This window comes from Streptomyces corallincola (assembly GCF_019104725.1).
Taxonomy (GTDB): domain Bacteria; phylum Actinomycetota; class Actinomycetes; order Streptomycetales; family Streptomycetaceae; genus Streptomyces; species Streptomyces corallincola.
On sequence record NZ_JAHRXF010000003.1, the window covers coordinates 1 to 57,671 of the forward strand.

Annotated in this window: 49 protein-coding genes, 1 pseudogene and 2 riboswitches (1 of these 52 running past the window's edge); of the genes and pseudogenes, 26 read left to right on the plus strand and 24 right to left on the minus strand. The window is 72.2% G+C overall.

The genetic code is table 11. The annotated features are described in order from the left end of the window. The first annotated feature begins 246 nt into the window (after positions 1 to 246). Positions 247 to 570, plus strand: coding sequence for a divalent-cation tolerance protein CutA (gene cutA / locus KUM39_RS03010; RefSeq protein WP_217783778.1), 324 nt, complete (start codon positions 247 to 249; stop codon positions 568 to 570). Positions 571 to 856: 286 nt separating this feature from the next. On the opposite strand, the gene KUM39_RS03015 is transcribed toward cutA, so the two are convergent. From KUM39_RS03015 to KUM39_RS03040, 6 genes are all read right to left on the minus strand, one after another. Continuing rightward, positions 857 to 2,617, minus strand: coding sequence for an ABC transporter ATP-binding protein (locus tag KUM39_RS03015; protein ID WP_217783779.1), 1,761 nt, complete (start codon positions 2,615 to 2,617; stop codon positions 857 to 859). Beyond that, positions 2,614 to 4,488: an ABC transporter ATP-binding protein gene (locus tag KUM39_RS03020; protein ID WP_217783780.1), complete on the minus strand. Its 1,875-nt coding sequence runs from the start codon at positions 4,486 to 4,488 to the stop codon at positions 2,614 to 2,616. Before KUM39_RS03020 ends, KUM39_RS03015 begins: the two co-directional genes overlap by 4 nt. A gap of 188 nt (positions 4,489 to 4,676) precedes the next feature. Further along, positions 4,677 to 5,312 carry a response regulator gene (locus KUM39_RS03025; protein ID WP_281425612.1) on the minus strand — a complete coding sequence of 212 codons (636 nt, stop codon included), beginning with the start codon at positions 5,310 to 5,312 and terminating at the stop codon, positions 4,677 to 4,679. 21 nt (positions 5,313 to 5,333) lie between these two features. Continuing rightward, positions 5,334 to 6,578, minus strand: a complete 1,245-nt coding sequence (locus tag KUM39_RS03030) for a sensor histidine kinase (protein ID WP_217784003.1) — start codon at positions 6,576 to 6,578, stop codon at positions 5,334 to 5,336. Positions 6,579 to 6,832: 254 nt separating this feature from the next. Continuing rightward, the gene (locus KUM39_RS03035) at positions 6,833 to 7,567 is read right to left on the minus strand and encodes an ABC transporter permease (RefSeq protein WP_217783781.1); all 735 of its coding nucleotides are present in this window, start codon (positions 7,565 to 7,567) and stop codon (positions 6,833 to 6,835) included. Next, a complete protein-coding gene (locus tag KUM39_RS03040) occupies positions 7,564 to 8,472 on the minus strand; it encodes an ABC transporter ATP-binding protein (RefSeq protein ID WP_217783782.1) in 909 nt (302 codons plus the stop codon). Before KUM39_RS03040 ends, KUM39_RS03035 begins: the two co-directional genes overlap by 4 nt. Positions 8,473 to 8,763: 291 nt before the next feature. Between KUM39_RS03040 and KUM39_RS03045 the strand changes: the two genes are divergently transcribed. From KUM39_RS03045 to KUM39_RS03065, 5 genes are all read left to right on the plus strand, one after another. Next, entirely contained in the window at positions 8,764 to 10,641 is a 1,878-nt protein-coding gene (locus tag KUM39_RS03045) for an ABC transporter ATP-binding protein (protein WP_217783783.1), read from the plus strand. A gap of 73 nt (positions 10,642 to 10,714) precedes the next feature. Continuing rightward, complete coding sequence (locus KUM39_RS03050) at positions 10,715 to 12,622, plus strand: ABC transporter ATP-binding protein (RefSeq protein ID WP_217783784.1); 1,908 nt, start codon at positions 10,715 to 10,717, stop codon at positions 12,620 to 12,622. 193 nt (positions 12,623 to 12,815) lie between these two features. Continuing rightward, positions 12,816 to 14,309: a serine/threonine-protein kinase gene (locus KUM39_RS03055; protein WP_246619507.1), complete on the plus strand. Its 1,494-nt coding sequence runs from the start codon at positions 12,816 to 12,818 to the stop codon at positions 14,307 to 14,309. 431 nt (positions 14,310 to 14,740) lie between these two features. Further along, positions 14,741 to 16,249 (plus strand): SulP family inorganic anion transporter, encoded by a 1,509-nt coding sequence (locus KUM39_RS03060; RefSeq protein WP_217783785.1) that lies wholly within the window; start codon positions 14,741 to 14,743, stop codon positions 16,247 to 16,249. A 41-nt stretch (positions 16,250 to 16,290) separates the two neighbouring features. Next, positions 16,291 to 16,506 carry a hypothetical protein gene (locus KUM39_RS03065; protein ID WP_217783786.1) on the plus strand — a complete coding sequence of 72 codons (216 nt, stop codon included), beginning with the start codon at positions 16,291 to 16,293 and terminating at the stop codon, positions 16,504 to 16,506. A 56-nt stretch (positions 16,507 to 16,562) separates the two neighbouring features. On the opposite strand, the gene KUM39_RS03070 is transcribed toward KUM39_RS03065, so the two are convergent. Then, complete coding sequence (locus KUM39_RS03070; RefSeq protein WP_217783787.1) at positions 16,563 to 17,078, minus strand: MarR family winged helix-turn-helix transcriptional regulator; 516 nt, start codon at positions 17,076 to 17,078, stop codon at positions 16,563 to 16,565. Positions 17,079 to 17,113: 35 nt separating this feature from the next. Further along, positions 17,114 to 18,142 carry a PP2C family protein-serine/threonine phosphatase gene (locus KUM39_RS03075; protein ID WP_217784004.1) on the minus strand — a complete coding sequence of 343 codons (1,029 nt, stop codon included), beginning with the start codon at positions 18,140 to 18,142 and terminating at the stop codon, positions 17,114 to 17,116. 534 nt (positions 18,143 to 18,676) lie between these two features. On the opposite strand from KUM39_RS03075, the gene KUM39_RS03080 reads away from it, so the two are divergent. Continuing rightward, a complete protein-coding gene (locus KUM39_RS03080) occupies positions 18,677 to 20,371 on the plus strand; it encodes a chloride channel protein (RefSeq protein ID WP_217784005.1) in 1,695 nt (564 codons plus the stop codon). 219 nt (positions 20,372 to 20,590) lie between these two features. Here KUM39_RS03080 and glgX read toward each other — a convergent pair whose 3' ends face one another. Then, positions 20,591 to 22,840: a glycogen debranching protein GlgX gene (gene glgX / locus KUM39_RS03085; RefSeq protein ID WP_217783788.1), complete on the minus strand. Its 2,250-nt coding sequence runs from the start codon at positions 22,838 to 22,840 to the stop codon at positions 20,591 to 20,593. A gap of 200 nt (positions 22,841 to 23,040) precedes the next feature. Between glgX and KUM39_RS03090 the strand changes: the two genes are divergently transcribed. The 5 genes from KUM39_RS03090 to KUM39_RS03110 all read left to right on the plus strand — a co-directional run bounded on the left by KUM39_RS03090 (position 23,041) and on the right by KUM39_RS03110 (position 28,759). Next, entirely contained in the window at positions 23,041 to 24,264 is a 1,224-nt protein-coding gene (locus tag KUM39_RS03090) for a L,D-transpeptidase (RefSeq protein WP_217783789.1), read from the plus strand. A gap of 155 nt (positions 24,265 to 24,419) precedes the next feature. After that, complete coding sequence (locus KUM39_RS03095; protein WP_217783790.1) at positions 24,420 to 25,658, plus strand: L,D-transpeptidase; 1,239 nt, start codon at positions 24,420 to 24,422, stop codon at positions 25,656 to 25,658. A 132-nt stretch (positions 25,659 to 25,790) separates the two neighbouring features. Beyond that, complete coding sequence (locus KUM39_RS03100; RefSeq protein ID WP_217783791.1) at positions 25,791 to 26,558, plus strand: enoyl-CoA hydratase/isomerase family protein; 768 nt, start codon at positions 25,791 to 25,793, stop codon at positions 26,556 to 26,558. A gap of 343 nt (positions 26,559 to 26,901) precedes the next feature. Then, entirely contained in the window at positions 26,902 to 27,405 is a 504-nt protein-coding gene (locus KUM39_RS03105) for an ATP-binding protein (protein WP_217783792.1), read from the plus strand. Positions 27,406 to 27,529: 124 nt separating this feature from the next. Then, positions 27,530 to 28,759, plus strand: coding sequence for a YVTN family beta-propeller repeat protein (locus tag KUM39_RS03110; protein ID WP_217783793.1), 1,230 nt, complete (start codon positions 27,530 to 27,532; stop codon positions 28,757 to 28,759). Here the strand turns inward: KUM39_RS03110 and KUM39_RS03115 are convergent. Then, the gene (locus KUM39_RS03115; protein WP_246619508.1) at positions 28,730 to 29,476 is read right to left on the minus strand and encodes a GNAT family N-acetyltransferase; all 747 of its coding nucleotides are present in this window, start codon (positions 29,474 to 29,476) and stop codon (positions 28,730 to 28,732) included. The two genes, KUM39_RS03110 and KUM39_RS03115, sit on opposite strands and share 30 nt — an antisense overlap. Before the next feature lie 182 nt (positions 29,477 to 29,658). Here KUM39_RS03115 and KUM39_RS03120 point away from each other — a divergent pair, with 182 nt between their 5' ends. Both KUM39_RS03120 and KUM39_RS03125 read left to right on the plus strand, forming a co-directional pair. Beyond that, positions 29,659 to 29,871, plus strand: coding sequence for an EF-hand domain-containing protein (locus tag KUM39_RS03120; protein WP_217783794.1), 213 nt, complete (start codon positions 29,659 to 29,661; stop codon positions 29,869 to 29,871). A gap of 109 nt (positions 29,872 to 29,980) precedes the next feature. Then, positions 29,981 to 30,742, plus strand: coding sequence for an NADPH-dependent F420 reductase (locus KUM39_RS03125; RefSeq protein ID WP_308288035.1), 762 nt, complete (start codon positions 29,981 to 29,983; stop codon positions 30,740 to 30,742). A 30-nt stretch (positions 30,743 to 30,772) separates the two neighbouring features. Here KUM39_RS03125 and KUM39_RS03130 read toward each other — a convergent pair whose 3' ends face one another. The 8 genes from KUM39_RS03130 to KUM39_RS03165 form a co-directional block, all read right to left on the minus strand. Then, a complete protein-coding gene (locus KUM39_RS03130) occupies positions 30,773 to 31,327 on the minus strand; it encodes a glycoside hydrolase family 25 protein (protein ID WP_217783796.1) in 555 nt (184 codons plus the stop codon). A gap of 126 nt (positions 31,328 to 31,453) precedes the next feature. Continuing rightward, positions 31,454 to 32,710 (minus strand): MFS transporter, encoded by a 1,257-nt coding sequence (locus tag KUM39_RS03135; protein WP_217783797.1) that lies wholly within the window; start codon positions 32,708 to 32,710, stop codon positions 31,454 to 31,456. Further along, positions 32,707 to 33,840 carry a PLP-dependent cysteine synthase family protein gene (locus tag KUM39_RS03140; RefSeq protein WP_217783798.1) on the minus strand — a complete coding sequence of 378 codons (1,134 nt, stop codon included), beginning with the start codon at positions 33,838 to 33,840 and terminating at the stop codon, positions 32,707 to 32,709. Before KUM39_RS03140 ends, KUM39_RS03135 begins: the two co-directional genes overlap by 4 nt. Before the next feature lie 116 nt (positions 33,841 to 33,956). Continuing rightward, the gene (locus KUM39_RS03145) at positions 33,957 to 34,244 is read right to left on the minus strand and encodes a hypothetical protein (RefSeq protein WP_217783799.1); all 288 of its coding nucleotides are present in this window, start codon (positions 34,242 to 34,244) and stop codon (positions 33,957 to 33,959) included. Positions 34,245 to 34,549: 305 nt separating this feature from the next. Then, a complete protein-coding gene (locus tag KUM39_RS03150; RefSeq protein WP_217783800.1) occupies positions 34,550 to 35,056 on the minus strand; it encodes a DUF2231 domain-containing protein in 507 nt (168 codons plus the stop codon). 125 nt (positions 35,057 to 35,181) lie between these two features. Next, a complete protein-coding gene (locus tag KUM39_RS03155) occupies positions 35,182 to 35,952 on the minus strand; it encodes an FAD:protein FMN transferase (protein WP_246619509.1) in 771 nt (256 codons plus the stop codon). After that, on the minus strand, positions 35,945 to 36,373 hold the full coding sequence (locus KUM39_RS03160; RefSeq protein WP_217783801.1) for an FMN-binding protein: 429 nt from the start codon (positions 36,371 to 36,373) through the stop codon (positions 35,945 to 35,947). Before KUM39_RS03160 ends, KUM39_RS03155 begins: the two co-directional genes overlap by 8 nt. An 11-nt stretch (positions 36,374 to 36,384) precedes the next feature. Continuing rightward, positions 36,385 to 37,752 (minus strand): ferredoxin reductase family protein, encoded by a 1,368-nt coding sequence (locus KUM39_RS03165; RefSeq protein ID WP_217783802.1) that lies wholly within the window; start codon positions 37,750 to 37,752, stop codon positions 36,385 to 36,387. A 168-nt stretch (positions 37,753 to 37,920) separates the two neighbouring features. Here KUM39_RS03165 and KUM39_RS03170 point away from each other — a divergent pair, with 168 nt between their 5' ends. Beyond that, a complete protein-coding gene (locus KUM39_RS03170; protein WP_217783803.1) occupies positions 37,921 to 38,655 on the plus strand; it encodes a response regulator transcription factor in 735 nt (244 codons plus the stop codon). After that, entirely contained in the window at positions 38,652 to 40,094 is a 1,443-nt protein-coding gene (locus KUM39_RS03175) for a sensor histidine kinase (protein ID WP_217783804.1), read from the plus strand. The genes KUM39_RS03170 and KUM39_RS03175 overlap by 4 nt, the downstream gene beginning before the upstream one ends. Before the next feature lie 90 nt (positions 40,095 to 40,184). Here the strand turns inward: KUM39_RS03175 and KUM39_RS28040 are convergent, their stop codons facing one another. Beyond that, positions 40,185 to 40,889 carry a hypothetical protein gene (locus KUM39_RS28040; RefSeq protein WP_246619510.1) on the minus strand — a complete coding sequence of 235 codons (705 nt, stop codon included), beginning with the start codon at positions 40,887 to 40,889 and terminating at the stop codon, positions 40,185 to 40,187. Between the two features lie 286 nt (positions 40,890 to 41,175). On the opposite strand from KUM39_RS28040, the pseudogene KUM39_RS03185 reads away from it, so the two are divergent. Continuing rightward, a pseudogene (locus KUM39_RS03185) lies at positions 41,176 to 41,724 on the plus strand (helix-turn-helix domain-containing protein); the annotation flags it as partial. 731 nt (positions 41,725 to 42,455) lie between these two features. After that, the gene (locus tag KUM39_RS03190) at positions 42,456 to 42,911 is read left to right on the plus strand and encodes a hypothetical protein (protein WP_217783805.1); all 456 of its coding nucleotides are present in this window, start codon (positions 42,456 to 42,458) and stop codon (positions 42,909 to 42,911) included. A gap of 279 nt (positions 42,912 to 43,190) precedes the next feature. Here KUM39_RS03190 and KUM39_RS03195 read toward each other — a convergent pair whose 3' ends face one another. The 5 genes from KUM39_RS03195 to gcvT form a co-directional block, all read right to left on the minus strand. Continuing rightward, positions 43,191 to 43,571: a hypothetical protein gene (locus tag KUM39_RS03195; protein ID WP_217783806.1), complete on the minus strand. Its 381-nt coding sequence runs from the start codon at positions 43,569 to 43,571 to the stop codon at positions 43,191 to 43,193. A gap of 285 nt (positions 43,572 to 43,856) precedes the next feature. After that, positions 43,857 to 45,224 (minus strand): L-serine ammonia-lyase, encoded by a 1,368-nt coding sequence (locus KUM39_RS03200; protein WP_217783807.1) that lies wholly within the window; start codon positions 45,222 to 45,224, stop codon positions 43,857 to 43,859. A gap of 115 nt (positions 45,225 to 45,339) precedes the next feature. Beyond that, positions 45,340 to 46,605 carry a serine hydroxymethyltransferase gene (gene glyA / locus KUM39_RS03205; protein ID WP_217783808.1) on the minus strand — a complete coding sequence of 422 codons (1,266 nt, stop codon included), beginning with the start codon at positions 46,603 to 46,605 and terminating at the stop codon, positions 45,340 to 45,342. A 14-nt stretch (positions 46,606 to 46,619) separates the two neighbouring features. After that, the gene (gcvH, locus tag KUM39_RS03210; RefSeq protein WP_217783809.1) at positions 46,620 to 46,997 is read right to left on the minus strand and encodes a glycine cleavage system protein GcvH; all 378 of its coding nucleotides are present in this window, start codon (positions 46,995 to 46,997) and stop codon (positions 46,620 to 46,622) included. Between the two features lie 97 nt (positions 46,998 to 47,094). Further along, positions 47,095 to 48,213 (minus strand): glycine cleavage system aminomethyltransferase GcvT, encoded by a 1,119-nt coding sequence (gene gcvT, locus KUM39_RS03215; protein ID WP_217783810.1) that lies wholly within the window; start codon positions 48,211 to 48,213, stop codon positions 47,095 to 47,097. 42 nt (positions 48,214 to 48,255) lie between these two features. Beyond that, positions 48,256 to 48,388: riboswitch (glycine riboswitch) on the minus strand. Beyond that, positions 48,389 to 48,487, minus strand: a riboswitch (glycine riboswitch). It abuts the riboswitch before it with no gap. Positions 48,488 to 48,692: 205 nt separating this feature from the next. On the opposite strand from gcvT, the gene KUM39_RS03220 reads away from it, so the two are divergent. The 8 genes from KUM39_RS03220 to KUM39_RS03255 all read left to right on the plus strand — a co-directional run. Next, positions 48,693 to 49,478: an AAA family ATPase gene (locus KUM39_RS03220; protein WP_217783811.1), complete on the plus strand. Its 786-nt coding sequence runs from the start codon at positions 48,693 to 48,695 to the stop codon at positions 49,476 to 49,478. A 63-nt stretch (positions 49,479 to 49,541) separates the two neighbouring features. Beyond that, entirely contained in the window at positions 49,542 to 50,333 is a 792-nt protein-coding gene (locus KUM39_RS03225) for an enhanced serine sensitivity protein SseB (protein ID WP_217783812.1), read from the plus strand. Positions 50,334 to 50,435: 102 nt separating this feature from the next. After that, on the plus strand, positions 50,436 to 51,227 hold the full coding sequence (locus KUM39_RS03230) for an enhanced serine sensitivity protein SseB C-terminal domain-containing protein (RefSeq protein WP_217783813.1): 792 nt from the start codon (positions 50,436 to 50,438) through the stop codon (positions 51,225 to 51,227). A gap of 357 nt (positions 51,228 to 51,584) precedes the next feature. Continuing rightward, positions 51,585 to 52,583, plus strand: coding sequence for an ABC transporter permease (locus tag KUM39_RS03235; RefSeq protein WP_217783814.1), 999 nt, complete (start codon positions 51,585 to 51,587; stop codon positions 52,581 to 52,583). A 61-nt stretch (positions 52,584 to 52,644) separates the two neighbouring features. After that, positions 52,645 to 54,390, plus strand: a complete 1,746-nt coding sequence (locus KUM39_RS03240) for an ABC transporter substrate-binding protein (RefSeq protein WP_443732234.1) — start codon at positions 52,645 to 52,647, stop codon at positions 54,388 to 54,390. A gap of 71 nt (positions 54,391 to 54,461) precedes the next feature. Next, entirely contained in the window at positions 54,462 to 55,469 is a 1,008-nt protein-coding gene (locus tag KUM39_RS03245) for an ABC transporter permease (protein ID WP_217783816.1), read from the plus strand. Continuing rightward, positions 55,466 to 56,560, plus strand: a complete 1,095-nt coding sequence (locus KUM39_RS03250) for an ABC transporter ATP-binding protein (protein WP_217783817.1) — start codon at positions 55,466 to 55,468, stop codon at positions 56,558 to 56,560. Before KUM39_RS03245 ends, KUM39_RS03250 begins: the two co-directional genes overlap by 4 nt. Beyond that, positions 56,557 to 57,671, plus strand: partial view of an ABC transporter ATP-binding protein gene (locus KUM39_RS03255; protein WP_308288025.1) — the 5' portion only. It continues 268 nt past the right edge of the window; 1,115 of the gene's 1,383 nt are visible here — the first part of the coding sequence; it begins with the start codon at positions 56,557 to 56,559; the stop codon falls past the right edge of the window. Before KUM39_RS03250 ends, KUM39_RS03255 begins: the two co-directional genes overlap by 4 nt.

Sequence of the window (57,671 nt, forward strand, 5' to 3'; positions counted from 1 at the left end):
GGCGGGGGGGGGGGGGGGGGGGGGGGGGGGGGGGGGGGGGGGGGGGGGGGGGTGGGGGGGGGGGGGGGGGGGGCGGGGTGCGGGGGCGCGCCCGTATGTCCGTGCGCGCGTGGCCGGTTCGCACCGATGGCGATGTCCGTGGGCATCCCGTGTCGGAGTGCCGTGCCCGGAGGACTCGGAGCGCCGGGCGCGCCGGAGCAGAGGTGCCAGTAGGGTCGGAGCAGCTTGAGGCGGAGGGGCAGGGGTATGGCCGACATCGTGATCGCGCAGACGACCAGCGACGACGAGGACGGGGCCAGGGCGCTGGCACGGGGCGCGGTCGAGAGCAGGCTGGCGGCCGGTGTCCACATCGACGCACCGATCACCGCCTTCTACTGGTGGAACGGTGAGGTCCAGACCGCGCGGGAGTGGCGGATCTCGTACATGACGACCACGGACCGGCTTCCGCGCCTGGAGGCCTGGGTGTCGGAGCGGCACCCGTACGAGGTTCCCCAGTGGGTCGTGCTGCCTGTCACCGACGGGTCGGAGGCGTACCTCTCCTGGGTCATCGAGGAAACGGCGCGGTCCTGACGCACCGGGGGCGGCCGACGGCTCGTGCCGCCCGAGCGGCCTCGGTGCGGTGCGGCGACCGGGTCAGCCTGCGAACCGAGTGAGGTGTTGGGCCAGTTCCCGCTCGTTGTCCGGCGGCCACGCGGCGATACGAGCCGCGCGTTCCCTCCCCGCCGTGTCGATTCCGACCGGCCCAACTGCCCGTACGGGTGAGCCACTCCTCACCGTCTTCCGGACCCGCCCCAACGACCGCCTCGACCACCCGGGACGCGGTCCCGCACCCCGCTATCCCCGCCCCCGCCCCCGACTACCCCCCTTCCCCGTGCCACGTCCGCCACAGCGCCGCGTACGCGCCCTGTGCCGCCACCAGTTCGTCGTGGGTGCCGAGTTCGGTGAGGAGGCCGTTTTCCATGACGGCCACGCGGTCCGCGTCGTGGGCGGTGTGGAGGCGGTGGGCGATGGCGATGACCGTGCGGGAGGCGAGGACGGCGGCGAGGGCGCGTTCGGTGTGGCGGGCGGTGGTGGGGTCGAGGAGGGCGGTGGCCTCGTCGAGGACGAGGGTGTGCGGATCGGCCAGCACAACGCGGGCCAGGGCGAGTTGCTGAGCGCCGGCGCCGTCCACCGGGTGGGCGCCGGGGCCGAGGACCGTGTCCAGGGCGCCGGGGAGGGCACGCACCCAGTCGTACGCGCCCACCGCGCGCAGCGCGGCCCACAACTCGGCGTCCGAGGCGCCCGGTTCGGCCAGCAGCAGGTTGTCGCGGACCGTGCCCAGGAACACGTGATGCTCCTGGGTGACCAGGACGACCTGGCGGCGCAGCCGCTCCGGTTCCAGGGACGACACCGGCACCCCGCCGACCGTGACCGTGCCCGAGGTCGGCGCGTCCACGCCCGCGAGCAGTCGGCTCAGCGTCGTCTTGCCCGCGCCCGACGGGCCCACCACGGCGAGCCGTTCGCCCGGCCGCACCGTGAGGTCCACCCCGCGCAGCACCTCGCCGCCCTGCTCGTAGGAGTACCGCGCCCCGCGCAGCACGATCCGGTCGTCCGCCGGTTCCGGCGAGCCCTCCGCGACCGGGGCGCCGGGCGCCGCCGCCAGGCCCTCCACTCGCGCGAACGAGGCACCGCTGCCCTGGAGTTGCTCCACCCGCATCAGGATCTGGTCCAACGGCTCGGTGAGCTGCCGCAGATACAGCGCCGCGGCCACCACCGCGCCCACCCCGATCAGCCCGTGCCCGTGCAGCCACCCGCCGAGCAGCAGCACCCCGGCCGCCGGGACGGCGTACGACGTCTCGACCACAGGGAAGAACACCGACCGCAGCCGCAGCGTGTACAGGCGGGTGCGCCGGGACTCCTCCAGCGCGTCCCGGCTCACCCTCGTCCGCCGGTCCTGGAGCCGGAACGCCTCCACCGTGCGCGCCCCGGCCGCCGTCGCCGCCACCGCCTCCGCGATCCGTGACGTGGCCGCGCCCTGCGCGAGATACCCGTCCCGCGCCCGGCGCAGATACCAGCGCAGCACCAGCCAGACCGGCGTCAGACCGAGCAGCCCCAGCACCCCGAGCAGCGGGCTCAGCACGCACACCGAGCCCAGCACGGCCACCGCCTGCACCCCGTTGACCAGCAGTTCCGGACCGAGGTCGCGCAGCGTGGTGCCGACGTCCGTCACGTCCGCCGTACCGCGCGTGGTCAGATCACCGGCACCGGCCCGCTCCACCGTGGACGCGGGCAGCGCGAGCACCCGGTCCACGTACTGCTCGCGCACCCGCGCCAGCGTCCGCTCCCCGAACCGGTGCCCCGCGTACCGTGCCTGGCGGGCCAGCAGCAACTGGGCCAGCGCGCACACCACGATCCACGGCGCGAGCCGGTCCACCGCCCCGACCCCCTGCCCGGCCCGCACCTCGTCGATGATCCGGCCGATCAGCCACGGCCCGGCCAGCCCCGCCCCGGCCGCCAGCACGTTCAGCCCCACCGACGCCCCGAACAGCCGCCGGTCCGCCTTCACCAGCCGCACCGTCGCCCGCCGCACCCCGGCCCGGTCGGCGACGGGCAGGGCCCACGTCCCGCCACCGCTCATCGCCCTGCCTCCCCGGCGAACGTGCCCTCCGAGGGCCTCGACGGCTTCGACAGCTCCGACAGTTCCGACGGGTCCGACGGCTTCGTGGCGCCCGTCGTCCCTGAACTCCCTTGTCCCGCAACCCCGTTCAGCACGTCACCCTCCGTACCCTCCGTACCCTCCGCGTCTCCCGTGTCCCGCGCCACCAGCGCCCGGTACCCCGGCTCGTGAACCAGCAGCCGCCGGTGCGGCCCCGCCGCCCGTACCTTGCCGTCCGTGAGGAACAGCACCGTGTCCGCGTGGTCCAGGACCAGCGGCGACGTGGTCACCACGAGCGTCGTGCGGTCGGGCCGGGCCGCGCGGAGACGGGAGGCGACCAGGGCCTCCGTGTGGGCGTCCAGCGCCGAGGTCGGCTCCACCGCGAGCAGCACCTCGGGATCGGCGAGCAGCGCCCGCGCGAGCCGGACCCGCTGGCGCTGACCGCCGGAGAGGGTACGGCCCTGCCCGGCCAGCTCCGTGTCGAGACCGTCCGGCAGCCCCCGTACCACGTCCTCGGCGGCGGAGGCGTGCACCGCGCGGGCCAACTCGGCCTCGGAGAAGTCCCGTTCGCGTTCCGGTCCCGATGCCAGGATGTCCCGCAGCGGCCCCGCGAACAGGCCCGCCTCATGGTCCGCGACGAGGACACGGGCCCGTACGTCGGCCAGCGGTACGGCGTCCAGGCGGACACCGCCCCAGGTCGCGTCCGTGGGGCCGTAGCGGCCGAGCCGGTCGATCACGGCGGTGGCGTCGGCCGGGCGGGCGGCGGCCAGCGCGACCAGACGGCCGGGCGGCACCCGCACCCCGGAACCGGGGTCGTACAGCTCCGCCGGGCCGGACGGCGCGGGCAGCGTGCCCGTGTCGGGTTCCGGGGCGATGCGCAGCAGGCCGGTGACCCGGCGGGCGGCGACCACGGCCCGGTTCAGCTCGTACCCCACCTCCACGATGAACGCCACCGGGCCGAGCAGCACCGCCACATAGCCGTACACCGCCACCAGGTCGGCCACGCCGATGGTCCCTTGCGCGGTCAGCCGGGCCGCGAGCCAGGCGACCACCGCCAGGAACAGCGTCGGCAGTCCGAGGCCGAACGCCTGGACCCAGCTCGCCACCGCGCCCACCCGGTACCCCCGGTCGCGCAGCTCCCGCGAGTCCGCGCGGAACGCGTCCGCGAACAGGCCCTTGCCGCCGAGGCCGTTGAGGACGCGCAGCCCCGCCGCGAGGTCGCCGATGCGGGCCGCGAGCACACCCTGCCGGTCCCGGTACGCGGTCTCCACGCCCTGGAGCCGCCGGGTCAGCGGCCCGGTCAGCAGCGCGATCACCGGCATGCCCAGCACCACCACCGCCGCGAGCTGCGCCGAGACGCTGAACAGCACGGCCGCCACCAGCAGATACACCATCAGCGAGCCGACACCCGGACCGACCGCGGTCAGCGCCACGGCGATCGTCTGCACGTCACCGACGCCGATCGTCACGACCTCCCCGGCCCCCGCCCGGCGCGACAGCACCGCGCCCAGCCGCACCGTGTGCCCCACGATCAGCTTCACCGTACGGAAGTTGGCGTCCATCCGGACCCGTGTCATGGTCCGGTGCCGCATGATGCTCACCCACGCGGCCAGCGCGCCCACCGCGAACATCGCGCCGGTCCACCCGGCCAGTACCCCGGTCCGCCCCGGCAGCAGCCCGTCGCCCACCGCCCGCGCCATCAGATACGGCTGCACCGCGAGCAGCCCCATCCACACCGTGCTCAGCACCGCACCGGCCAGCGACCGGCCCGCCTGGCAGCGCACCAGCCACCACAAGTACCGCCAGCCGCCCCGCACATCGGGCTCACCCGGGTCCTCGTACACATCGATCATCCTGGCGGTGCCCCCGCGACTCCGTCTGGTGTGTCCGGACCGTCCGGAGGGTCCGACGCGAGCGGCCGACCCTACCGGGGGTGGAACGCGGGGTTCCATCGAATATCGGCCCGGCCGAGGACCTCCGCCGAGGGGCGCGCGAGACGGCGTGAACAGTGCCCCGGCGCGCGCCCGGCGCGCCGCGGGCCTCAGCCCAGAATGCCCCGCTCGTACCCCGTCGCCACCGCGGCGGCCCGGTCCTTCACGCCCAACTTGGCGTACAAATGGGTGAGATGGGTCTTCACCGTGGCCTCGCTGATGAACAGCTCGCGGGCGATCTCCCGGTTGGAGGTACCGCGCGCGACCAGGGCGAGCACCTCGCGCTCACGGGCGGACAGCGGCTCACCGCCGGGGGAGCGGACCGCCGACACCAGCCGGGAGGCGATGGCCGGGGAGAGCACCGTACGGCCCTCGGCGGCGGCCCGTACCGCCGTGAACAGCTCCTCGCGCGGCGCGTCCTTCAGCAGATAGCCGGTCGCGCCCGCCTCGATCGCGGACAGCGTGTCGGAGTCCGTATCGTACGTGGTGAGGACCAGCACCTTGGCGCGGGCGCCGCGCCGGGTCAGCTCGCGGATCGCCGCCACCCCGGAACCGCCGGGCATCCGCAGGTCCATCAGGACCACGTCCGGGTCCAGGGCCGCCGCCCGCGCCAGCGCCTCGACGCCGTCCGCCGCCTCCCCGAGCACCCGGAAGCCGGGCGACGACTCGAACATGCCGCGCAGACCGTCGCGCACCACGGGGTGGTCATCGACGATCAGCAGCGTGATCAGGGGCTCGGCGGTCATCGCGGGTCCGTGCCCGAGGGGTCAGCGGTCATCGCGCACCAACGGTACGCGAGCCGAGACCGCCGTGCCCTGGCCCGGCTCGGACTCCACCGCCAGCGAGCCCGCGACCCGCTCCGCCCGCGCCCGCATCCCGTCCAGGCCGAACCCGCCGGACCGGCCGCGCGCCGGTACGGCGGCCGGGTCGAAGCCGCCGCCGTCGTCCCGGATGTCGAGGACGACCTCGTCCCCCATGAACGACAGCGTCACCCCGGCACGGGTCGCCCCGGCGTGCCGGGCCGTGTTCGACAGCGCCTCCTGGGCGATGCGCAGCAGGGTCGCGGAGATCTCGTCGTGCGGGACCTCCTCGGTGCCCGTCACGGTGAACCGGGCCGGGACCCCCGTACGCGCGGACCACTCCTCGACCGTCGAGCGCAGCGCCCGCGGCAGCCCGTCGGAGGCCAGCGCCACCGGAACCAGGTTGTGCACCGAACGGCGGGCCTCCCCGAGCGAGTGCCGCGCCAGCGCGGACGCCCGCTCCAGATGGGTACGGGCCGTGGTCAAGTCATGCGCTCCGGCCACTACTTGAAGCTGGGCGATGATCCCGGTCAGGCCCTGCGCGATGGTGTCGTGGATCTCGGCGGCCAGGCGGCGCCGTTCGTCGGCCACGCCCGCTTCCCGCGCCTGCACCAGGAGTTGGGCGTGCAGCGCCGCGTTCTCGTCCAGCGCCCGCTGCAACGCGCCGTTGGTGCGCTCCAGTTCGGTGATGGCCTCGGCCTGCGCGCGGGCCCGCGCGTCCTCCAGCGCGGCGAGATGCGCGAAGAGGGCCAGCAGCAGCACGTTCACCCCGAGGATCGCGCCGAACACCAGCCAGCCCGTGCCGCCCCGCGGGGGCAGTCCGCCCGCCTGCGAACCGGCCACCGTGACGGCGGTCGCCAGCAGGCCCGCCTTGCGCACCCGGCGCGGCAGCAGCCGCTCGGCGCTGAAGTAGCCGATCACCGCGTAGAACGCGAACAGCGGGTTCAGCCAGGTCAGCGTGAAACCGCACGCCCAGCGCAGCCCGTAGTAGCAGCCGCTCGCCGGACCCGGCGTGGAGCGATTCCGGCCCACCACGTGCCAGCCCAGCTCCAGCAGCAGGGCGGCCCCGACCAGCGCCCCGGCCAGCGCCTCCGCGCGCCGCGACATCCCGATCGCGTCCGCCGCCGACAGCGCCACCAGGGTCCCCACCCCGAGCAGCGCCAGCGGCCCCCAGCGGTGGAACAGCGCCCACCGCTGGGCCACGGTCTCCATGTCCCGCAGCGGCCCGCTCACCGAGGCGCCGGGCACGGAACGACCGGCGACCACGTCGGGCACCGAGCGCCCGGGCGTCCGGGGCCCGCCGGGTCCGGACACGTCCGCCGCAGCCATGTCGGCCGCTCCGCCCTTCCTGTTGGCCCCGGCCGCCTCAGTGGTCCCGTCAGCCCCGTCACCCCCGTCAGCCCCGTCCGCCCCCGCTCCCTCGCCGTTCGTCTCGCGCATCGCCCCAGTCTCCGCCACCGCGTGCCTCACTCCCAGCGGAACCAGCGCCGTGCCCCCGCCGTCAGCAGGACGAACCACACCGCGAGGACACCCAGGTGGGCCCAGCCGGGCCAGTGCCCGGCGGCCGTCCGGTTCAGTGCCTCGGCCGCGGCGCCGAACGGGGTGTAGCCGACGCCCCGCGCCAGCGCGTCCGGCATGGCCTGGACCGGCAGCCAGACGCCCGCGCAGAACATGGACGGGAAGAACACGGCCGAGCCGATCGCCCCGGCGATCTTCGTCGTCCGGGACAGCGCGGTCACCACCGAGCCGAGCGCCAGGGCGACCAGTACGGAGGCGAGCAGGGCCAGCGCGTACCCCGCGCCCTGCCGGGGCAGGGCCACGCCGAACGCCAGTCGGCCCACCGCCAGCGCGAGCAGCGCCGAGCAGAGCGCGGCCCCGCCGTACACGCACATGTGCGCGGTGAGCAGCGCCCCCGGCCGTACCGGGGTGGTGGACATCCGGCGCAGGATGCCGCGCTCGCGGTAGCCGGTCAGGGTCTGCGGCATCGACTGGACGCCGCCGACGATCAGCCCGAGCAGCACGGCGACCGGCACGTACGCGTCCACCGGGCGCAGCCCGCCGAACGACGGGTCGGGCTGCCGGAACGACGGGATGGACCCGAGGATCACCAGCAGCAGCGTGGGGAAGAGCAGAATCCAGAAGATGCCGCCGGGCTCCCGCCCGAACAGCCGGATCTCGGTGCGCAGCACGGCGGTGCTCATGCGGCGTCCTCCTTCGTCAGGTCGAGGAACGCGTCGTCCAGCGTGGCGTCGGTGACCCGCAACTGGTGTGCGGTGACGCGGAGTCGGGCGAGCAGGGACAGCAGGGCGGTGACGGTCTCGTCGGTGCCGGTCAGAGTGATCCGCCCGTCCCGGTCCGCCACCGAGGCCAGCGCGGGCAGCGCGCGCAGCTCCGCTCCGGGCAGCTCCGCCGACGGCGTGAACGACACCACCGTCCCGCCCGCCGAGCGCCGGATCAGCCCGGCGGGCGTGTCCAGCGCGGCCACCCTCCCCTTGTCGATCACGGCGATACGGTCGCAGAGCCGCTGCGCCTCCTCCATGAAGTGCGTGACGAGCAGCACGGTCACCCCGCCCGCCCGCACGTCCTCGATCAGCTCCCAGGTGTCCCGGCGGGCGCGCGGATCGAGCCCCGTCGTCAACTCGTCCAGCACCACCACCCGCGGCCCGCCGATCAGCGCCAGCGCGATGAACAGCCGCTGCTGCTGGCCCCCGGACAACTTCCCGAACCGCGTGTCCAGCCGCGCCCCCAGCTCCAGCCGCTCGACCAACGCCTTCCAGTCGGAGGGGTGTTCGTAGAAGGAGGCGTACAACTCCAGCGCCTCCCGCACGGTCAGCTTGGGCTGCAACTGGCTCTGCTGGAGCTGGGCGCCGAGAACTCGCGCCACCTCGCGGTGATCGGCCACCGGATCGAGCCCGGTCACCCGGACCCGCCCCGCGTCCGGAACCCGCAGCCCCTCCACACACTCCACGGTCGTCGTCTTCCCGGCCCCGTTCGGCCCGAGCACCCCGAAGATCTCCCCTTCCTCCACCCCGAAGGACACCCCGTCCACCACGGGCCGACCTCCGTACGACTTGCGCAACCCGCTCACTTCGATGACCGATGCCATAGGAACAGCGTCCCGAAGAGAGTCGCCCGCCACATCGCCCGTCCCGCCCGGCCTGGCATCAACCGATCGGCTGATACGCCCCTACGACCCCGCCGCCCGAGCCCGGCGTACGAGCCCGAGCCCGGCGCCCGACCCCGCCGCCCGAGCCCGGTGGACCCGCGCCCTCCCCGCCCACCGAGTCCTACGTCCTCCGACCGACCCCGGCCGGGGCGAAACTCGGTGGGCGTTGTCGGTGGGGGTTTGTAGGCTCGGGTGGGTGGTCATGACACCGAATCCCCCGCGAGTGCGCCCGTGAGTCTGTCTGTGAAGCCCGCTGCCGAACGTTCCGCCGTCCGGGTGCTGTTGCGGCTGTGGCCGTTCGTGCGGCCGGTGCGGGGGCGGTTGTTCACCGCCGCGGCCGTCGCCGTCGTCGCCTCCTGCGTGGGGCTGGTGATCCCGCTGGTGCTGAAATGGATGGTGGACGGCCCGGTCGCGCACCGGGACCCCGCCGGGGTGTGGCTCGGAGCGCTGTGGCTGCTGCTGCTCGGGGTCGCCGAGGCCGTGCTGTTCGGGGTGCGGCGCTGGCTGGTGGCCCGCCCGCTGTCCCGCGTCGAGGCCGACATGCGGGCCAGGCTCTACGGGCATCTGCAACGGCTGCCCGTCGCCTTCCACGACCGGTGGGCGTCGGGGCAGTTGCTGTCCCGCGGCACCACGGATCTGATGCTGCTGCGCATGTTCCTCGCGTTCCCGCTGACGTTCCTGCTGGTCAACGCGGTGACGATCCTCGTCGGCATGGCCATCATGCTGATGCAGGACTGGGTGCTGGGCCTGGTCGTCCTCGTCCCCGTGATCCCCGTGATGTGGATGTGCGCGGTGTTCGAGCGGCGCTACGCCGAGGTCGCGCGGCGCGCCCAGGACCAGGTGGGCGACCTGACGACGGTGGTCGAGGAGAGCGTCCTCGGCATCCGCGTCATCAAGGGCTTCGGGCGGCACCGCAGCCAGGCCCGCGCCTTCCGGGACCTCTCCGTCTCGCTGCGCGGCACCGAACTCCGCAAGGCCCGGCTGCTCGCGGCGATCTGGGGCGTCATCGTCACACTCCCGGAGATCGCCATCGGCGCCACCCTGGTGCTCGGCGCGCTGCGTGTGGCCGACGGCGGCCTGTCGGCCGGAACCCTGGTCGCCTTCCTCAGCACCGCCCTCGCGCTGCGCTGGCCGGTGGACTCCATCGGCTTCCTCCTCGCCATGAGCCAGGAGGCGGCCACCGCGACGGAACGGTACTTCGAGGTGCTGGACGAGGAACCGGAGAGCGAGGCGCTGCCCCGGCAGGCGGACTCCGCCCCCGACTCCGCTTCCGGCGCCCCCGGCCCGGGCACCCCCAGCCCCGATCCCGCCGCCCCCGGTGCTTCCGGCGCCCCCGTCCGTGGGCTCCGCTTCGAGAACGTCACCTTCCGCTACCCCGACGCCGACCCCGCCTCCCCGCCCCTCCTCGACGGCGTGGACCTGCACATCCGCCCCGGCGAGTCGCTCGCCCTGGTCGGTGCCACCGGCAGCGGCAAGACCACCCTCACCGCGCTCGTGCCCCGGCTCCACGAGGTCACCGCCGGGCGCATCACCCTGGACGGCACCGACATCGCCGACCTGCCCCGCGAGGTACTGCGCGCCAAGGTGTCCGTCGCCTTCGAGGAACCCACCCTGTTCTCCGCGTCCGTCGGGGAGAACGTCCTGATGGGCGTCGCGGGCGAACCGGCCGACGGCGACCTGGACCGCGCCCTCGCCGTCGCCCAGGCCGACTTCGCGCACACCCTGCCCGAGGGCACCGCCACCCAGGTCGGTGAACAGGGGCTCAGCCTCTCCGGCGGCCAGCGGCAGCGTCTCGCGCTGGCCCGCGCGGTCGTCGGCAGACCCCCGTACCTCGTCCTCGACGACCCGCTGTCCGCGCTCGACGTGCACACCGAGGCCGCCGTCGAGGCCGCGCTGCGGCAGGTCCTCGCGGACACCACCGCGCTGATCGTCGCCCACCGCCCGTCCACCGTGCTCCTCGCGGACCGCGTCGCCCTGCTCTCCGGCGGCCGGATCACCGCCGTCGGCACCCACCAGCAACTCCTGCGCACCAACGCGGAGTACGCCCACCTGATGTCCGGCGAGCGGGAGACGCCCGACGCCCGCGCCGACGAGGGGGCGCTGCGATGAGCGCCCCGTTTACGCCCCACCCCGCCGGCCCTCCGGCGCGCGCCACCACCCGCACCGACGAGGGAGTCCCCTGTTGAGCACCACCACCACCACCACCGGCACCGGGCAGCGCGACCCGGCCGAGCGCGAGAGCACCCCGGCCCGGAGCTCCGCCCCGCAGGACACCCCGCCCACTCCGAAGCCCCCCGCCGACGACGCCTTCACCGGCGACGACCTCCCCTCCCCGCCCGGCGCCACCCGGGCCCTGCTGCGCTCCCTGCTCGCGCCGATGAAGGCGCGGGTCGGCGTGACCACCCTGCTCCTGCTGCTCCAGCAGGCGGCCGTGCAGGCCGGGCCGCTGCTCGTGGCGTACACCATCGACCGGGCGGTGCCCGCGTTCCGGCGGGACGACAGCGGGCCGCTGATCGCGGTCGCCGTCGGCTATCCGCTGTGCGCGCTGCTCAGCGGTGTGCTCCAGTACGCCTTCATCCAGGCGTCCGCGCGCGTCAACCAGGACGTGCTGCTCGACCTGCGCGGCCGGATCTTCCGGCACGCGCAGGCGCTCAGCCTCGACTTCCACGAGCGGTACACCTCCGGGCGGCTGATCTCCCGCTCCACCACCGACGTGGAGTCGCTGCGCGAACTCCTCGACGAGGGGCTCCAGGAACTCATCACGGTCGTCCTCTCGTTCGTCTACATCCTGGCGACGCTGCTCTGGCTCGACCTCTCCCTCGGCGCGGTCGCGGTCGCCTCGTTCGGCCCGCTGTATGTGCTGGTCCGGATGTACCAGCGGCGCGCGGGCCGGGTCTACGGCATCCGGTCCACCGCCATCGCCGCGGTGATCGTCAAGTTCGTGGAGACCGTCAACGGCATCCGCCCGGTGCGGGCGTTCCGCCGGGAGAAGGTCAACGAGAGGGAGTTCGCCGGGCTGAACCACAGCCACGAACGCACCAACGGCGACGCCCTGCTGGAGATGGCCCGGTACGTCGTGGGCTCCCGCCTGGTCGCCAACACCACGGTCGCCGCGATCGTCCTCTGGGGCGCCTACCGGGTGGCGTCCGGTTCCCTCGAACTCGGCGTCCTGGCCGCCGCCGTGCTGTATCTACGGCGTCTGTACGACCCCATCGACCGGCTCGGCATGTTCCTCAACTCCTACCAGTCCGCCGCCGCCTCGCTGGAGAAGGTGGCCGGGCTGCTGGCCCAGACCCCGTCCGTCCCGGAACCCGCACACCCCCGCGAACTCCCGCCCGCCCGTGGTGATCTGCCCGGCCGTGAGGTCGTCTTCGAGGACGTGCGGTTCGCCTACCGCACCGGCGGTGAGGTGCTGCCCCCGTTCGCGCTGACCCTGCCCGCCGGGCAGACCGTCGCCGTGGTCGGCGCCACCGGCGCGGGCAAGTCCACCCTCGCCAAACTCCTCGCCCGCTTCTACGACCCCACCGACGGGCGGGTCCTGCTGGACGGCGTGGATCTGCGCGACCTGTCCACGCCCGCACTGCGGCGCGGGGTGGTCATGGTGACCCAGGAGGCGTTCCTGTTCTCCGGCACCGTCGCGGACAACATCGCCATCGGCAGTCCCGACGCCGACCGCGCCGACGTCGAACGTGCCGCGAAGGCCATCGGCGCCCACGAGTTCATCAGCTCCCTGCCCGACGGCTACGACACCGACGTCCGCAAACGCGGTGGCCGCATCTCCGCCGGACAACGCCAACTCGTCGCCTTCGCACGGGCGTTGCTCGCCGACCCGGCCGTCCTCATCCTCGACGAGGCCACCAGCTCCCTGGACATCCCCGGCGAACGCGCCGTCCAGCACGCCATGTCCACCGTCCTCAAGGGCCGTACGGCCGTCGTCATCGCCCACCGTCTCTCCACCGTCGAGATCGCCGACCGCGTCCTCGTCATGGAACACGGCCACATCATCGAGGACGGCCACCCCGCCGAACTCATCGCGGGCACCGGCAAGTTCGCGGCCCTCCACCAGGCCTGGCGGGACAGCCTGGCGTGACCCGGCCGCCCGGCCCGCCCTTCGGACGGACGACGCCCCTTGCGAAGCACGCCCCGGTGCCACCGGGTTTTTCGCCGAGGGCACCGCGCGGGTGCGGGTAGCCGGGCTCCCGGTGGGTACCTGCTTGCGGCGGCGCGTCGGCCACGGCTCGCCAGGGGGTGTTCGCCCCTCGACGCGGCGGGAGTGGAGAAGAATGCGGCTTCGTGACGCGGCCCTGGGCACGGCCGCCCGGTGTTCCGTCGGCATCCTCGGCGGCCGGTACCGCCTCGACGGTGTCCTCGGCTCCGGCGGCGCGGCCGACGTCCACCGGGGATTCGATCTGCGGCTGCGGCGCCCCGTGGCGGTGAAGGTCTTCCGGCCCGGCACCGGCTTCGACGCCGAGGAGAACGTCCACGGCGAGGGGATGATCCTCGCCAGGCTCCACCACCCGGGCCTCGTCACCGCGTACGACGCGGGACGGCACAACGGCCGTGGGTTCCTGGTCATGCAGCTGATCGAGGGCGCCACGCTGAAGGAGCGCATCGCCCAGGGCGTGCTGTCCGTGCCGGAGACCGCCCGGCTCGGCGCGGACCTCGCCGACGCGCTGGCGCACGCACACGAGGCGCGCGTCATCCACCGGGACGTCAAACCGTCCAACATCCTCCTCGATGCCGCCCGGCGGCCCTATCTGACGGACTTCGGCATCTCCCGCCTGCTGGACGCCACCACCCGCACAGCCACCGGAACCCTCGTGGGGACGGCCGCCTATCTCTCGCCCGAACAGGTCCTGGGCCGTCCCGTCGGCCGCGCATCCGACATCTACGCGCTGGGCCTCGTACTCCTCGAAGGTCTCACCGGCAGGCTGGAGTACGAGGGCGGTCCGCTCGAAGCGGCGATCGCGCGGCTGCACCGCCAGCCCGTGGTCCCCGCTCACCTGCCGCCGGAACTGGCCGGTCTCCTGCGGGACATGACGGCCCTGGAGGAAGCCGCCCGTCCGGCGGCGGGTGACTGCGCCCGCGTGCTCGCGCGGTACGACGACACCGGCGCGCGGCCCGCCGCCGAGCCGGTGGCGCTCCGGACTCCGGCGGTGCCCGGTTCCGACGGCCCGCCGACGCTGGACGGCACGCCCCACCAGCCGGTGCCCGGCGCGGTGCGGGCAGGGACGGGCGGTCCGTCCGCCCGAGGACGTGCCCGGACCGTCGGCGTGTGCACCGCACTCGCGGCCGTCATGGCGACGGCGTTCGTCGTCATGGATCACTCCACGGCGCACGTCGGCGGCCGGGACAAGGCGGAGGTCACCAGCACTCCGGCTGCCGAGTCCGGCCGGGACGGCGCGGCGCGGAAGGGCGATACGGCAGCCAAGGCGGACACGGTTGGGCCGACCGGCCGTGACGGTGCGAACGGCGCCGGCGACGGCGCCGGGGACACCGGCGCCACGGACCGGCGCGGCGGCCGGACTCCGGCGCAACGGTCCGTCGGCGTGGTCACGGCCGACGGACCCACGACGCTCCGTGGCGGGAGTACCGCCACCGGAATCGGCGAGACGCCCGCCAGGACCGCGCCGCGACCGCCGGGCCGGGCCACGGCGCCGAGGGCCGGGGACGGGCCGAGGACCGCGAACGGACCGGAAGCCGGGAAAAAACCGCAGCCCCCGAACGGGCCGAAGCCACCGAAACAGCCGGGAAAGGCCGGGAACCCGAAGCCCTGAGCCGCCTCGGCGGGCCGTACGCGCACCCCCGCGTGCGCCGTGCCGAAAGGCGGCCCAGCGCCGCGCACGGGGCGGGAAGTCGGTTCGACGTGTCCACGCCGCCGCGATATGGTGCGGGACCGTTCCCCGTGACCGTCGGCCGTGTCGAGTCGGCGGCCTCCCGGCGAAGACCGGTCACCCAGCAGGAGAGAGCGTGCGCATGCCCAGGGCGATCAGCGCCGCCGCCTGCCCGCCGTGATCGTCCCCGGCCGGAACGCGCCGTGATCCCCGGCCGCCGGGAAGGCGCGCCGGTCCCCGGCTCGTGACCGCCGCCGCCCCGTGACCTCGGCCCGCCGCGTGCGGGCCTCGCGGAGGACCGTCCCAGGACCTCCGTCCCCCACCGCACGCCCCCACCAGGCACGGGTGTGCCCGAGCACGACAGGTAACCGCTCTTGCGTACGTCCGCAGTGTCCCCGGCCGCTTGGCTGCGGCGCGGCCCGAAGTCCGACTGGCTGAAAGACCCGAAGGTCTGGCGTACCGAGGTCCTGGCGGGCCTCGTCGTGGCGCTCGCGCTGATCCCCGAGGCCATCTCGTTCTCGGTCATCGCGGGGGTCGATCCGGCCATCGGCCTGTTCACCTCGTTCACGATGGCCGTGACGATCTCGGTCGTCGGCGGACGCCGCGCCATGATCTCCGCCGCGACCGGCGCCGTCGCTCTCGTCACCGCGCCCCTGAACCGTGAGCACGGCTTCGGCTACCTGGTCGCCGCCGTCATCCTGGCCGGCGTCTTCCAGGTCGTCCTCGGCGCGGCCGGGGTCGCCAGGCTGATGCGGTTCGTGCCGCGCAGCGTGATGGTCGGGTTCGTCAACGCGCTCGCCATCCTGATCTTCATGGCACAGGTGCCGGAGATGCGCGACGTGCCCTGGGCCGTCTACCCGCTGATCGTCGGCGGGCTCGCGCTGATGGTGTTCTTCCCGAAGGTCACCAAAGTGGTCCCGGCACCGCTGGTCTCCATCGTCGTCCTGACCGTGATCACGGTCGCGGCCGGGATCACCGTGCCCACCGTCGGGGACAAGGGCACCCTGCCGTCCTCGCTGCCCACCCCCGGCCTGCCCGACGTGCCCTTCACCCTCGACACGCTGACCACCGTCGCGCCGTACGCGCTCGCCATGTCGCTGGTCGGCCTGATGGAGTCGCTGATGACCGCGAAGCTCGTCGATGACATCACCGACACCCGCTCCGACAAGACCCGGGAGTCCGTCGGGCAGGGCATCGCCAACATCGTCACCGGCTTCTTCGGCGGTATGGGCGGCTGCGCCATGATCGGCCAGACCATGATCAACGTACGGGTGTCGGGCGCGCGGACACGGCTCTCGACGTTCCTGGCGGGTGCGTTCCTCCTGGTGCTGTGCGTCGTCTTCGGGCCCGCCGTCTCCGACATCCCGATGGCCGGGCTCGTCGCCGTGATGGTGATGGTGTCGTTCGCCACCTTCGACTGGCACTCCGTCGCCCCGAAGACGCTCAGGCGCATGCCGGCCGGGGAGGTCACCGTCATGGTGCTCACCGTCGCCGTCGTGGTCGCCACCCACAACCTCGCCATCGGTGTGGTCGTCGGCACCATCACCGCCATGATCGTCTTCGCCCGGCGCGTCGCCCACCTCGCCGAGGTCACCAGGGTCGCCGGCCCCGACGCGGACACGGTCGTCTACCGGGTCACGGGTGAGCTCTTCTTCGCCTCCTCCAACGACCTCGTCACACAATTCGCCTACGCCACCGACCCGGAGAAGGTCGTCATCGACCTGTCCGCCACCCACATCTGGGACGCCTCCTCCGTGGCCGCCCTGGACGCGATCGAGACCAAGTACGCCCGGCGCGGCAAGAACGTCGAGATCACCGGCCTGAACAGGCCGAGTGCCCTGATCCACGAAAAGCTCAGCGGTGAACTCGCGGGGAGCCACTGACCGGAAGCTTAGGGATGCGCGAATGGGGAACCCCGCGTTGTATGGCAGATTCCGAGAAGGACAAGAAGCCGGGCGCATCCCACGCCGAGGGTTCCCAGCCGAGTGTGCGTCCCGGTTCCGACCAGCCCCAGACGATCACCGGGCCGACGCCGCCCGTGGCGCAGACCACGGGTCCGCCCACCCCCGACGAACTGGCCGACGACGACACCGACGCGGAGTCGTCCCGCCCGGACGGGGAGCGCGGCACCAGGGACTGACGCGGGCCACCGGGCAGTGACCCGCGGGGGCGTGTCACGCACGTGAGCGCCGTTGCTCAGATCGCCCAGCCGAGCGGATGCGGGTCGGGCGTGTCCGCCGTGGCGGCGGGCGGCTCACCGCCCGCCTCGTTGAAGGCGTTCAGGGCTTCGACGAGTGCCAGCCGCTCCGTCGGGCGCAGGAGCTCCACGATGGCGGCGATCTCCGACCGGCGCCGCGCCGTGACGTGCTCCACGGTGCGACGGCCCTCCTCCGTGAGCAGGAGCAGGGTCTCGCGCCGGTTGTCCGGGTTGCCCTTCCGCTCGGCGAGCCCCGCCGCGATCAGCCGGTCCACCATGCGCATGGCGGTTGACGGCGCGACCTGGAGCAGATCGGCGAGGGCCACCAGCTTCGTCGCACCCCGAGTGGCCAGCACGACCAGCATCCGGAACTGCGGGAGCGTCACCCGCTCCTCCGTACCGGCCAGGGACCGGGCGGACACGGCCACCAGCAGCCTGGAAGCGGTCAGCACCGCACGGGTGACCGCGTCCACGTCGTCCATCGCCCCCGGAACGGGGGAATCTCGCTCGGGCATGATTCCTTTCTACCGCGTCCGCGCCCCCGGCCCGCTCACACGTCCGGTTCCGCGCTCTCACCGGCCGGTCGGTGGTAGCGGAGCAACAGCATCGCGGCGTCGTCGTGGACCGGTCCGGCGGCGTGCCGCACCAGGTCGGCGCGCAGACCCTCCAGCGCCCGGTCCGCGTCTGCCTCCCTGAGCAGGGGAGCCTGTGCCCCGAGCGGGTAGAACGAACCGCTCGCGTCCCTGGTCTCCGTGACGCCGTCGGTGTAAAGCAGCATCTGGTCGCCGGGCGCGAAGGCGACCCGGTGGGCCAGCGGGCCCTCGGTGCCGTGCAGGCCGAGGCCGAGCGGCAACGCGTAGCGGGGTGGCCGGGGGAACTCGACGGAGCCGTCGTCGCGGACCAGCATCGGGCTGGGATGCCCGTAGTTGAGGATCAGGGCCTCGTGGTCCGCCCCGATTTCGGCGAGCACGGCGGTGACGAACCGCTCACCCTCCAGCTCCCGGCTCACGCTCCGCTCCAGGCGCTCGCCCAGCCCGAGCAGGTCGGGTGCGTCGTGGGCCGCTTCCCGGAACGCGCCCAGCACCACGGCGGCGGCCTCCACGGCGGCCAGCCCCTTGCCCTGGACGTCGCCCACGATCACACGAACGCCGTGGGGCGAGGCGACGACCTCGTAGAGATCGCCGCCGATGCGGGCCTCGGCCACGGCCGAGGTGTACGACACCGCCGCCCGCAGCGGTCCGGCGGTCCGCGGCACCGGCCGCAGCAGCACCCGCTGGGCGACCTCCGCGATCGACCGGACCCTGGCCAGCTCCACCTCCCGGCGTGAACGCATCACGGCGGCAGCGATGCCGGCGGCGGTGACACCCGCCACCGACGCCATCGCCGTGAAGCCGCGCCGCTCCTCGAACAGGCCGTCGTACAGGCCCAGTCCCACACACAGTGCCAGGGCCACGCCGCCGAAGACCGCGGTGCGCCGCCATCCGCCGACCAGTCCGGAGAACGCCGGGCCGAGCGAGATGAGCGGGAGAAAACCCACCCCGGGCCCGGCCACGACATCGGCGGCGGACGCCACGGTCATGGCCGCCACCGGAATCCAGGACAGCGCCGCGGGCCCGGAAGCCGGTCGCCGTTCGCCCACGCGTCCCCCTCTGGTCGATCGGTCGTCCAACCGTCACGTACGGGGGAGGGCCACCTGATGGCTACGGGGCCACTCGCCTCCCAATGTTTAGACTATGCAAGCATGGATGGCGTGGGACCTTCCGTGCGGGCTTCTTTACCGAAGCGAGGCCGAGAGGTGATCGCCCCGCGCTCGGGGCGGCGTCGCTTCCCGCGCGGACCGTGCCGAGGCTGTCCGGATGCGCCGCCGCATGCCGCTCCATACCGCCCATGTGGGGTGCCGTTCGGGCGGTGTGGACGTCCACTCTTCGCTTTCCCGGGGCGATGCCTCGGCGGCTTGCTCTCGCCTTATGTTTGCATCATGCAAGAAATGAGAGGGGAACACATGGGTGCGGCACCGGCGGCGACCGGCGGGAAGCGCTCCCTCGGCGGGACACCGCGCGGCTTCACGGCGACGCGGAGGTTCGCGCCGCCGGGCAGCGCCGCCTGGGGGGTGATGGTCGCCGCCGTGCTGGTCGGCGCGGGCGCGGGCGTGGGCTCCGTCGTCTTCCGCTGGTGCATCGACTTCTTCACCGGACTGCTGTCCGGGCATCACGACTACGCGGCGGTCCCGGGCGCGAGCAACCCTCATGTGCCCTGGCTGGGACCCTGGTTCGTGCTTCTGGCGCCGGTGCTCGGCGGCCTGCTGTACGGCCCGCTGGTGAACCGGTTCGCCAAGGAGGCCCGGGGGCACGGCGTGCCCGAGGTGATGCTCGCGGTGGCCCAGCGCGGCGGCCGGATCAGCCCGCGGGTCGCCGTCGTCAAGACGCTGGCCTCCGCGCTGACCATCGGATCGGGTGGCTCGGTGGGCCGGGAGGGTCCGATCGTGCAGATCGGCTCCGCCCTGGGTTCGACCCTCGGCCGGGTGACGAAGGCGGCCGAGGGCCGTACGAAGCTGCTGGTCGCCTGCGGTGCGGCAGGCGGAATCGCGGCCACCTTCAACGCGCCGCTGGCCGGGGTGTTCTTCGCCCTGGAACTCATCCTCGGCACCTTCTCCGCCGAGGCCTTCGGCGCGACGGTGCTGTCCAGCGTCACCGCGAGCGTCATCGGGCGGGCCGCCTTCGGTGACGTCGCCTTCCTGGAGCTGCCCGCGTTCCATGTCGATCACCTCGACCAGTACGCCCTGTTCGGTCTGCTCGGGGTCGTCGCCGCCCTGACCGGTGTCGGCTTCGCCAGGGCGCTCTATCTGATCGAGGACGCCTGCGACTGGCTCTGGCGCGGCCCCGAATGGCTCCGCCCCGCCGTCGGGGGCCTGGCCCTCGGCCTGGTCCTCCTCGCCCTGCCCCAGATGTACGGGGTGGGGTACCCCGTACTGGAGAAGGCGACCGAGGGCGGCTACGCGTTCGGCTTCCTGCTGCTGCTCCTGGCGGGCAAGGTCGTGGCCACCAGCCTCACCATCGGCATCGGCGGATCGGGCGGCGTCTTCGCCCCCAGCCTGTTCATCGGCGCCATGCTGGGTTCCGCGTACGGCATCGGCGCGGGACACGTGCTGCCGCACTCGGCCGGAGCGGTGGGCGCGTACGCCCTGGTCGGCATGGGTGCCACGTTCGCCGGGGCGGCGCGGGCACCCATCACCGCCGTGGTCATCCTCTTCGAGCTGACGGGCGAGTACTCGATCATCCTGCCCCTGATGCTGGCCGTCGTGCTGGCGACGGCCACCAGCCGCCTGCTGACCCGCGACACCGTCTACACCCTCAAGCTGCGCAGGCGCGGCATCGACCTCGAAGGCGCCGCCCCCGGCGCGCGGATCGGCGCTCAGCGCGTCGGCGCGGTCATGGAACCCCTTCCCCCCGCGCTCCCCGCCGCCACCCCCCTCACGGAGGCGGCGGCCCTGCTGAGCCTCTCCGGCCACGGCGCACTCCCCGTGGTGGACGGCGGCGGCGAGTACGTCGGCGTGGTGACCGCGCGGGCGGTGGCCGAAGCCCTCTCCGACCAGCCGGACACCGTCCCGTCCAGCGTCGGCCGGCTCGCCGAGTCGCCCGACCCCGTCACCGCCGACCAGCCACTGGCCCAGGCGCTGCACACCCTGATCTCGGCCGCGGGCACCGGGGTCCCCGTGCTCGACACCGAACAGGGCGGTCCCGTCGGCTGGCTCAGCCACCAGAGTGCGCTGCGCGCGGTGGGCTCCGGCGGCCCCGCACCGGCCGGATGAACGCGTCCCCCGGGCCGGGACCACCGTCGAACGGATCCTGACCGACAACGGCGCCTGCCACCGTCCCCGCCGCGACCGGCACACGGCGTCGGCATCGGCCGGGACCGCCCCCGGGCGGACCCGCCCCCACCGGCCCCGGAGCAACGGCACGGCCGAGCGCCTCAACCGCGCCCCGCGCCCCGCGCCCCGCGACCCCCGGCACCTGCACCCCGCGCCCCCTCACCCCACCCGCAGCAGCAACACCGTCCGCCCCGGCACCACGATCTCCGTCCCCGCCTCGAACACCGTCCCCGGGGCCGTGTCCTGTCGTTCCGCCGACGTGTCCACCAGGACCTCGTAGCGCTCGGCCCAGGGCGCGGCGGGGAGGACGAAGGGGGTCGGGGTGTCGCCGGCGTGGAGGACGGTGAGGAAGCTGTCGTCCAGGACGGGGGCGCCGCGTTCGTCGCGGCCGGGGATGTCGCGGCCGGAGAGGTACATGCCGAGGGTGGCGGCGGGGGCGTACCAGTCGCCCTCGGTCATCTCGGCGCCGCGTGCGGTGAACCAGGCGAGGTCCCGCAGGCCGTCCGCCGAGTGGGGGCGGCCGGAGAAGAAGGCCCGCCGGTGCAGCACCGGGTGGGCGTGGCGCAGCGCGATCAGCCGGGACGTCAGCTCGAACAGGGGCCGCCACTCCGGGTCGTCCAGCAGCGACCAGTCCAGCCAGCTGATCTCGCTGTCCTGGCAGTACGCGTTGTTGTTGCCGCGCTGGGTGCGGCCCAGCTCGTCGCCCGCGACCAGCATCGGCACGCCCGTGGACAGCAGCAGCGTGGTCAGCAGGTTCCGCAACTGGCGGCGGCGCAGCGCCCGTACCCCGGTGTCGTCGGTCTCGCCCTCGGCGCCGCAGTTCCAGGACCGGTTGTCGTCCGTGCCGTCCCGGTTGCCCTCGCCGTTGGCGTCGTTGTGCTTCCCCTCGTACGAGACCAGGTCGCGCAGGGTGAAACCGTCGTGCGCGGTGACGAAGTTGACCGAGGCGTACGGACGGCGCCCGCCCCAGGCGTACAGGTCGCTGGAGCCGGACAGCCGGTACCCCATCTCGCGCACGTCGGGCAGCGCGTGCCGCCAGAAGTCGCGCACGGCGTCCCGGTAGCGGTCGTTCCACTCGGTCCACAGCGGCGGGAACGCGCCGACCTGATAGCCGCCCGAGCCGATGTCCCAGGGTTCCGCGATCAGCTTCACCCGGCGCAGCACCGGGTCCTGGGAGATGACCGCGAGGAACGGGGAGAGCATGTCCACGTCGTGCATGGAGCGGGCCAGCGCCGCCGCGAGGTCGAAGCGGAAGCCGTCCACGCCCATCTCGGTCACCCAGTAGCGCAGCGAGTCGGTGATCAGCCGCAGCACCTGAGGCTGCACCACGTGCAGGGTGTTCCCGCAGCCCGTGTAGTCGGCGTAGCGGCGGGCGTCGTGCTGGAGGCGGTAGTAGCCCCGGTTGTCGATGCCCTTCAGGGAGAGCGTCGGGCCGAGTTCGCCCGCCTCGGCGGTGTGGTTGTAGACCACGTCGAGGATGACCTCGATCCCGGCCGCGTGCAGCGCGCGCACCATCCGCTTGAACTCGCCCACCTGCTCACCGGTGGTGCCGGAGGCCGCGTAGGCGGCGTGCGGGGCGAAGTAGCCGATGGAGTTGTAGCCCCAGTAGTTCTTCAGGCCGCGCCGCAACAGGTGGTCCTCGTGCGCGAACTGGTGCACCGGCAGCAGCTCCACCGCCGTCACGCCCAGCTTCACCAGATGCTCGACCGCCGCCGGGTGCGCGAGCCCCGCGTACGTGCCGCGCAGCTCCTCGGGGATGCCGGGGTGCAGCTTGGTGAAGCCGCGCACGTGCAGCTCGTAGATCACCGAGTCCGCCCACGGCGTCTTCGGCCGCCGGTCGTCCGCCCAGTCGTCGTCGTCGTGGACAACGACACCCTTCGGCACGTACGGCGCCGAGTCCCGGTCGTCGCGCACGGTGTCCGCGACCGGCTGGTCCGGCCAGTCCCGGACATGCCCGTACACCTCCGGCGGCAGCCGGAACTCGCCGTCCACCGCACGGGCGTACGGGTCCAGCAGCAGCTTCGCCGGGTTCCAGCGGGCGCCGGTCCACGGGTCCCAGCGGCCCGCCACCCGGTATCCGTACCGCTGGCCGGGCCGGACGCCGGGGACGAAGCCGTGCCAGATCTCGTGGGTCAGCTCGGTCAGCGGGACCTGTGTCTCGCGGCCCCGCTCGTCGAAGAGGCAGAGCCGGACCGCCTCCGCGCCGCCCGCCCACAGCGCGAAGTTGGTGCCCGCCACCCCGTCGGGGCCGACCCGGAACCGCGCCCCCAGCGGGGTCGGGGCGCCCGGCCACACCGGCACGGCAGGGGCCGGGGCGCGACGGGCGCCGCCCCGGACGGCTGTCGCCGGGACCCCGCCCCCGGCCGTCCGCCCCTCGGACAGTGCCCGCTGCTCGGCTGCGCTCGTCACCAGTCGGCCCCTCTTCCCGGGGGTGCCGCCGGCACCCGCTGCCGCCGGGGAGCCACGACGCCGGCGCCCCGTACGGGTGCACCCCGACGGGACGGACGCGGGCGTGGCGGCTCCCCATCGCGTCGTCCTTTCCACAGTTCTGCCCAGCCCCGGCCTCGCACTCACGTTTCCCCGGAGCGGGCCGCGTCGTTGAGTCCGGCGTGACGTACCTAAAGGGACGCGCGCGGCGCGCGGGGGCCGCGCTGGCGGCGGCAGTGACATGGGCGACTGTGCTGGCGGGCTGCTCCGCCGGAGGGTCCGGGGGACTCGACGTGGACCGGATGCTCGGCAAGCCGAGGGCACCCGAGGACGCCATCCGGATCAGCCCCGGCGACGGGGAGAAGGGCGTCCGTCCGGGTGAACACCTGACGGTACGGGTGCCGGACGGACGGCTGGAGAAGGTGAAGGTCGTCAGGGAACTGGACGCGCGGGCGACCGCCGTCCCCGGCCATCTCGGCGCGGACGGCCGGAGCTGGGAACCCGACGACCCGAAGCTGTCCCTGGCCGCCCGCTACACCGTGGACGCCGTCGCGCGCGACGGCGACGGCCGCCGCTCCGCCCGGCACACCACGTTCACCACGCAGGTCCCGGCGGAACGCTTCATCGGCTACGTGACCCCGGAGAACCGTGCCACGGTCGGCACCGGGATGATCGTCTCCCTCGCGTTCAACCGGGAGATCACCGACAAGGCCGCCGTGGAGCGCGCCGTACGGGTCACCGCGAAGCCGGGCGTGGAGATCCGCCCGCACTGGTTCGGCAAGGACCGCCTGGACTTCCGTCCCGAGCGGTACTGGAAGCCCGGTACCGAGGTCACCGTGGACCTCGGCCTGCGCGACGTGGAGGGCGCACCCGGCGTCTACGGGCTCCAGTCCCGCAGCTTCTCCTTCACCGTGGGCCGCAGCCAGACCTCCCTGGTGGACGCCGCCCGGCACATGATGCAGGTCCGCCGCGACGGCGAGCTCCTCGCCACCGTGCCCATCACGGCGGGCGCCCCGAAGACCACCACCTACAACGGCAAGATGGTGGTGATGGAGATGCTCGAAGTGACCCGGATGAACGGTCAGACCGTCGGCTTCGGCGGCGAGTACGACATCCCCGACGTGCCGCACGCCATGAAGCTCACCGACTCCGGCACCTTCCTGCACGGCAACTACTGGTCCCCGGAGGCCCCCGGCGAGGTCAACGTCAGCCACGGCTGCGTCGGCCTGCGCGACGTCAAGGGCGGCAGCTCCGACACCCCGGCGGGCTGGTTCTACGACCGCAGCCTCGTCGGTGACGTGGTCGAGGTCGTCAACAGCCAGGACCGGACGGTCTCCCCGGAGAACGGGCTCGGCGGCTGGAACATGGGCTGGCGGGAATGGAAAGCGGGCGGTGCGGTGAAGTAACCGTAGAGGGTTCGGGGTTGGGGCGTCCGGGCGGGCCGAAGTTGCGACGCAACGGTGACATTCGGCGGACGTCCCGCCCCGTACCAGGCGGTTAGCATGCGCACACCAGTGTGGCGGGGAGCGGGCCGGGACCATTCCCGGCGAGGGGAGAACGAGTGAACATACGGCCTGTATCGGGGGCGTCGGCGGCGGGCCGACGACGGGGCCGAGCGGGGGCGGCGCTCCTCACGGGCGCACTGCTGGTGACGCTCGGAGCCTGTGGCGGCGGGGGCGGTTCGCACCCCGAGGGCAAGGACGGCGGCGGCAAGGAGCCGCGCGGCGCGCAGACCACGCAGTCGGCCGCGGCCCTCACCATCGCGCCGAAGCAGGGCGCCGAGAACGTGGACACCACGGGCGCGCTGAAGGTCATGGTCGCCAAGGGCAGGCTGACCGAGGTGACCGTCAAGGACGGCAGGGGCGCGAAGGTCGAGGGCGCGATATCCGGGGGCGGCGCCACCTGGACGCCGTCCGCCCATCTGGCCGCCGGGACCACCTACTCGGTCCACGCGGTCGCCAAGGACTCCGCGGGGCGCACCTCCGCCGAGGACTCCCGCTTCACCACCCTCACGCCGAAGAACACCTTCATCGGGCGGTTCACCCCCGAGGACGGTTCCACGGTCGGCGTGGGCATGCCGTTCTCGGTCCGCTTCACACGGGGCATCACGCACCCGGCGGACGTCGAGAAGGCCATCCGCGTCACGACCGACCCGCCCGTGGACGTCGAGGGCCACTGGTTCGGCAACGACCGCCTGGACTTCCGCCCCGAGCACTACTGGAAGTCCGGCACCAAGGTCACCGTCGCGCTGAACCTGGACGGCGTGAAGGGCCGCGACGGCGTCTACGGCAAGCAGCACAAGACGGTGTCCTTCACCATCGGCCGCGACCAGGTGTCCGTCGTGGACGCCAAGAAGCACGTCATGAAGGTCACCCAGGACGGCAGGACCGTCCGCACCATCCCCGTCACCACCGGCAAGCCCGGCTACGAGACGTGGAACGGGCGGATGGTGATGAGCGAGAAGCTCACCGTCACCCGCATGAACGGCGAGACGGTCGGCTACGGCGGCGAGTACGACATCAAGGACGTGCCGCACGCCATCCGCCTTACCGACTCCGGCACCTTCATCCACGGCAACTACTGGGGCGGCGGCGCCTTCGGCAACTACAACGCCAGCCACGGCTGTGTCGGCCTGCGCGACGTGCGGGGCGGCTACAGCAAGAGCGTCCCGGCGGCCTGGTTCTTCAACCACTCGATGGTCGGGGACGTGGTCGAGGTGAAGAACTCCCACGACCGCACGGTGGACCCGGCCAACGGCCTCAACGGCTGGAACATGTCCTGGGCCGACTGGAAGAAGTGACGTTCCGTCCCCCGCCCGCCCCGTGACGGCGCGGACGGGGGACGGTGCGGACGAGGGCTGATGGGGGCGGACCCGGTGCTGTGACCCACGGCACCGGGTCCGCCGTCGTTAGTGACCGTTAACCTGCTCTGCATGACCGTCACTCTCGAAGTAGCCGAAGGCGTCGGCACGCTGCGCCTGGACCGTCCGCCGATGAACGCGCTGGACGTCGCCACGCAGGACCGGCTCAAGGAACTCGCCGAGGAGGCCACGCGCCGCGACGACGTGCGCGCCGTGGTGATCTACGGCGGGGAGAAGGTGTTCGCGGCGGGCGCGGACATCAAGGAGATGCAGGACATGGACCACACCGCGATGGTCCTGCGCGCCCGTGGCCTCCAGGAGGCGTTCACCGCCGTCGCCCGCATCCCCAAGCCCGTCGTCGCCGCCGTCACCGGCTACGCCCTCGGCGGCGGCTGTGAACTCGCGCTGTGCGCGGACTTCCGGATCGCCGCCGAGAACGCCAAGCTCGGCCAGCCCGAGATCCTGCTCGGCCTGATCCCCGGCGCGGGCGGCACCCAGCGGCTGCCCCGGCTGATCGGCCCGTCCAGGGCCAAGGACCTCATCTTCACCGGCCGCATGGTGAAGGCCGACGAGGCGCTCTCGCTCGGCCTGGTGGACCGGGTCGTCCCGGCCCCCGAGGTGTACGGGCAGGCGCACGCCTGGGCCGCCCGGCTCGCCCGCGGCCCGGCCCTCGCGCTGCGCGCCGCGAAGGAGTCGGTGGACGCGGGTCTGGAGACCGACATCGACACCGGCCTCACCGTCGAACGCGGCTGGTTCGCCGGGCTGTTCGCCACCGAGGACCGGGAGCGGGGGATGCGGAGCTTCGTGGCGGAGGGGCCGGGCAAGGCCGAGTTCAGCTGACCGGAGCACGACCGGGACGCGCGCACGGGGACCCGGCACCCGAGAAGCTTCAGCATTGAACTTTTCGGTGAACTTCCCGGACAGCCCTTGCAATTGACGCGTTGTCTCATCCGGCTCCCTCGGCGGGGCGGTTTGTGGCAGCCTTGGTCCACCGTAAGCCTGCCTCGTCGAGGGAGTTGTGCGATTGCCAGGCCATGAGCTTTCGCCGCAGGTCAGCCCGGTCGTGCCCGACGCCGCTGTGCCGTCGGCATATGCCGGGGGACTGGAGCGGGACGGGGGCGTACAGGGGGCGTATTCCGCCGGAACGCCCACGCGGGCCGCCGGGGACGGCCATCATGGGGGCATGGCGGGGCTGGAGGGTATCGAACAGCCGCGGGGACAGAGCCGTGCTGCCGCGGCACGCTGGTCGCCCGCGGTGGAGGACGAACAGGGCCTCAAGGCACTGGAGTTGTTCGGCAACCCGGCCGACGCAGAGGTGATCCTGCCGTCCCGTCCGGAGTCCGCCGCCACCGCCCGCCGCCTCGCCCAGATCGTCGTCCTGCGCCACTGGGCCCTCACCCCCAGGATGACCGAGGACACCGTCCTCCTCGTCTCCGAACTCGTCGGCAACGCGGTACGGCACACTGGCGCCCGCCTCTTCGGCCTCCGGATGCGCCGCCGCCGCGGCTGGGTCCGCGCGGAGGTCCGCGACCCCTCGCGCGGGCTGCCCTGTCTGATCCCGGTCCAGGAGACCGACATCAACGGCCGCGGCCTGTTCCTGGTGGACAAACTCGCCGACCGCTGGGGCGTGGACCTGCTGCCGCGCGGCAAGACCACGTGGTTCGAGATGCGGGTGCTGGACCGGTAGACCGGTGGACCTGTAGTAGACCGGTTGACCGGGAGCGCCCTCCGCCCGGACTCGGTCCTCCCGCCCGGCGGGCGCGCGGACACGAACCCCGGCCGTACGGCATTTCCGGCCCCGCACCCCTTAAATGGTGCGGGTGACCACGCCCCCTCCACGCGGCGCCGCCCGCCGCACCCGCGGACACCTCCGCACGTGGCTCCTCGCCGCCGTCTGCTTCGCCGCGCTCGCCGGGACCGCCGCCTGCGCCGGAACACCCCGGCACGAGGAGCAGACGTTCGGCAGCGCGCCCCCGGACCAGCCCGGACCGCGCACCGACGGGCATCCCCCCGGCACCCCGCTGCCCGGCATGCCCCCGGTGGCCGACCCGTCCGACGTGTACGGCGCCGACCGCCGACTGGCCGCCGCCGTACGGGACTTCCCGGCCCGCGTCTACGTGCCCGACTCCGGCTCGGACACCGTCAGCGTCATCGACCCGGCGAGCTACCGGGTCGTCGGCACCATCCGGGTCGGCCACCGCCCGCAGCACGTGGTGCCGTCCTGGGATCTGAGGACGCTCTGGGTCGGCAGCGACCTCGGCGACACCCTCACCCCCATCGACCCGCGCACCGGCCGGGCGGGCACCCCGGTGCCGGTCCCCGACCCGTACAACCTGTACTTCACCCCCGACGGCCGCTACGCGGTCGTCCTCGCCGCCGACGACCGGCGGATCGTCCTGCTCGACGCGCACACCATGAAGGAGGTCCGCTCGGTCCCGCTGGACTGCGCGGGCGCGGGCCACGCCGACTTCTCCGCGGACGGCCGCTACTTCGTCGTCTCCTGCGAGGGCGGCGGCACCCTGCTCAAGGTGGACACCGCGCGGATGGAGGTGGTCGCCCGGCGCGTCCTGCCGCACACCGGCGCGATGCCGCAGGACGTACGCCTCGCCCCGGACGGCAGCCGGTTCCTCGTCGCGGACGCCGCCGCGAACGGCCTGTGGATTCTGGACGGCGCCGCCTTCTCCGAGCCCTCGTTCGTCCCCACCGGAAAGGGCGCCCACGGGCTGCACATCAGCCGCGACTCCCGCGAGCTCTACGTCTCCAACCGGGCCGAGGGCACCGTCTCCGTCTACGACTTCGCCAAGCACCGGGTCACCCGGAAGTGGCGGCTGCCCGGCGGCGCCAGCCCCGACACCGGCGGCGTCTCGGCCGACGGCCGCGTCCTGTGGCTCTCCGGCCTCCACCACTCCGTCGTCTACGCCATCGACACCCGCACCGGCGTCCAGCTCGCCCGCGTCAAGGTCGGCAGCGCCCCGCACGGTCTGGCCGTCTACCCCCAGCCGGGCCGCTACTCACTGGGTCACACGGGGATCCTGCGCTGAGCCGTGACGGCTCAGCGCGGCACCGTGCTCCGGGGCAGGCTCCGGCGTGGGGTCCGGGTACGGCAGCAGGGCTTCGGCGCCCACGGGGACGTACCCGGCCGCCAGGAACGCGCGCAGGCTGCGGGCGTTGCCGGGGGAGACCTGGGCCCAGACGGGACCATCGGCCAAGTGCCGTGCGTTGAAGGCCAGTTGATGCCCGAGACCGGGTCTGGGTGCGGTTCCGGTGCGCGCCTCGGAGTGCTGTCGTACCCCGTCGTCCACCTCGACCGACACCTCCAGCCGCCCGGCGACGCCGTACCCGAGGACCAGGACGCCGCCGTCCGCCCGCCAGGCCCGTACGCCGTCGCGGCGGGTCCGGGCACGACCGACGCGCGGGTGCGTGCTCCCGTCGGCCGCCCGCAGCGCCAGGGTCGGCGGGCCGGGCAGCGGGGTCGCGGTGAGCAGCACGTCCACGGTGTCGCAGACCCGCCCGGTACGGGCCTGGAGCGCGGCCAGGAACGCGGGGCTCAGCGGCGCGGCGAGCGGGTCGGCGCCGGTGGCGGCCAGCGCGGCGCGCACCCACTCCGGGTCCTCGTCGGTGAACACCACCGAGTGCCCGGTGAAGGCCAGCACCCCGGCGTCCCGCTCCCCGGCCTGCGGCACGACCACCGTGCGTCCGTCGGCCGGGGGGAGGCAGCCGCTCCCCACCGCGGCCACCACGTCCCGCAGATCCTCCATCGTGTCCTCCTCGGACTCCCGCCCGTACCAGGGCTTCGGAGCGCCCGGAGAGCCGCGTGCGGGCAGCCGCCGTACGGGGAAGAGTACGGGCGCCGTACTGAGGAGAGGGGTGCGGCCGTTAATCTGACCAGCGTCAGTACGCCGATGGGGCGTGGCAAGCACGAACACAAAGGGGCGGATCGGTGGCGGACATCGAGGAAGCGCGCAAGGAGTTCCAGCGGATCGACGCGGACGGGGACGGGTTCATCACCGCCGCCGAGTTCAAGTCGGCCCTCGCGCAGGGCGGCGACTGGAACGTCACCGACACGGTGGCCGAGGCCATCATCAAGAGCCGGGACATCGACGGCGACAAGGTGCTGTCGTTCGACGAGTTCTGGACGTACCTGAGCAAGTAGCCGACGCGGCCGGGAGGGGCGTCCCTCCCGGCATGCGCGGGGCGTGCGCGGAGCGTGCGTGGGGTCGGGGTCACCCGTTCGAGTGAGCGGCGGAGTAGTGACCGGAGCGGTGGGGTTCTGGCGGGCGGGGCGGACGTATGCACGCGCACACACCGCGCGGGGCGGCGGCCGTCCGGGACGGCAGCGACGACCTGAGCAGGAGGCCCTCATGAAGATCGGCATCATCGGCGCGGGCAACATCGGCGGCAACCTCACCCGGCGGCTCACCGCCCTCGGCCACGACGTGTCCGTGGCCAACTCCCGCGGCCCGGAGACCCTGCGGGACCTGGCCGAGGAGACCGGCGCGACCCCGGTGCGCGCCGGGGAGGCCGCGCGGGGCGCGGAGATCGTGGTCGTCACCGTCCCGCTGAAGCGGGTGCCCGACCTGCCCGCCGGGCTGTTCGACGGCGCGGCCGAGGGCGTCGCGGTCATTGACACCGGCAACTACTACCCGCGCGAGCGGGACGGCCGTATCGACGCCGTCGAGGACGACGGCGTCACCGAGAGCCGCTGGACCGAACGGCACCTCGGCCACCCGGTCGTCAAGGCGTTCAACGGCACCTACGCGGCCGACATCCTGGACCGCGCCCGCCCGGCGGGCGACCCCGACCGCATGGCACTGCCCGTCGCGGGCGACGACGAGGCGGCCAAGCGGGCCGTCCGCGACCTGATCCACGCGCTCGGCTTCGACACCGTGGACGCGGGCGGCCTGGACGACTCCTGGCGCCAGCAGCCCGGCACCCCCGTCTACGGCCTGCGCGGAGGCGTGGACGCGGTGCGCGCGGCGCTGTCGGCGGCCACGGAGGAACGCCCGGAGGAGTTCCGGGCCTGACCCCGCGCCGACCCCGCGCGCACCGGACGGCTACGGCGTGGCCCACTCCTTCAGCGCGGCCTTGCTGGAGAAGTCGGCCACGTTCGTGTCGTGCGGGGTGCTCGTGTACTGGTGGAAACGCCACTTCGCCTTGATCCGGGGATGCCCGGCGCCGACGTAGTCCGCGATCCACAGGCCGTCGCCCGCGTACGACGTGGTGTCGAGGTCCAGCCAGAACGTGCGGTTGCAGTACAGCAGCACCCGGTTGTGCGGGCGGAGCTTCTTCAGCGCCCGGATGAACTGGTCCTTCTCCGCGTTGCTCGCGTGCGTCCCCTCGCCGGTCGTCTCCCAGTCCACGGCGAGGATGTCCCCGGCCCGCTCGGGCGCGTGGCTCACGAAGTACTCCGCCTGCGCGGTGATGTTCCCCGGCCACAGGAAGTGGTAGAAGCCCACCACCAGCCCGGCGTCCCGCCCGTGCTTCGTCTGGGCCGCCAACCTCGGATTCACATACGACCGCCCCTCCGTCGCCTTCACGAAGACGAACGAAAGCCCTTCGGTCCCGTACGAGGCCGACTGATACGCGCTGACATCGATGCCGTGGAGCATGGAACGACTCCCTGAAGTGCCGGATGGAGGACAGGAGTTGCCTGTCCTATGCCCGCCCCGGCGCGGGTGACCCCCGTGAGCACGGGTGAATCTCCCGCCCCGGGCATCCCGTGACCGGACATCCGGTCACGCCGGTACGGGCCGCGCCTGCCGCCGGGGTGCGGTCAGGCGTCCGCCGCGGGCGAGGGCCGCCACGGCGGTCGCGCAGGCCGCGCCGGTCAGGGCCAGCGCGGTCCAGGTGATCCAGGTGGCGTCGTGATCGCGCGCGTAGTCCCAGAGAGCGCCCGTTCCGAGGTTGCCCAGCGTGATGCCGAGACCGGAGACGGTGTTGTAGAGGCCGTAGTGGGTGGCGACCAGCCTGTTGCCGGAGAGGGCCACCACGGTGTCCATCTCGAAGGGGTACACGACCGCGGAGCAGGCGGCGAGCAGCGCGACGGCCGCCACCAGCGCCACCAGGACGGCCGTCGGGGAGGCGCGCGGGCTCAGGGCGGGCGGGACGAAGGCGAGCCCCATCCCGAACAGGCCCCGTACCAGCGCCTGTTCGGGTGTCCAGCGCTTCTTGGCCCAGCCCGTGAGCCGCAGTTGGCCCAGCACCGCGACCCCGGCGGACACCACGAAGAGCCCGGTGGTGGCCGCCGTCCCCCGGCTGCCGAGGGCGTCCGAGGCGGCGAGCGGCAGAGCCAGATAGACCTGGAAGGTCAGGACGTACGAGCCGATCATGGCGGCGGAGAAGAGCAGGAACGGCCGGTTGGCCACCACGCCGCGCCACTGGGCCACCACACTCTCCCGGCCGGTGTCCGCCGCGGACCGGGGCCGCGCGGGCAGGGTGCGCCACTGGAGCAGGGTGAGCACGGCGAACACCGCCGACGCGACCGTGCAGACGAGCCGGAAGTCGGCCGCCAGCAGGGCGAGTCCGACGAGCGGACCGAGCAGCATCCCCGCCTGGTAGTACACGTTGAAGGTGGCGAAGGCGTCCACCCGGCGCTCACCCGCCTCGGCGGCCAGGTGCGCGCGGACGGCCGGGTTGAACAGGGCGCCCGCGAACCCGGTCGCCGCGGAGGCGGCGAGCAGCGCGGGCAGGTTGTCCACCCAGCCCAGCAGCGCGAAGCCGAGGGTGCGCAGCAGGCACCCGGCCATGATGGGCATCCTGCACCCGAACCGGTCGGCGAGGGTGCCGCCGATCAGGAACATGCCCTGCTGCGAGAAGTTGCGCACGCCCAGCACGAGCCCCACCGCCCAGGCGGCGAGCCCGAGTCCGTCGGACAGATGGGCCGCCAGGTAGGGCATGAGCATGTAGAACGCGAGGTTGATGGCGAACTGGTTGGCCATCATCAGCCGGGCCCCCGCGGGGAAGGAGCGTGTCTGCCGCCAGAGCCGCCTCATCGGACCGCCCCCACGAGGTCGCCGTGCGCCGCCAGGGGATCGCTGACGCGGGTGCACCGGGTCCAGCGGGTCACCACCCGCTCGCCGGGGGCGGCGAGTTCGTCGGGGTCGTCGGCGGGCGGCCGGCCGAGGAGGTCGTGCCGACGGCAGTACGCGTCGTCGTAGACCGTGCCGACGTACCGCTGCGGTCCGTCCGGGAAGACGGCGGCGACCCGGTTCTCGGGCGGCAGGGTGCGCGCCAGCCAGCGCGCGGCGAGGGCGACCGCGCCGACGCTCCAGCCGCCGGTGGCGTAGTGGTGCCGGGCCAGTCGGCGGGCGGCCCACACCGCCTCGGGCGCCGCCACCCAGTGCACCTCGTCGAACAGGTCGTAGGCGACGTTGCGCGGGTGGATGCTGGAGCCGAGGCCGCGCATCAGGCGCGGGGCGGCGGGCTGGCCGAAGATGGTCGAGCCGGTGGTGTCCACGCCGACGATCCGCAGCCCGGGCAGCTGCTCGCGCAGGACGGAGCCGACGCCCGCGGAGTGGCCGCCCGTGCCCACCGAGACCACCAGGGTGTCGATCCGGCCGAGCTGGGCGAGGAGTTCGCGGGCCAGCGGAGCGTACGCGGCGACGTTGTCCGGGTTGTTGTACTGGTCGGGGCACCACGCGTCCGGATGGGCGCCGAGCAGCTCCTCGACCCGTTCGCGCCGGGCCTCCTGCCAGCCGCCCTCCGGGTGCGGGACGGTGACCAGGTCCACCTCGGCGCCGTACGCGGTGAGCAGGCCGGTCATCATCGGTTCCATGCCGGGATCGGTGACGACGGTGACGGGGTGGCCGTAGGCGGCCCCGGCCAGCGCGAGCCCCAGGCCGAGCGTTCCGGACGTGGACTCGATGATGCGCGCACCGGGCGGCAACTGTCCGCGCTCGCGCGCGGCGCGCACCATGTGCAGGGCCGTACGGTCCTTGATGCCACCGGGGTTGTGCCCTTCGAGCTTCGCCCAGAAGCCGGTTCCGGCGGCGGTGAACGGGGCTCCGATCCACAGCACGGGCGTGTTGCCGACCAGACCGGCGGGGGTGTGCAGCGGGTACTTGGCGTCGGCCAAGACCTGGGCCGCGGGCAGGGACGGGGGAGTTCGGACGGGGTCGCTCATGGCGCACTGCTCCTCCGGCCGGGCACCGCGGACGGGTGCTCGGCCGCGTGTCGGGCGAGGGGGGATGACGATCGGCTGCCGACGTGCCCGGCCGTCGGCCGGGACACGGGGTCCGATCAGGTCCGCCAGCTGCCGAGCAGAGCGCGCGCGGGCCCGGCCGCGCGCACCACCGGAAGGAGCCCGGCGGCGGCCCCCGGCGCCGGGCGCGGCTCCGCTCCGAGCCGTACGAAGGGCAGCGCGGCGGACCCGGGCCCCGGCTCCGCGTCCCGGGGCGGCGCGAGCGTGGGCTCGTCCAGCCCCTCGCACCGCGTCCCCCCGTCCGGCACGGGCGCCCGTTCCCCGGCCCCACCGCCCGCCCACGCGGCGAACGGCCCGCCCGCACCCCCACTCTGCGTGGCCGCCACGGGCACGTCCGCCCTCATCCCGGCAACCGCCACAGGTCCGTGCGCACAGCCCAGAACATGCAGAAGAGCGGCCAGCAACACGACGGCAACCGCCCCGGCCCACGGCAGGGAGCGGCTGTCACGCGCGAACGACTGGACCCTCACAGACACGAAGAGTAGTCATACGGCAACAAAAAGTCGCCGCAGGCGTGCACGACCCGGCCGGTCCACCCTCGCCCCGACCCGCGCACGGTACGGCCCCGCTGTCCGCGTATCACCACCACGAGTGAACCGAGGCCCCGTGATCTGCGGGATCGAGGCTCCGTTCAGTGCCGGTCGGAGTGCGCGGTAGCGGAATAGCCGTCGTGCCAGGCCGCTTTGGCTCCGGAGTCGCCGATCCTGTAGACCTGCACGACGGCACCGGCGCCGACGGCGAGGGCCAGGACGGCGGCGGCGACGCGTACGGGAACGGAGACCGGCGCGGGCCGCGCCGTGCCGGTCCGGGTGGCCCGGCGGTACACCCACCACACTCCGGTGGCCAGCAGGAACAGTCCGAGCACCCACGGCAGGAGTTGGTCACCGAGTTCCGCGTGCTTGCGCACCAGAGGATCGCTGTCCACATGCCGCTCCAGCCACTCCCCGGCGTGTGTCGTCAGGGGCACGCTGATCAGGGAGACGAGAGCCAGGACCGGCAGGGCGAGACCGAACCGGCGCATGACGGGCGGGAAGGCGGCGCTCGCGATGAGTGCGAGAGCGGTCAGGGGCACGAGGACCACGACGGCGTGGACCAGCAGAATGTGCGCGGGTATGCCATTGATCAGATCGGGTCCCACGGGATCTCCTTGGTGGTGGCGTTGTGCGAGGGGCCGGCGAGAAACGGCGGCCGTGAGGTTCGGAAGCCGGTGTCGTGCCGTGGGGAGGTGCGCGTCCCCGCCGGGGGGCCGACGCGGCTCCCGCGCTACGTCTCATGGGCGCCGAACCCCGTGGTGCGCCAGGTCCGGCCGTCGGGCAGGACGGCCAGGGCCTCGTAGCCGTCCAACCGCTCGACCCACTCGCGCGCGCCGTCGCCTCGGGCGAAGGCCGCGGTGGCGTAGGCGTCGGTCAGCGTGAGCCCCGGTCCCACGAGGGTGAGCGAGGCGATGGCGGTGGCGGGTCCGCCGGTGTGCGGGTCGAGGATGTGGGCCCCGCGTTCGCCGGTTCCGGACGTGGCGACGGCCAGGTCGTGCGCGGCGGTGACCACGCAGACCAGTTCGCCCGGACGACGGGGGTCCGCGACGCCGACGCGCCAGGGCCGGCCGGGAGCGGGCCGGCCGCGGAACTGGAGGTCCCCGCCGCCGTTCACGCAGATGCGGCGTGCGCCGGCGTCGTGGAGGATCTGGGCCGCTCTCTGGGTGGCCCAGCCCTTGACGAGCCCGGACGGGTCGAGGTGCCCGGCGGGGACGGTGCTGAACCAGCCGTCGCTGTCCTGGCCGACTCGATCGCACAGGGTCAGGACCTCGTGGACCTCGGGCGGGCAGTCCTCGACAGTGATCTCTCCGCGCTCCAGGCGGCTGATGTGGCTGTCGGGGCGGTAGGTGGAGAACACGGCGTCAACGTGGTGCAGGTGGCGTACGGCCGCGTCGAGCGCGCGGCGCAGCGCGGGGGTCTCCCGGTCGCGGACGTCGAAGGAGAAGACCGTGCCCATGACGTGTTCGACGTGGCGCAGGCCGTATACGGCGGTGTCAGGCATGGGCCTTGTCCAGGGCGCTCTGCAGGGACTCCGCGTAGCCCTGACTGGTGTAACTGGCTCCGGAGACCGCGTCGATGTGCGCGCTCTGGGCGCCGAGCGCCTCACGGGTGAGGCGGGGCAGGGCGTAGGAGGCGATCTCCTGGTCGCGACCGCTCTGATCCGGTGCCTGGAGGACCTTGACCGCGGTGATCCTTCCCTTCGCCAGGGTGACGGCGACCTGGACCGCCCCGTACTGGGTCGGTACGGCGTCACCGGTGAAGGTGCCCGTCCTCGCGGCGGACCCGGAGCCCGTCGCGGTGGGCACGGGGGTACGGGGCGAGGGTGAACCGGACTGGAGGGCGGGGAGCTGGTGGGGTTTGAGGGCGAGGAGCGTGACGACGAGGGCGCTGGCTCCGCCGGTGGTGAGAAGGGCTCGGCGCATGGGGTCTCTCCCTAGAAGGCGAACGACTCGTGGTGGATGCGCCGCGAGGGGACACCGGCGTCGCGCAGGGCCGTGAGGGCCGCCTGTGTCATGCCGGGCGGGCCGCACAGATAGACGTCGTGGGCCGCCAGGTCGGGGACCAGGGCGTTCAGGGCGTGGGCGGTGAGAGGCGAGGAGTGGGCGGCGGGTTCATCGACGACGTAGCGCACGGTCCCGCCCCGGCGGGCGGCTATCGCGTCGAGCTCGGCGCGCAGTGCCAGATCCTCGACGCGCCGTGCCCGGTAGACGAGGGTGACCTGTCCGGGGAGCGTCTCGAACAGGGCGCGCAGCGGGGTGATGCCGACGCCGCCGGCCAGCAGCAGCACCTTGGAGGCGGAGCGGCGGTTCGCGGTGAGGCTGCCGTACGGTCCTTCGGCCCAGACGCGGGTGCCCGGACGCAGCCGGGCCAGAGCGGAGCTGTGGGTGCCGGCGCTCTTGACCGTGATCCGCAGAAGTCCGTTCCGCGCGGGGGCCGAGAGCGAGTAGGGGTTCGCCGTCCACCACAGGCCGGGGGCCCAGAAGCGCCAGCGCAGGAACTGGCCCGGATCGCCCCCCAGCTCCAGCAGGTGCTGCCCGGTCAGGTGGACGGAGACGACACCGGGTGCCTCGGGGTGGACGGCGACCACCCGCAGGCGGTGCCGGAATCCGCGCCGCACGGGAGTGACGAAGCGGTACCACGCCACCAGGACGGCGACCGTGAGGAACAGCGTGTACCAGGCCGCCTGGGCGGGGCGGTTGCCGACGAAGTCGGCGCCGTTGCTCAGCTGGTGTCCGAAGGAGAGGAAGACGGCCAGGTAGGTGGCGAAGTGCAGGTAGTGCCAGGTCTCGTAGCTCATCCGCCGTCGGGCGGCGCGGGCCGAGAGGACGGCGGTGAGCAGGAACAGCAGGAATCCGGCCGTGCCCTTGAGGAGATCGGGGTAGTGCAGGACGAGTGAGGAGGTCTGGCTCACCACGCCGGTGTGCGAGGACAGCGCGTAGCCCCAGATGATCAGCAGGGTGTGCGCGAGGGCCAGCGACACCGTGCAGCGCCCGCCGAGCGCGTGCCAGCGGGCCAGCCGGTCGCTGCCGATCGTGTGGTCGAGCAGGGGTACGCGGGCCATCAGCGCGAGGAGGATCGCGCAGGCGTAGCCGGCCAGCAGTCCGGTGATGCGTCCCGCTCCGGTGAGCCAGCCCGCCGGGCCGACCACCGACGCCGTGTCGCTCCACCACAGGGCCAGCACCCCGGCGGCCCCGGCCCAGATCGCCGTCAGCACGGCGAGGGGCACGGCGCTGCGGCGCGGACGCCGGTGACGCGTGGCGTGCTCCGGATACGCGGGCGACGCGGTGTGCGTGGCGGTCAATGGACACCTCCGGGTCACTTCTTCCGGTGACGGGCGCCCAGCCTCACAGCCCAACCTCTGCGTACCTTCTGAAACGGCGGGGGCCGGGCGTCGCGGAGGAGATTCAGAGGAAACTCAGAGCCTCGGCGCGCGCGGTCGAACCGGGCGCCGGGAGATGCTGGACGCACTATGGACGAGCCCTCCACCCCCTCGACGGCGCATCACCCCGACGACCGGCCCGTACGGGTCCTCGTCGTGGACGACGAACCCGACGTCACGGATGTCCTGTCCACGGTCATGCGCGGTGAGGGATGGCAGGTCCGCACGGCCTCGGACGGCGCGAGCGCCCTGGAGGCGGCCCGTGCCTTCCGGCCCGACGCGGTGGTACTGGACTGGATGCTCCCCGACCTCGACGGACTCCAGGTGCTGCGGTCGCTGCGGCGCGAGGCGCCCCGCGTGTGCGTGCTCTTCCTGACCGCCCGGGATGCGGTCGAGGACCGTATCGCGGGGATCACCGCGGGTGGCGACGACTATGTCACCAAGCCCTACAGCCTCGAAGAAGTGCTGGCCCGGCTGCGCGGACTGCTGCGGCGAGCCGGACTGACGGCGCAGCCGACGACGGAGGGCCTTGTCGTGGGAGACCTCACGATGGACGAGGAGGCCAGGGAGGTCAGACGCGGCGGGGACACCATCGACCTGTCACGCACCGAGTTCGAACTGCTGCGCTTCCTCATGCGCAACCCACGCCGGGTCCTGTCCAAGCAGCAGATCCTGGACCGCGTCTGGGCCTACGACTTCGGTGGCCGCGCCCACGTCGTCGAGCTCTACATCAGCTACCTGCGCAAGAAGATCGAGGCCGGACGCACCCCCATGATCCACACCGTGCGCGGTGTCGGCTACGTCCTGAAGCCGGACCCGTCGTGAAACGCCCCGCCCCCCGCACCCTGCGCGGCCAGCTCACCGCGGGCCTCGTCACCCTGCTCGCCCTCGCCTGCCTGGCCGTCGGCATCACCACCGCGCTGGCGCTGCGCGGATTCCTGATGGGGCGCCTGGACGAGCAACTCGCCGCCTCCGGCGGGCGCTTCGCCGCGAGCCTGGAACACGAGGCCCGCCCCGACGCCGACAACCTTCCCGACACCCGCGGCCAGCCCGACACCACCTTCGGCGCCCGCCTGCTGCGCGGCACGGTCACCCAGGCCGCCGTCATCGACGACGACACCGACCGCGCCGTCCCCCTCACCCCGCAGGACCGCCATGCGCTCAAGGCCGTCCCCGTGGACGGCGACGGGCACAGCATCCACCTGTCGGATCTGGGGGGATACCGCGTCACGGCCGTCGCGGGCGACGACGGAGACACCCTGATCACCGGTCTGCCGCTGCATCCGGTCGAGGAGACCGTGCACCGCCTCGAAGCCGTCGAGGCGGTCCTGTTCGCAGCAGCTCTCCTCGGCACCGGCATCGCGGGCGCGCTGTGGGTACGAGTCTCCCTGCGCCCCCTGCAACGCGTCACCGCACGGGCCGCCGAGGTCGCCGGGCTGCCGCTGGCCAGCGGCGAGGTCGCCATGCCGGGTCCCCTGCCCGACACCGACCCGCGCACCGAGATCGGTCAGGTCGGCAGCGCGCTCAACCACATGCTCGGTCACGTCGAGGACGCGCTCACCCGCCGCCAGGCCAGCGAGGAACGCCTGCGGCACTTCGCCGCCGACGCCAGCCACGAACTGCGCACCCCCGTCGCGAACATCCGCGGCCACGCCGAACTCGCCCTGCGCCACCACGGCCCCGTCCCCGCACCGGTCCACCACGCCCTGGAGCGCATCGGCGCCGAATCCCGTCGCATGACCCGCATCGTCGATGACCTGCTCCTCCTCGCGCGCCTCGACGCCGGCCGCCCGCTGGAGCGCGTGCCCGTGGACCTCACCCTGCTCGTCCTCGACGCGGTCGAGGACGCCAGAGCCGCGGGACCCGCCCACCACTGGATTCTCGACCTGCCCGAGGAACCCGTCACCGTCCCCGGCGAGGCACACCGGCTGCAACAGGCGATCGGCAATCTGCTCGCCAACGCCCGCACCCACACCCCACCCGGCACGGAGGTCACCATCACCCTCACCACCGAGCGGGACCACGCCCGCCTGGAGGTACACGACAACGGCCCCGGCATTCCCGAGGACATCCGGCCGGAGGTCTTCGGCCGGTTCGTCCGCGCCGACAGCGCCCGCTCCCGAACCACCGGCAGCACCGGCCTCGGACTCGCCATCGTCCAGGCCGTCGTCACCGCCCACCACGGCACCACGTCCCTCGACAGCGGCGACCACCACACCACCGTGCGCCTGGTGCTCCCGCTGGAGGATTCCGACGCCGACTGACACGGGCGTTCCCGGCGGCTTTCCGCCGAGCGAGCGGTCAAGGCCCCGACGGCACCGGAAGGAGCGCACGCGCGGGTCGGGGCCATCCGCTCAGCACTCGATGATGTTCACCGCCAGCCCGCCCCGCGCCGTCTCCTTGTACTTGACGGACATGTCGGCGCCCTGTCGCACCATGCCTTTGGCGTGGATGTTCGAGGGGACCCGAGGGGCGATCCACGCCCGTAGGGACTTCTCAGGGATTTTCGGCAGAGTCCCGAAGCCAGACGTCCATCGCAGCGAGCCCGCGCTGCCCCGCGCCGGGCATGAAATGAGCGCAGTGATCGAGGGTGACCTTCGGTGTCGAGTGCCTGAGCCACTTGGACAGGCTGACGACCGACTCACCGGCCTGCAGTGCACGCTCGCGTAGGTGTGGTGGAGGACGTGGAACATGTCATCGCGTGGGGCGGCATAGCGCGGGACCCGGCGGATGCGATTGCCGTCGTGCCGCACCTTCTCGCCCACGGGCTTGATCAGCCCGGCGGTGGCGAGCGCGCGTTTCCAGCTGCGGTCGTTCCAGGTGCGGTAGTAGATGCGGTTGCCGTGCGACGAGATGAGGATCAGGTTGATCGTGATCGGCTTTCGCTGACGCTCTTCGAGCGCGGTGGTGGGGACCTCCGGGTTCCGCCAGGGCAGCGTGCAGGATGTCGATGGGAATCGGCGGAAGTGGGCTCGGGCCCGGAGCGCGAGATTGGCTGGCAGGGGGACTTCGCGGGTCTTGCGCCCCTTGGGCAGCGAGAAGTAGGGGCGCCCCTTCATGTCCCACCTGAGCTGGCAGCGGACGTGGACGACTCCAGCCGCGAAGTCGAAGTCATCTTCGGCGAGACCGAACGCTTCGCCTTGGCGCGGCCCGAGGCCGATGCCAGATCGACAGCGATCTGGTAGCGGTCTTGCAACCCCACTTCATCGGACTGCGTAGCAGACGCCGGTCGTTGACGGCACTGCCGAGGACCGAGGACAGGTGCCCCCGGATCGCCTCCGCCATCGACTTCTTGACCCTAAGGGCTGTCCCGCAGCTGCTGGTCACGGGTGAGATGATCTTGCTGTGTCTGGTGTGATCACGGCGTCGCAGCCCTCCTGGGCAGCCCTGTTCACTGGGCTGAGCCCACGCCAGTTCGGCAAGCTGATCACCGCGCTCCGGCGCGAGAGTGCACATCCGGTGCGCAAGGACCGGCCCTGGAGCCTGCCTTGGGAGGACCGTGTGCTGCTGGTCGCCGCCTACTGGCGGACGAACCTGACCCTGCGCCAACTGGTGCCGCTGTTCGGGGTGTCCAAGTCAGCGGCCGACCGCGTCATCGACCACCTCGGACCCGTACGCGCCCTTCAGCAGCGCAAGCGGTTCCGCGAGGACACCGTGCTGATCATCGACGCCGACACCCAACTGGTCGTCACCGTCGGCCGACCGCTGCCCGGCAACCGCAACGACGGCAAGGCGGGGGAGCCGTCCGGCGCCAAGGAGGCCGTCGGGAAGACCACGGTGATCGCAGACGGCGGCTACCAGGGCACCGGCCTGGTCATCCCGCACCGACGCCAACGCGGCCCGTCCGAACTCCCCGCCTGGAAGGAAAAACACAACGCTTCCCACCGGTCGTTGGTCCTCACCGACGTCCAAGGCAACGAAGCCATCACGCCGAACCCCGCCACGGGTGCCACCACCGTCCACAGCTACGCAGACACCGGCGACACCAGCAGCAACTCCCGCTACGGATGGCTCGCCACCACACAGAAGGCGGACCTGCGCACCGGCGGTGTGCTCCTCATCGGCGGCCGTCCCTCGGCCGCTACCTCGCACCCATCGACGCCCGCGGCGACCAAGAACTCCGGGCCAGCGCCTACCTGCTCGACGTCCAGGACCTCACCGCGTAACCCGCAGAAAGCCCACATCATGCTGAGAAAAAGCTTCAAGGCAGGCCTGGTGAAAGCCCGGACCCGGCTTCCGCTCGCCTTTGTCGTAGCGCTACTGGGTTCCGTGTTCCTCGCACCCGGACAAACGCTGAAGGCGGAGGTCAGTCTGACCGGCAGCACCTCCATCAAGGGAGTCGAATACGGCTACGAGGACGGCTGTCGATGCGACAAATCGGCAAAGGACGGCCTGGCCAAGCTGGCCCTCTCGAAGTGCGCCCACCACTGATGAAAAAAGCCGCACGCTACGTGACCGCGCTCGCGGTGGCTCTGTCCGCGACATCCTGCGCCCCCCAGACAGAGCCCCAGGCATCCCCGTCACCCAGTACGAAGCCTGCAAGCCGCCCAGCTCCCACAAGCTGGGCCTGCCAGGCAGGGAGGTTCCACTGGGGCAAAGTGACGCACAAGGACACGCTGGTTGCCGTGTCCGACGCACACCGGGAGGACATCCCGGACGGCAAGACAGAGAAATTCACCTATCACCTTTCCCCGATCCGAACTCTCACATCGGCCGTCACACCCGACCGGAAGGGAGACGACGTCAACGCGCAGGCCGCTGTTGCCTCCCTGGAAAGTGCGACAGGCCTTGAGCTGGCGATGGCAGGTGCTACCTTCACCCTCGGTCCCGGAGAAAGGGAACTATCAACCAGCTCGGGAAAGTCTTCCGGGGTGATGGTGGCCGTCGTATCCATCGATGCCGTCGAGGCTCCCTTCTCCTACGGCTGCGGCAACGACGGGAAGAAAGTCGTGCGGGGAACCCTGGCCACCTGGCAACCGGGTCCGTACTCCTCACTGTTCAAGTGTGGAATCAAGGAGAAACTGCCCCGGCCGGAGGCCGAGGCGGAAGCACTGATGTGCGGACAGGCGAACAACAAGTAGACGCTTGACTTCCAGTTCGCCTCGTCATTTATTTCGGTGGCAAGTATTCATCTCCCGTCCGCCAGGGCGGTCACAGCAGAGGCCGAGACCAGCAGCACCGCGGTCTCGGTCCCCGCTCCGTTCGGGAGTGTCCGCCACCGTCCGCATGGGGACGAGCAGGCGCCTGTCCAGCCGTTCGGTTCCGGGGAGGTTTCAGGGACTCTCCGTCGCGTAAGAGGGTGTCTCACGTGGCGATCTCGTCTCCTGTGGGGCATAGGTGCTTGAGGGCGGGCGGAGCCGTCAAGACGGCCAGCTGAGCCGGCCGTGCATGACGGTCGGGAGAGACGTGGGCATCTCGTCTGTGACCCAGGCGAACTCCAGGGCCGCGAGCGTGGCTCCCCGGCCCGTCCATACGAGGATCTCGCCGACGTAGACGCCGGACGGGTCATGGACGTGTGCGTCCACAGGAACGAGCTCGGTCGGCAGTGCCGCATGCTCGCACGGTTCCCGGACCTGCAGATCGACACTCACGGAGTCGGGTCCCCAGACAGCGGTCACCGCAGTGCGGTCCAGCTGACTCCGCAGTTGCGACGCGCCATCGAACTCCGCCGACAGGATGTGTTCAAGCACTGCGCGCTCGTCGGCGTTCAACGAGCGTGGGTCGATGGAAAGAGGAGCCATGCGCTCATTCTGAGGTGGCGAGGGCAACCAGCCCAACACCTGCACTGGCTGTCGCCGGTCCGACAGCGGCATCATGATCGTTCACCGGTACTGCCGTCCTTCCGCTTGCGCCCGCAGGGCGGTGGCACCGCACCGGTTGGCCAACGTGCCGTGTTCACGGCCGTCGTACACCTGCTGACCAGCGGGTGCGCATGGCGGTATCTGCCACCACGTGAGACACAGTCCAAGCAGGGAAGGCCCTGACAGCGCTGAAATACGCGAACACGCTGGTCAGGGCCCATCCGTTCAGCACTCGATGATGTTCACCGCAAGCCCGCCCCGAGCCGTCTCCTTGTACTTCACGGACATGTCCGCCCCCGTCTCCTTCATGGTCTTGATGACCTTGTCGAGGGAGACCATGTGGGAGCCGTCGCCGCGCATGGACATCTTGGCGGCGGTGACGGCCTTCACGGCGGCCATGCCGTTGCGTTCGATGCAGGGGATCTGGACGAGGCCGCCGACGGGGTCGCAGGTGAGGCCGAGGTTGTGTTCCATGCCGATCTCGGCGGCGTTCTCGACCTGCTCGGGGGAGCCGCCGAGGACCTCGGCGAGGGCACCGGCCGCCATCGAGCAGGCGGAGCCGACCTCGCCCTGGCAGCCGACCTCGGCGCCGGAGATGGAGGCGTTCTCCTTGAACAGCATGCCGATGGCACCGGCCGCGAGGAGGAAGCGGACCACGCCCTCCTCGTCGGCGCCGGGCACGAAGTCCATGTAGTAGTGCAGGACGGCGGGGATGATCCCGGCCGCGCCGTTGGTGGGGGCGGTCACCACCCGGCCACCGGCCGCGTTCTCCTCGTTGACGGCCATCGCGTAGAGCGTGATCCACTCCATCGCGTGCGCCAACGGGTCGCCCTCGGCGCGCAGTTGGCGGGCCGACTTGGCCGCGCGGCGGCGGACCCGGAGCCCGCCGGGGAGGATGCCCTCACGGGACAGGCCGCGCCGGACGCAGTCCCGCATCACCTGCCAGATCTCCAGCAGGCCGTCGTGGATCTCCTCCTCGGTGCGCCAGGCCCGCTCGTTCTCCAGCATCAGCGACGAGATCGACAGACCCGTCTCACGGGTGAGGCGCAGCAGCTCGTCGCCGGTGCGGAACGGGTACTTCAGCGCCGTGTCGTCCAGCTTGATCCGGTCCGCGCCGACCGCCTCCTCGTCCACGACGAAACCGCCGCCGACCGAGTAGTACGTCTTGGCCAGCACCTCGGCGCCCGAGGCGTCGAACGCCTCCAGGGTCATGCCGTTGGCGTGGTAGGGCAGCGCCTTGCGGCGGTGCAGGACCAGATCGTCGTCGTAGGAGAACGCGATCCCGTGCTCACCGAGCAGGTCGAGGCGCCCGGTCTCCCTGATCGACTCCACCCGGGCGTCCGCCGTCTCCACGTCCACCGTGCGCGGCGACTCGCCCTCCAGGCCGAGCAGCACCGCCTTCGGGGTGCCGTGCCCGTGCCCGGTCGCGCCCAGCGACCCGTACAGCTCGCAGCGCACCGACACCACGGTCTCCAGCACACCCTCGTTGCGCAGCCGCGCGGCGAACATCCGTGCCGCCCGCATCGGGCCGACGGTGTGGGAGCTGGACGGGCCAATGCCGATCGAGAACAGGTCGAAGACCGAGACGGCCACGGGAACTCCAAACGTACGGGTGGTGCGGGAAGGGGCGGTGCGGGGGTGTGCACCGGGTCCCGCCCCCGCGCGCCCGCCGTGGGTGGGGCGGACGCGCGGGGGCGGGGCCGTGGAACTACCGGCCGAGGCCGGGGTACAGCGGGTGCTTGTCGGCCAGCGCCGTCACGCGTGCCTTCAGCGCCGCCGCGTCGTACGACGGCTTCAGCGCCTCGGCGATCACGTCCGCGACCTCGGTGAAGTCCTCGGCCGTGAAACCGCGAGTGGCCAGCGCGGGCGTGCCGATGCGCAGCCCGGAGGTGACCATCGGCGGACGCGGGTCGTTCGGGACCGCGTTGCGGTTGACGGTGATCCCGACCTCGTGCAGGCGGTCCTCGGCCTGCTGGCCGTCCAGCTCGGAGTGGCGCAGGTCCACCAGGATGAGGTGCACGTCCGTACCGCCGGACAGCACGTTCACCCCGGCCTCACGCGCGTCCGCCGCCGTCAGGCGCTCCGCGAGGATGCGGGCCCCCTCCACGGTACGACGCTGCCGCTCCTTGAACTCCTCGCCCGCCGCGACCTTGAAGGACACCGCCTTCGCCGCGATCACGTGCTCCAGCGGGCCGCCCTGGAAGCCGGGGAAGACGGAGGAGTTGAGCTTCTTGGCGAACTCCTTCCGGGCCAGGATGATCCCGCCGCGCGGACCGCCGAGCGTCTTGTGCGTGGTGGAGGTGACCACGTCCGCGTACGGCACCGGGTTGGCGTGCAGCCCGGCCGCGACCAGACCGGCGAAGTGGGCCATGTCCACCCACAGGTGGGCCTCCACCTCGTCGGCGATGCGGCGGAACTCCGCGAAGTCCAGCTCGCGCGGGTACGCCGACCAGCCCGCGATGATCACCTTCGGGCGGTGCTCCTTGGCCAGCCGCTCGACCTCGGCCAGGTCCACCAGGCCGGTCTCCGCGTCCACGTGGTACGCGACCACGTCGAACTGCTTGCCGGAGAAGTTCAGCCGCATCCCGTGGGTCAGGTGGCCGCCGTGCGCCAGGTCCAGGCCGAGGATGGTGTCACCGGGCTGGGCCAGCGCGAACAGCGCCGCCTGGTTCGCGGAGGCGCCGGAGTGGGGCTGCACGTTGGCGTACTCGGCGCCGAACAGCTCCTTGACCCGGTCGATGGCGATCTGCTCGGCCACGTCCACGTGCTCGCAGCCGCCGTAGTAGCGGCGGCCGGGGTAGCCCTCCGCGTACTTGTTGGTCAGCACCGAGCCCTGGGCCTCCATCACCGCGAGCGGCGCGAAGTTCTCGGAGGCGATCATCTCCAGGGTGGACTGCTGCCGGACCAGCTCCGCGTCCACCGCGGCGGCGATCTCCGGGTCCAGCTCGTGCAGGGGAGTGTTCAGGACGGTCATACGGACACGACTCCTCAGCCGGCGTTCTGGGCGGTGTACTCGTCGGCGGAGAGCAGGTCGCCCGGCTCCTCCGTCACCCGCACCCGGAACAGCCAGCCGCCCTCGAAGGGCTCCGAGTTCACGAGCGACGGGTCGTCCACGACGTCCTGGTTGACGGCCGTGATCTCGCCGGAGACGGGGGAGTACAGGTCGGAGACCGACTTGGTGGACTCCAGCTCACCGCAGGTCTCACCCGCCTCCACCGTCGCGCCGACCTCGGGGAGCTGGGCGTACACCACGTCGCCGAGCGCGTTCGCCGCGAACTCGGTGATCCCGACCGTCGAGACGCCGTCCTCGGCGGCCGACAGCCACTCGTGTTCCTTGCTGTAGCGAAGCTGCTGGGGGTTGCTCATGCCTGAATTCTCCTGTACGCGGGGGTGTGCTGGTGAAGGGGGAGTGTCACGGACGGCCCGGTGTGGGCCGACTCACGCCGAAGCGCGCGCGAGGGGTCTACTTCTGCCGCTTGTAGAACGGCAGCGCCACGACCTCGTACGGCTCGTGGCTGCCCCGGATGTCCACGCCGACACCCTCGGTGCCCGGAGCGGCGTGCGCGGCGTCCACGTACGCCATCGCGACGGGACGGCCGAGCGTGGGGGAGGGGGCGCCGGAGGTGACCTCGCCGATCACCCGGCCGCCGGAGACGACCGGGAACCCGGCGCGCGGCACGCGGCGGCCCTCGGCGACCAGGCCGACCAGGACGCGCGGCGGGTTCTCCCCGGCGCGCGTCGCGGCGGCGGTCAGCGCCTCGCGGCCGACGAAGTCGCCGTCCTTCTCGAACTTCACGACCCGGCCCAGACCGGCGTCGAACGGGGTGAGCGCGGTGGTCAGCTCGTGCCCGTACAGCGGCATGCCCGCCTCCAGGCGCAGCGTGTCGCGGCAGGACAGCCCGCAGGGGATCAGGCCCACGCCCGCGCCCGCCTCGGTCAGCGCCTCCCACAGGGCCACCGCGTGCTCCGGCTTCACGAACAGCTCGAAGCCGTCCTCGCCGGTGTAGCCGGTGCGGGCGATCAGCGCGGGCACCCCGGCGACCGTGCCGGGCAGCCCGGCGTAGTACTTCAGGCCGTCCAGGTCGGCGTCGGTGACCGACTTCAGGATGCCGGGGGACTCCGGGCCCTGGACGGCGATCAGGGCGTAGGCGTCCCGGTCGTCGCGGACCTCGGCGTCGAAACCGGCGGCGCGCTCGGTGAGGGCGTCCAGCACGACCTGCGCGTTGGAGGCGTTGGCGACGACCATGTACTCGGTCTCGGCGAGCCGGTAGACGATCAGGTCGTCCAGGATGCCGCCGTCGGCCCGGCAGATCATGGTGTAGCGGGCGCGGCCGACACCGACGGAGCCGATGTTGCCGACCAGCGCGAAGTTCAGCAGCGCGGCGGCGTCGGCGCCGGTCACCGTGATCTCGCCCATGTGGGACAGGTCGAACAGCCCCGCGCGGGTGCGCACGGCCACGTGCTCCTCGCGCTCGGAGGCGTAGCGCAGCGGCATGTCCCAGCCGGCGAAGTCGGTCATGGTCGCGCCGAGCGACCGGTGCAGCGCGTCGAGCGCGGTGTGGCGGAGTTCGGTACTGCTCATCGGTCGGTCGTCTCCCAGGGCAGACAGCGGGGCGAGGAACGTTCCTCCCCATCTGTCATCGGAACCTGAGAGGTTCGCCGTGAACCCGGTGCCTCGCGCGCTGCGCGCGGCGGAGACGGTCACGGTTTGCACCTTGGGTGGAGCCACTTGTCAGCGGCCCGCTTTTCAGATGTGCCTCGCCCGCGCGGTAACGGGGCCTGAGAGATTCAAGGGAGGGACTTGCTCCTTCGGCGCCCCGGCGACGACTGGCCGGGGACTCTCCCGCGCGGATTCAAGCGGCCGGTATGCAGTTTGGCGGGCACATCATTGCACGCCCCGCCCGCGCTCGTCAGCGACCCTCTCCGCGACCGCTCCGTGTCCCCGCCCGCACCCGCCCGCGGCCCTCCTCGCATTACCTTCTCTTTACGTCCAGTGGGCAAAGGGTTTGCACGCGGACGGCACGGGGACGACGCGGTACAGCGGGACAGGGGGCGGACGTGATGGACGGCTTCACGGGGCGGGCGGCGGGGGCGGTCGGGGGTGTGGCGTTCGGCACGGGGGCTCCGTACGGGGCCGGGGGTCACTGCGCCACGGGGGCTCCGTACGGGGCCGGGGGTCCCTGCGGGACGGGAGCGCCGCCGCTCCGGGGCATCCCGAGCCCCGCACGCCCCGTACCCTCGGTACCCCCCGCGCCCGCCGTCCGGCCCCGGGTCCTCGATCTGCGCGGCCGTCCCGGTGCCACTCCCCGCACCCTCTCCTTCGGCCCCCGCGACCTCCTCGTCGTCACCGGGCTGCCCGGCGGCGGCAAGTCCACGCTGATGCGGCGGGCGGTGCCGGGACCGCGGGTGGACTCCCAGGACACGCGGGAGCGCTGGGCCGCGCGGCTGCCGCGGGCGCTGCCGTACGCGCTCTACCGCCCGCTGGTCCGGCTCGCGCACTACGCGGGGCTGCGCCGCGCACTGCGCTCCGGCGCGGGCGTCGTCGTGCACGACTGCGGCACCCAGCCCTGGGTGCGCGCCTGGCTGGCCCGTACGGCGCGGGCGCGCGGGGGCACGCTCCACCTGCTGCTGCTCGACGTGCCCCACGGCACCGCCCGCGCGGGGCGGCGGGCACGCGGCCGGGACGTCTCCCGGTACGCCTCCGCCCGCCACCGGCGTACGACGGCGCGGCTGCTGCGCGTCCTGGAGCGCGGCGAACCGCCCGCGGGCTGCGGCTCGGCGGTGCTGCTGGACCGGGCGGCGGCGGACCGCCTGCTGCGGATCGGGTTCGGCGGCTCCGGGGGATGAGGCCGTGCGGGGCACCGGGTTAGCCTTCTGATTCCGGCACGATTCCCAGCAGGCGGTAGGCAGATGGACTTCCCGGCGGACCTTCCCGCGGACTTCCCGGCACAGGCGCACCCCCAGCCCCACGGCGGCTGGCCCGGCAACGAGCTGGAGGAGGTGCTGTCGGCCGCGTTCGGCGTACCCGGAGCGGGCGCCCGCGTCCTGGAGGTCCTCGGGCGCGCCTTCGTCTGGGTGCCGCTGCCGGGCGGCGGCGGCCCCGACACAGGCCCGCTCGACCTGCCCACCCTGGAGATCGACGGCCAGGTGTACATCCCCGTCTTCAGCTCCGAGGAGCAGCTGCGGCTGTCGGCCGGGGCGCACATGGCGTACACCATCGCCCCGGCCGTGGAGTTCGCGCGCGGGCTGCCGCCGCAGGCCGGGATGCTGCTGAACCCGGACGGCACGGTCGGCCTGCCGCTGCCGCCCGAGGCGGTCGCGGAGCTGGCCCGCACCGGCCGGACCCCGCTGGACGGCCCGGCCTCCGGCGGGCGGGTGCGGCTGTTCGAGCCCGACTGGCAGGACGACCCGGTGGACTTCCTGGCCGCCGCGTCCGCCGAGTTCGCGGCGACCGGCGTGGTGCTCAGCGCCCGCCGCTGCCTCGCGGCCGTCGAGACCGCCGACCCGGTCCTCTTCGTCGGGGTCGAACTCGCCCCGTCCGACGGTGATCTGCGCGCGCTGCCGATGGCCGCGCTGGAGCGGGCGCTGGACCGGGCACCGGTGGCGTGGCCGGTCAACCTCGTCCTCCTGGACGTGGCGCACGATCCGGTGGGGGAGTGGATGCGGGGCAATGTCCGCCCGTTCCACCAGTACGGCCACTGAGCAGGTCGGGCCACCGAGCTTTCGGCCACCCGTGGCCCGGCGCACCGGGCGCATAAGCTGTCCCCGCAAGCGGGGCGACTCCCAGAAGGGCCGGTACGACAGGTGAGCGCGAGCCACAGCGGCAGCGTCGAGCACACGCTGCGTCAGGTCACCCCCGGGCGCTACGACGCCTACGAGGCACTGCTGCGCGCCCTCGCCACGCCCTCCTCCGGCCAGATCTGGATGTTCCTCTGGCAGGGCCAGTCCGGCTCGCCCGACGCGCAGTACGGCACGATGGAGGTGGACGGCTTCAGCTACGCGCCCTGCGTGACCTCGGCGCGGGAGCTCTCCGCGAGCGGCTGGAACCGCAGTTACGAAGTGGCGGACGGCCTCGACGTCGCCCGCACCCTCTACCCCGAGCACTACGGCCTCTGGCTCAACCCGCACGCCCCCGGCGGCGGGGTCGGCGTGCCCTGGCCGGACCTGCGCCGCATCGCCACCGGCCTCGACCGGCAGCCCGCCGGACCACTCCGGCTGACCGAACCGGCCGTGGAGATCCCGCAGTTCTACGCCCTGCTCGCGCAGAACGCCCACCGCACCCCCGCGCTGCGCTCCCTGCGCCGCGCCTGGGTCCAGCCCGCCCTCGGCGCCCCGTACCTCGCGCTCGGCCTCGACGTCTACGACACCTCGCCCGCCTCCGTGGACTCGGTGCGGGCGATGCTCCAGCAGTCCGTGGGAGCGGTCCCCGAGGGCCTGCCCGTCTCCACCGTCGTCATGACCGACGACCACGACCCGGTCGTCATGTGGATGCGCGCCAACTCCCGCCCCTTCTACGACCGCGACGCCCACGTGCCGCCCCCGCCGACGGCTCCGGTGGCGGGGTACGGGTATCCGCCGGTTCCGGGTGGTTACTGAGCCAACAGGTCCGTGAAGGACGGACGTTGAGTGCGAAGCGGATGAACGTCCGCCTACCGGACATCCTCTGCGCGCGTAGAACGGTGCCCATCCAGGTGACTCGCGTGGAAAAACCCCTGTGTCCGCAATGGTCCGCGTTCGCTGGGCGTTACCCAGTGATCGGATAACGGAATCCCCTTCACTGCATCACGTTTGCGCATACTTTCACCGTCCCCTCTGGCGGCTGATCAAGACGACGCTGAAGACTCGCCACTCAGACGCGAGGCCCTTCGGCCTCGTGCTCGATGGCAAGTTGACAAAGCCGCGCAACCGCGGCTAGCGCAGGCCGGTCACCACCGGCGAGAGGGGTCGCACATCGTGACCGCACCGATCGAGACCACCGCGGCGGCAACCGAGGTACAGCCGGAAGCTGTTCTGAAGGGCGCCGGTAAGGGGCAGATCGAAGGCCGTTCACTGGGTCAGATCGCCTGGACCCGGTTCAAGCGGGACAGAGTCGCGGTCGCCGGTGGCGTCATCGTGCTCCTGCTGATCGTTCTCGCCGTCCTCGCCCGGCCCATCCAGGCACTCCTCGGCCTGGACCCGAACGCCTTCCACCAGAACCTGATCGTCCCCGACACCTCGCTCCCGAAGGGGAGTTGGGGCGGCATGAGCCTGGAGCACCCGCTCGGCGTGGACCCCAAGTTCGGGCGTGACATCGCCACCCGCATCCTCGAAGGCTCCTGGGTGTCCCTGGTCGTCGCCTTCGGCGCCACGATCCTGTCCAACGTGATCGGCGCGATCATGGGCGTGGTGGCCGGCTACTACGGCGGCCGGGTCGATGCGGTCATCAGCCGGTTGATGGACACCTTCCTGGCGTTCCCCCTCCTGCTGTTCGCGATCTCCATCTCGGCCACGCTCCAGGGCGGTGCGTTCGGCCTCAGCGGTCTGCCGCTGCACCTGAGCGTGCTGATCTTCGTGATCGGCTTCTTCAACTGGCCCTACCTCGGCCGGATCGTCCGCGGCCAGGCCCTCGCCCTGCGCGAGCGCGAGTTCGTGGACGCCTCGCGGGGCATGGGCGCGAAGGCGCCGTACATTCTCTTCCGCGAACTGATGCCCAACCTGGTCGGTCCGATCATCGTCTACTCGACGCTGCTGATCCCGACCAACATTCTCTTCGAGGCGTCCCTGAGCTTCCTCGGCGTCGGTATCCAGCCGCCGCAGGCGTCGTGGGGCGGCATGCTGCGCGAAGCGGTCACCTACTACCAGGTGGACCCGCAGTACATGATCGTTCCCGGCCTCGCCATCTTCGTCACCGTCCTCGCCTTCAATCTGCTGGGCGACGGTCTCCGCGACGCTCTCGACCCGCGCAGCCGCTGACGTCACTGCCGCCGAGAGCTCAGACAAAGTTTTTCCAACAATGGAGGGGAAAGCGCCCATCATGCGAAGGTCAGCGCTGGCCGCTATCGCGGCCATCGGCTCCGCCAGCCTGCTTCTTGCGGGTTGCAGCAAGGCCGATGACAGTAAGAACGAGGGCAAGTCCGCCGGCGCCAACGCCGCGACGAAGGGCGTCGTCAACGCCTCCGACAAGAAGGGCGGCACGCTCACCTACGAGCTGTCCGACGTGCCGGACTCCTTCGACCCCGGCAACACGTACTACGCGTACATGTACAACCTCAGCCGTCTGTGGGCCCGCCCGCTGATGACCTTCGAGCCCGGCCCCGGTTCCAAGGGCAACACCCTCGTCCCGGACCTCGCCGCGAGCAAGGGCGTCCCGAGCGACGGCGGCAAGACCTGGACATACAAGCTGCGTTCGGGCCTGAAGTACGAGGACGGCACCGCCATCACGTCGAAGGACGTGAAGTACGCCGTCGAGCGCTCCAACTTCGCGCGTGACGTGCTCTCCCTCGGCCCCAACTACTTCCAGATCTTCATGGCCGACGGCGACAAGTACAAGGGTCCGTACAAGGACAAGAGCGCCAAGGGCCTCTCGTCCATCGAGACCCCGGACGACACCACCGTCGTCTTCCACCTGAAGCAGGCGTTCCAGGAGTTCGACTACCTGGTCGCCGCGCCGCAGACCGCTCCGGTCCCGCAGGCCAAGGACACCGGCGTCGATTACGTCAAGCACATCGTGTCCTCCGGCTCGTACAAGTTCCAGAGCTACGACGAGGGCAAGCAGGCCGTCCTCGTGCGCAACCCGGACTGGGACCCGAAGACGGACCCGCTGCGCAAGCAGCTCCCGGACAAGATCGTCGTCAAGCTGAAGGTCAACCCCGAGACGATCGACAAGGACGTCCTCGCGGGCGACGCGATCGACCTCGCGGGCACCGGTGTCCAGGCCTCCACCCAGGCCCAGGTCCTCACCGACACCGCGAAGAAGGCCGGCACCGACAACACCTTCGGCGGCCGTCTCGTCTACATGGCGATCAACACCAAGGTGAAGCCGTTCGACAACGTCGCGTGCCGCAAGGCCGTGCAGTTCGCGATCGACAAGGCCTCGGTGCAGACCGCCGAGGGCGGCCCGATCCGCGGCGACATCGCCTCCACGGTGCTCCCCCCGGACATCCCCGGCTACGTCAAGTCCGACGTCTACGCGACCGATGGCAACAAGGGTGACGTCGCCAAGGCCAAGGAGCAGCTCAAGGCCTGCGGCAAGACGGCGATCAACACCAACATCTCGGCCCGCTCGGACCGTCAGCCGGAGATCGACGCCGCCACGGCGATCATCAACTCGCTGAAGAAGGTCGGCATCAACGCCAGCCTGAAGCAGTACCCGTCGGGCAAGTACTTCACCGACTACGCCGGTGTGCCCAAGTTCACCGAGAAGCAGAACATCGGCCTGATCATGATGCAGTGGGGTGCCGACTGGCCCTCCGGCTACGGCTTCCTGCAGCAGATCCTCAACGGCAGCGCCATCGGCCAGTCCGGCAACACGAACCTGTCGCAGTACGACGACAAGAACGTGAACGAGATGCTGAACAAGTCGATCGCCACCCCGGGCGACGCCGCGCGCAACGGCATCTACGCCCAGATCGACAAGAAGGCGATGGACGACGCCGTCCTGGTTCCGCTGACCTACTTCAAGGTCCTGCTGGCCCGCCCGCAGAACTACACGAACCTCGTCTCGACTGCGGCCTTCAGCGGCCAGTACGACTACCTCAACATCGGCGTCGCGTCGAAGTAGCAGCCCCGGAAGGCAGGTGAAGGCATTGGTGCCCGCGGGCTTCCCGCCCGCGGGCACCAGCGCCGATCCCCGTGATCTCGTACATCTTCCGCCGGACGCTCGCAGCGATCTTCCTGCTGCTGGTCGTCTCCGCGGTCACTTTTGCCATCTTCTTCCTGTTGCCTCGCCTCGTGGGCCAGACAGCGGACCAGCTGGCGCAGCAGTACATCGGCAAGAGCCCGTCGAAGGCGGACATCCTCGCCGTCAAGCACAACCTCGGTCTGGACCAGCCCGTCTACGTCCAGTTCTGGCACTTCATCAAGGGGATCGTCGCCGGCGCCGACTACAACATCGGCCCGACCACGGTGCACTGCGACGTGCCCTGCTTCGGCTACTCCTTCAAGGACCACGTCGCGGTCTGGCCGCAGCTCACCTCCCGCCTTCCGATCACCCTGTCGCTGGCCGCCGGTGCGGCGGTGCTGTGGCTCGTCTCGGGTGTCGCCATCGGCGTCATCTCCGCGCTGAAGCCGCGCTCGCTGTTCGACCGCACCTTCATGGGTGTGGCCCTCGCCGGTGTCTCGCTCCCCATGTTCTTCACGGGCAACCTGGCGATCCTGCTGTTCGTCTTCAACTGGCCCATCTTCGGCCGTGACTACGTACCGCTCACCCAGAACCCCGAACAGTGGGCCAACACCCTGTTCCCCGCCTGGTGTTCGCTCGCCCTGCTGTACTCCGCCATCTACGCGCGGCTCACCCGCTCGGGGATGCTGGAGACGATGAACGAGGACTTCATCCGTACGGCTCGCTCCAAGGGCCTCGGCGAGCGCACGGTCGTCGTCAAGCACGGACTGCGGGCCGCGCTCACCCCGATCATCACCGTCTTCGGCATGGACCTCGGTCTGCTGCTCGGCGGCGCGGTGATCACCGAGAGCGTCTTCTCGCTGCCCGGCATCGGCCAGTACGCGGTGCAGGGCATCACCGACAACGACCTGCCCAAGATCCTCGGCGTGACCCTGCTCGCCGCCTTCTTCGTCGTCGTCGCAAATCTTGTGGTGGACGTCCTCTACGCCGCCGCCGACCCGCGGGTGAGGCTCTCGTGACCGAACTCTCCAAGACCGGCGTGGCGACGGGCGAACCCGTCGCCGCCGGCAAGACCCCCGAAGCCTTCCTGGACGTCCGCGACCTGAAGGTGCACTTCCCGACCGACGACGGTCTGGTGAAGTCCGTGGACGGGCTGACCTTCTCGCTGGACAAGGGCAAGACCCTCGCCATCGTCGGTGAGTCCGGTTCCGGCAAGTCCGTCACCTCGCTGGCCATCATGGGTCTGCACCGGCTCGGTTCGCGCGGCAAGAACGTGCGGATGTCCGGCGAGATCTGGCTCAACGGCAAGGAACTGGTCAACGCCGACCCGGACGAGGTGCGCAGGCTGCGTGGCCGCGAGATGGCGATGATCTTCCAGGACCCGCTGTCCGCGATGCACCCGTACTACAAGGTCGGCGACCAGATCGTCGAGGCGTACCGGACGCACCACAAGGTCTCCCGGAAGGTCGCCCGCGCCCGCGCGGTCGAGATGCTCGACCGCGTCGGCATCCCGGAGCCGGGCAAGCGGGTGGACAGCTACCCGCACGAGTTCTCCGGCGGTATGCGCCAGCGCGCCATGATCGCCATGTCGCTGGTGAACAACCCCGAGCTGCTCATCGCCGACGAGCCGACCACCGCCCTGGACGTCACCGTCCAGGCGCAGATCCTGGACCTGATCCGCGATCTGCAGAAGGAGTTCGGCTCCGCGGTCGTCATGATCACCCACGACCTCGGTGTGGTCGCCGAGATCGCCGACGACGTCCTGGTGATGTACGGCGGCCGGTGCGTGGAGCGCGGCCGGGCCGACGAGGTCTTCGAGACGCCGCAGCACCCGTACACCTGGGGTCTGCTCGGCTCGATGCCCCGGATCGACCGGGAGACGTCCGAACGGCTCATCCCCGTGAAGGGCCAGCCGCCGAGCCTCATCAACGTCCCCTCGGGCTGCGCCTTCCACCCGCGCTGCCCCTACGCGGACATCCCCAAGGAGAACGTCACCCGCACGGTGCGCCCCGAGCTGCAGCAGGTCGAGGGCGGCCACTGGTCCGCCTGCCACCTCTCGGCCGAGGACCGTACGCGGATCTGGACCGAAGAGATTGCGCCGAAGCTGTGAGCGATACCAAGAAGACGGCAGAGCCGGGCGAGGCCGTGATTCCGCGGCAGGCCGCCGCCGAGGGCGACGCGGCCGAGCGTGACGTGCTGCTCCGCGTCGAGGGCCTGACCAAGCACTTCCCCATCAAGAAGGGGATCCTGCAGCGGCAGGTCGGCGCGGTCAAGGCCGTGGACGGCATCGACTTCGAGGTCCGCAAGGGCGAGACCCTGGGCGTCGTCGGCGAGTCGGGGTGCGGCAAGTCCACGATGGGCCGGGTCATCACCCGGCTCCAGGACCCGACCGGTGGCTCGATCACCTTCGAGGGCCAGGACATCACGCGGCTGCGGACCGGGCAGATGCGTCCGCTGCGCCGTGACATCCAGATGATCTTCCAGGACCCCTACGGCTCCCTGAACCCCCGGCACACCATCGGCTCCATCGTCTCGGCGCCGTTCCGGCTCCAGGGCGTGGAGCCGGAGGGCGGGGTCAAGAAGGAGGTCCAGCGGCTCCTGGAGCTGGTCGGGCTGAGCCCGGAACACTTCAACCGCTACCCCCATGAGTTCTCCGGCGGCCAGCGCCAGCGCATCGGCATCGCCCGGGCGCTCGCGCTGAAGCCGAAGCTGGTCGTGGCGGACGAGCCGGTGTCGGCGCTGGACGTGTCGATCCAGGCGCAGGTCGTCAACCTGCTGGACGACCTCCAGCAGGAGCTGGGCCTGACGTACGTGATCATCGCGCACGACCTCTCGGTGGTCCGGCACGTCTCGGACCGCATCGCGGTGATGTACCTCGGCAAGATCGTGGAGCTGGCCGACCGGGAGGCGCTGTACAAGGCGCCGATGCACCCGTACACCAAGGCGCTCATGTCGGCCGTGCCGATCCCCGACCCCAAGCGGCGGGGCCAGAAGAGCGAGCGCATCCTGCTGCGCGGTGACGTGCCCTCGCCGATCTCGCCGCCCACCGGCTGCCGGTTCCACACCCGGTGCTGGAAGGCGACGGAGATCTGCAAGACCACCGAGCCGCAGCTCGTCGAGCTGATCCCCGGTCAGCGCGTGGCCTGCCACCACCCGGAGAACTTCGCCGACCAGGCCCCGCAGGACACCGTCCTGCTGAGCGCGGCGAAGGAGGCCATCGA

Coding starts and splice junctions, on each gene's coding strand:
- KUM39_RS03140 (WP_217783798.1), bottom strand. CDS start 33,840: ATGAGCGACCCCGTCCGAACTCCCCCGTCCCTGCCCGCGGCCCAGGTC.
- KUM39_RS03075 (WP_217784004.1), bottom strand. CDS start 18,142: ATGACCGTGGCGTCCGCCGCCGATGTCGTGGCCGGGCCCGGGGTGGGT.
- KUM39_RS03160 (WP_217783801.1), bottom strand. CDS start 36,373: ATGCGCCGAGCCCTTCTCACCACCGGCGGAGCCAGCGCCCTCGTCGTC.
- KUM39_RS03065 (WP_217783786.1), top strand. CDS start 16,291: ATGGCAGATTCCGAGAAGGACAAGAAGCCGGGCGCATCCCACGCCGAG.
- KUM39_RS03035 (WP_217783781.1), bottom strand. CDS start 7,567: ATGAGCACCGCCGTGCTGCGCACCGAGATCCGGCTGTTCGGGCGGGAG.
- KUM39_RS03155 (WP_246619509.1), bottom strand. CDS start 35,952: ATGCCTGACACCGCCGTATACGGCCTGCGCCACGTCGAACACGTCATG.
- KUM39_RS03195 (WP_217783806.1), bottom strand. CDS start 43,571: ATGGCTCCTCTTTCCATCGACCCACGCTCGTTGAACGCCGACGAGCGC.
- KUM39_RS03020 (WP_217783780.1), bottom strand. CDS start 4,488: ATGATCGATGTGTACGAGGACCCGGGTGAGCCCGATGTGCGGGGCGGC.
- KUM39_RS03080 (WP_217784005.1), top strand. CDS start 18,677: ATGGTCGCCGCCGTGCTGGTCGGCGCGGGCGCGGGCGTGGGCTCCGTC.
- KUM39_RS03170 (WP_217783803.1), top strand. CDS start 37,921: ATGGACGAGCCCTCCACCCCCTCGACGGCGCATCACCCCGACGACCGG.
- KUM39_RS03100 (WP_217783791.1), top strand. CDS start 25,791: ATGACCGTCACTCTCGAAGTAGCCGAAGGCGTCGGCACGCTGCGCCTG.
- gcvT (WP_217783810.1), bottom strand. CDS start 48,213: ATGAGCAGTACCGAACTCCGCCACACCGCGCTCGACGCGCTGCACCGG.
- KUM39_RS03030 (WP_217784003.1), bottom strand. CDS start 6,578: ATGGAGACCGTGGCCCAGCGGTGGGCGCTGTTCCACCGCTGGGGGCCG.
- KUM39_RS03240 (WP_443732234.1), top strand. CDS start 52,645: ATGCGAAGGTCAGCGCTGGCCGCTATCGCGGCCATCGGCTCCGCCAGC.
- KUM39_RS03115 (WP_246619508.1), bottom strand. CDS start 29,476: ATGGAGGATCTGCGGGACGTGGTGGCCGCGGTGGGGAGCGGCTGCCTC.
- KUM39_RS03070 (WP_217783787.1), bottom strand. CDS start 17,078: ATGCCCGAGCGAGATTCCCCCGTTCCGGGGGCGATGGACGACGTGGAC.
- KUM39_RS03015 (WP_217783779.1), bottom strand. CDS start 2,617: ATGAGCGGTGGCGGGACGTGGGCCCTGCCCGTCGCCGACCGGGCCGGG.
- KUM39_RS03135 (WP_217783797.1), bottom strand. CDS start 32,710: ATGAGGCGGCTCTGGCGGCAGACACGCTCCTTCCCCGCGGGGGCCCGG.
- KUM39_RS28040 (WP_246619510.1), bottom strand. CDS start 40,889: ATGAAGGGGCGCCCCTACTTCTCGCTGCCCAAGGGGCGCAAGACCCGC.
- KUM39_RS03225 (WP_217783812.1), top strand. CDS start 49,542: ATGGACTTCCCGGCGGACCTTCCCGCGGACTTCCCGGCACAGGCGCAC.
- KUM39_RS03130 (WP_217783796.1), bottom strand. CDS start 31,327: ATGCTCCACGGCATCGATGTCAGCGCGTATCAGTCGGCCTCGTACGGG.
- KUM39_RS03055 (WP_246619507.1), top strand. CDS start 12,816: ATGCGGCTTCGTGACGCGGCCCTGGGCACGGCCGCCCGGTGTTCCGTC.
- KUM39_RS03025 (WP_281425612.1), bottom strand. CDS start 5,312: ATGACCGCCGAGCCCCTGATCACGCTGCTGATCGTCGATGACCACCCC.
- KUM39_RS03110 (WP_217783793.1), top strand. CDS start 27,530: ATGGTGCGGGTGACCACGCCCCCTCCACGCGGCGCCGCCCGCCGCACC.
- KUM39_RS03105 (WP_217783792.1), top strand. CDS start 26,902: ATGGCGGGGCTGGAGGGTATCGAACAGCCGCGGGGACAGAGCCGTGCT.
- KUM39_RS03220 (WP_217783811.1), top strand. CDS start 48,693: ATGGACGGCTTCACGGGGCGGGCGGCGGGGGCGGTCGGGGGTGTGGCG.
- cutA (WP_217783778.1), top strand. CDS start 247: ATGGCCGACATCGTGATCGCGCAGACGACCAGCGACGACGAGGACGGG.
- gcvH (WP_217783809.1), bottom strand. CDS start 46,997: ATGAGCAACCCCCAGCAGCTTCGCTACAGCAAGGAACACGAGTGGCTG.
- glyA (WP_217783808.1), bottom strand. CDS start 46,605: ATGACCGTCCTGAACACTCCCCTGCACGAGCTGGACCCGGAGATCGCC.
- KUM39_RS03040 (WP_217783782.1), bottom strand. CDS start 8,472: ATGGCATCGGTCATCGAAGTGAGCGGGTTGCGCAAGTCGTACGGAGGT.